Source organism: Actinoplanes sp. M2I2, from assembly GCF_023544445.1.
GTDB lineage: Bacteria > Actinomycetota > Actinomycetes > Mycobacteriales > Micromonosporaceae > Actinoplanes.
This window is the reverse complement of record NZ_JALPVJ010000005.1, coordinates 55120-112790: the sequence shown is the minus strand read 5'-3', so window position 1 is coordinate 112790 and position 57671 is coordinate 55120. Positions and strand designations below refer to the sequence as shown.

Here is a 57671-nt window from a genome sequence, read left to right as displayed (position 1 = left end):
TAGAACGACGCCGTGTCGCCGGAGTCGCGCTGCAGCTTGAAGCGGGTGCCGGCCGGGTACGACGAGGACAGCAGGGCGTGCGACTCGTCGAAGAGCCGGCGGGCGTCGGCCGACGGGGTGTTCGACAGCGACTCGGTGTCGTCGGTCGTGCCGTAGAGCCAGCTGTAGCGCGACGACAGCGTCAGCTTCTGCACGAACTGGTCGTTCGCGTAGAGGCTGATCGTCGCGGTGAGGCCACCGCCGCCCGGGGCGTCCGGGATCGAGTTGCGCACGACGATCGAGTTGGCCTGGTTGACCGAGGTGACCTCGACGAACTGGCCGGTGCTGTTCAGGCGGATCGACTTGCGGCCCGACGACTCGGTGCCGAAGTTGGTGTGCCCGAACGTGCGCAGCGCGTCCGCCTGGACCAGGGTGCCGTTGTGCCGCCCGGCCTCGGCCTCGTAGGAGGTGTACGGGGTGGCCGCACCCCGCCCGACCACGATCGACTGCGTACGGGAGTTGTTGTTCTCGTTCGTCTCGGCCACCACGTTGGTGGCGTCGGCCGTGGCCGTGACGGTCGCGCCGCCGCTGCTGGCCGTCCACGGGCCGGCGTTCACGGTGACGGTCGCACCGGCGGCGATGGCGCCGGTGGTGGCGTTGAGCGTCGTGCTGCCCGCCACCACCCGCGTGACGCTGGCCGCGGCCGCGCTCGTGCCGCGGTTGTTGACCTGCACCGCGAAGCTGACCGGCGCGCCCGCCGACGGGTTGGCCGGGTTCGGGGTGACCGCCAGGACCTGCAGGTCCGGGCCCGGCGCCTGCCCCACGACGAGCGCGGCCGGCGACGTGTACGTGTTGTTGCTGTTGTCGGTCTCGGCCACGGTGTTCGCCGGGTCGACGACGGCCGAGACCTGGTAGCTGCCCTGGGCCCGCCGTCCCGCGTTGACCGTGACGGTGCTCGACGCGCCGGCCGCGAGCGCGCCGACGTTCGTGCTGCCGACCGTGTTTCCGTTGAGGCGCACGTCCACCGTGGTCGCCGCCGAGGCGACGGTTCCGGAGTTCCGTACGGTGGCCGACGCGGTGATGGTGGACGACTCGTCCGGTGTGGTGGGTGTCCACGTCAGCGAGGTCACGACGAGGTCGGCCGCGGGCGCCCAGGAGCCCAGCACCTGCAGCTCGGCGACCTGGGCGCCGGGGGCGCCCGTGTTGCTGAAGAACTGGAGCTGCAGGTCGGCGACCCGGCCCGTGACCGGGATGGTCACCGTGTTGCCCGATCCGAAGGCGTAGTCGGCGCGGGCCTTGAGCGAGGTGTATGTCGCGGCGCCCTGCGCCCGGCCGAGCACCTGGATGGCCTGGGTGCGCGGGCCCCAGGCCGGATCCGGGTTGAGCTTGACCACCACCCCGGTGACGTTGGCGTCGGAGCCGAGCTTGGCGGTCAGCGTGGCCGGGAAGCCGGTCGACTCCCAGTAGCTGGCCAGGTTGTTGTCGTTGGCGTTGGCGGCGACGAAGTTGAAGACGTTGTTCGACGCCTCCATGGCCTTGCCGGCGGCCAGGTTGGCGCCGGTCGGCGGGTCGGGGTCGGGGTCCGGGTCGGGCTGGCCGGCGACGCCGTACACCTCGACCTCGGACAACTGGCCCGCCGGCCAGCCGGTGTTGGCCGTGATGGTCACCCGGACGTAGCGGACAGTCGCGGCGGTGAAGTCGATGGTGACGGTGTTGCCGCTGGCCGGGTTGAAGGTGCGCCCGGCACTGGCCGACAGCGTGTTCCAGGAACTGGTGGTGGTGCTGCCCTGCACGCTCAGCGTCTGCGTGCGGGTGGCCCAGTCGGCCGGCGCCGGCAGCTTGAGCTTGACCTGGTCGATCGCGACGCTGCTGCCCAGGTCGACCTGCACCCACTGCGGGAACGAGTTGTTGGGGCTTTCCCAGTAGGAGCCGGCGTTGCCGTCGGTGACGTTGCCGGCGCCGTAGGGCCCGTTGACGCCGCTGGCCGTCGCGGCCTTGCCCTGCGCGAGGTTGGGTCCGCCCGCCGCGTACGCGGGAGCGGAGATCCCGGTGGCGACCAGTGCCGCCGCCAGGATGCCGGTGAAGAGACGTCCTCTCATGAAGTCCTCTTTGCTGTGCGCGCGGGGTCGCCGAGGTTCGGGGGCTCGACGACCACCGGGGGACGGGGGACTTCTGCCACGAAGCTGCATCGGAATTTCGTAGTAGCTGCCGAGTTTTTTCGTGAACAGGCATCCAAGGTTTCAGATACGTCACTACTTCGTCAACGGCTGATGTCGGGAACGCAGCAAAAACGCCCCGTCACCGGAGCGGTGGGGGGCGTCGGTGGCGCTGTCGTCAGGGGAGGGCTCGGGGGAGGGTCACCTGAACCCGCAGGCCGTCGTGGCCGGTGGAGGAGGCGGCGATGATGCCGTCGTGGGCGCGGGTGATAGAGCGTGCGATGGACAGCCCGAGACCGGCGCCGCCGCTGTGGTCGATGCGGGCGCCGCTCAGCCGGCGGAACGGCTCGAACAGCGCCGGCACCTCGTCGGGCGGCACGTCGTCGCCGGTGTTGGCCACGACCAGCGCCGGCTCGTCGCCGACCCGCACGTCGATGACGCCGCCGGCCCGGTTGTACTTGATCGCGTTCTGCACGAGGTTGGTGACCAGCCGTTCCAGCAGCACGCGCTCGCCCAGCACGACCCGCGGCGACAGCTCGCTGGTGATCGTGAGGCCGGCCTCGGCGGCCCGGGCCCGATGGGCCTCGAGAACCTCCGCGGCGATCTGGTCCAGCCGCAGCGGCGTACGGGAGACCAGCCCCCGATCGCTCTCGCTGAGCACCAGCAGACCCTCGATCAGGCGCTCGTTGCGCTCGTTGGTCTCGAGCAGTTGCGCCGCCAGCAGTTCCAGCTGCTCCGGTCCGAGGGTGCGGGCCAGCCCGACCTCGATCAGCGTCCGCTGGACGGCGAGCGGGGTGCGCAACTCGTGCGAGGCGTCCGCGGCGAACCGGCGCTGGGCCTCGTAGCCGACGGCGATCCGGTCCATCATCTCGTCGATCGAGCGGCCCAGCACGGCCAGCTCGTCGTGCCCGTCGCCGGGGCGCAGCCGGTAGCCGAGATTCTGCGGGCCGACGTTCGCGATCACCGGCGTCAGATCGCGCAACGGCTGCAGGCACCAGCGGATCAGCGGGTAGCAGGCCGCCAGCAGCGCCGCCAGCACGATGGCCGTGGCGACGATCACCGGGATGCTGGGACGGCGGAACAGCTGCCGGCAGATCAGGTCGGAGCTGTCCGGTTCCGGTGGCAGGCACCAGCCCGGCGTGACGTCCCACCACACCGACAGCAGGGTCGAGGCGACCGGGCGTACGAAGAGACCGGCGACGATCACGATCGCGCACAGCACCAGCAGGCGCCGCCTCATGAGCCGAGCCGATAGCCGGCCCGCGGCACGGTGTGGATTACGGAGGGATCGCCGAGTTTGCGCCGCAGCGTCATCACGGTCATCCGTACGGTGTTGGTGAAGGGGTCGGTGTTCTCGTCCCACGCCTGTTCGAGCAGGTCCTCGGCGCTGACCACCCGCCCGCCGGCCCGCAGCAGCACGTGCAGCACGGCGAACTCCTTGGGTGACAGCGACAGCACCTCCCCGTCCCGGCTCGCCGTGTGCCGCGCGACGTCGAGCACCACGCCGTCCTGCTCGAGCACGGGCGGCAGCGCCGGGCCCGACCGCCGCGACAGCGCCTGCAGCCGCGCGACCAGCTCGGCGAACGCGAACGGCTTGGTCAGGTAGTCGTCGGCGCCCAGCCCGAGCCCCTCGACCCGGTCGCGGATGCCCGCGGCCGCCGTGAGCAGCAACACCTTGGTGCCCGATCCGCTCTCGGTGATCCACCGGCACACCTCGTCGCCGGTGCGCCGCGGCATGTCCCGGTCGAGCACGGCGACGTCGTAGCGGTTGACGCCGAGCCGTTCGATCGCCGCCTCGCCGTCGTAGACGACGTCGACGGCCATCGCCAACCGGCGCAGCCCCTCGGCCACCGTGTCGGCCAGTACCCGCTCGTCCTCCGCCAGCAGCACCCGCACGGTTCCACGCTCGCACAGTTTCCATAAAAGATCGGTAAGGACGCCGCTGACGCCGGGGTAACGGGTGGCTCCGCATCATTGCTCTCGTGATCAGATTTCTCGCCGCGACGGCGGCCGCGATGATGGTCGTCGTGGGTCTCGCGAGTCCCGCCTCGGCCATCGCGAACGGGGAGAACGCGCGCGAGGGCGCCTATCCCTTCTCGGTCCTGCTGACGATGACCGGCCTGCCCACGCCCGACCACGGCAGCCGGGACAGCTCCTGCTCAGGCGCGCTGATCGCCCCTACCTGGGTCGTCACCGCGGGCCATTGCTTCCGCGACACCGGCGGGCGCAGGGTCAGCCGTCCGGTGGCCGAACGCACCACCGCGACGATCGGCCGCACTCAGGTCACCGGCGGCCGCGGCGGTCACGTGGTCGAGGTCGTGGCGGTCCACCAGTCGGAGACGGCCGACGTGGCCCTGGCCGAACTGGGCTCGGCGGTCACCGACATCACACCGCTGCGGGTCGCCACGGTCCCGCCGTCCCCCGGCGAGACCGTCCGCCTGACCGGGTTCGGCCTGACCGCCGGCCAGACGCCGGCGACACGGATGCAGACCGGCCGCTTCACGATCGACGCCGTGGGCGATTCCCTGATCGAGACGTCCGGCATCGCCCCGCGAGACGACACCAGCCCGTGCCCGCACGACTCGGGCGGCCCGTACTTCCGCTCGACCCCCGGCGGTCCCGAGCTGGTGGCGGTGGTGAGCGCCGGCCCCGGCTGCCCGCACACCGGCCCCGACCTCAGCGCCCGCACCGACAACATCAGCGACTGGATCACCGCCACCGCCACCGCGACCGGCGCGCGTTCGATTTCCACGTATCTGCAGCTGGCCCTCATCCCGGTGGCTCTGGTGCTGGTCGCGGCCGCGGTGTGGGCGCTGCGCCGTCGCGCTGCCTATCGTGTGCCGGGTGCTGACCCTGGGAGTCGACCTGGCCTCCGCCGATGAACGCACGGCGATGGCGCTCATCGAGTGGGACGGGCAGGCGTCCGTCCGCAGCCTGCGAACGGGAGTCACCGACTCCGAGCTGATCGACGAGATCCAGGCGGCCGACAAGTCCGGCGTGGACTGCCCCCTCGGCTGGCCGTCCGCCTTCGTCGACTTCCTCACCGCGCAGCAGAACGGCGACCTGCGGCCGGTGCCGGCCGACGCCGCCTGGCGCCGGGGCCTCGCCTACCGGGTGACCGACCAGGTCGTCCGGGCCGAAGCCGGTCTCAACCCGCTCAGCGTGTCGGCCGACCGCATCGCCTACGTGGCCTTCCGCTGCGCCAACCTGCTGTCCCACCTGGCCGCCGCCGGAATGCCGATCGACCGCTCGGGCGCCGGCCCGGTGGTCGAGGTCTATCCCGCGGCGACCCTGCGCCGGTGGGGCCTGACCCATCGCGGCTACAAACGGCCCGGCCAGGACTCGCTGGTGGACGAGTTGCTGGCCGCCGCCCCCTGGCTCGAGCTCGGCCCGTTCGAGGCCGTGTGCCGGCGGAGTCACGACGCCTTCGACGCGGTGATCGCCGCGCTGGCGGCCCGGGCCGCCGCCCTGGGCCACACGCTGCCGCCCACCCCGGCGCAGCGGGAGGCCGCTCAGCGGGAGGGCTGGATAGCGCTGCCGACCTGCGATCTCGACGACCTGCCGGCGTGACGTCGGGGTGCTCCGGATGGCGGCCACCGATGCCTGGCCGCGATGCTCGACGAGGTCGCCGCCTACCGTGACGTCTGACGGACCGGGAAACCCGTGCCCCTCCGGGCCAGGTGGTGAAGCTCGTCCCGGAACCGGGTCATCCACTGATCGATCTCGGCCCCGGTCCACCACAGCTGCCGGGGGGAGTATTCCCAGACGATGCGGGTCGTGCCGCCGACGACCGCGCACTCGACGTAGAGCGGCGGTTGCCGTACGCCGGCCTCGGGCCCCCACACGTCACTGATGGCGGCCGCGCTCAGGGAGAAGAGGCCGCTGCGGCTGCGCGTCGGCATCTCGCCCTGGAAGTTGAACCAGAGCGTCGGAGCCGGGGCCTGGCGGATGCTCTGTCGCACGTCCGGATCGTCGGTCAGATACTTGAGACCTTCGAACGACAGACCCGCGGACGGGACACCGGCGAGCCGTTCGCCCACCGCGGTCAGCGTCTCGGCTGAGCCCTGGGAGCGGCTGTCCTCGAAGGCGAGCGGGAAGGTGCAGTGCAGATCGCCGACCGTGCGCGAGAGATCGAGGCCGTGCACCGCTGTCTGTCTGCCCGAGCCGGAGAGCTCGACCACGAGACGCCCGCAGCTCCACTGGCGCTGAGCGGTCCGCACCAGCGCCGTGAGCAGGGTGGTGGCGAGCGGTGCGCGGCCTGCGTCCGGCCCGGTCATCCGTACGTCGCGGAGCGCGCGCGTCTCCTCGGGCGGCAGGCTGTGGCGGGCGGTGGCCAGGTCGTCCGTCCGCACGCCGGGATGCGTCAGCGGGTCGTAGGTGGCCGGTGGTGGCACGGCCAGCTGAGTACGCCAGAACTCCAGATCCGCCTTCGCGCCCCGGCGGGCGAAGTCGTTCATCCAGCCGGAGAACACCTCGAAGCGCGCCGATGTCGAGGGCAGCCGCAGGGCCTCGCCCTGTTCGTCCAGCCGGCAGAGCTGATCCAGGTCGTCCAGCAGGATGCGCAGCGTGACCCTGTCCACGACCAGGTGGTTGATCGCGATGAACAGGCGTTGCCGGGAGCCGGTCTCGATCAGAAGGAGACGCAGCAGCGGGCCGTGCTCGACGCTGACGAGGCGATGCTGCTCGCTGAGGAGCGGCGAAAGCGCCTCGGGCCGGTCCAGCGTGACCGACTCGACGGCGAAACTGCCCTCGATGTCGCCGTAGCGCTGCGCGAATCGGCCGTCGTCCCGACGGAACCGCAGGCGCAGCGCCTCGTGCCGGGCAACCAGCGCGGACGCGGCTCGACCGAGGCGGTCCGGGGTGAGCCGCCGATGGACGTCGAGCATGACCGTACGGGTACACCCGTCCCATTGCCCCAGCTCCAGGGCGTGCCGCTGCGCGGCGCTGAACGGGACGTCACCGGTGTCCGGAGCCTCGCCCGGCTCGGTGGGCGCCGGCTCGAAGTGCCGTACCAGGGAGATTGCCATCGCCCGCAGGGTCGAGTCGGGGCCGGAGGTCGCCGGCGGGATGCGCGCTCCGGTCCGGTCCTCGACGCGCCGGGCCAGATCGATCAACCCGAGCGAGTCGAGGCCGACGTCGGGGAGTGGCCGATCCACCGACACGTCATTGGGGTCGGTCAGTTGCAGCACCTCCGCGACTTCGGTCTGCAGCAGCCGGAGCACGTACTCCGGCTCGCCGTCCGGGCCCGCCCGGGGCAACGTCTTCCACGCCGGCCTGCGTTGTCCCGAGATCGCCGACGACCGCAGCGAGCCGGCTGTCCACTGGCGCTTGCTCTGTGTGCGCCGCAGCTTTCCGCTGGTCGTCTTCGGAATGCTGTCCGGTCTCATCAGCAGGACCTCGTGACACTGCACCCCGCAGTGCGAGGTCACCGCGGCCCGGATCGCCGAGGCCGCGCGGTCCAGCGGGATCGGCTTGCTGTTCCGCATGACCTTCCTGCGCAGCTCGGCCGCCACCACGACCCGCTCGACGCCGTCGACCCGCACCCCGAAGGCGACCGCGTTGCCCGGACGCAGAATCGGGTCGGCCGCCACTACCGTCGCTTCCAGATCCTGCGGATGAATGTTGCGGCCCCCGACGATGATGATGTCCTTGAGGCGGCCGCAGATGAACACCTCGCCGTCGTCGCCGATCACCCCGAGATCACCGGTACGCAGGAAAAGCCGCCCGTCGTCCGGGCCGTTCCCGGTCGCCGGGCGCGCGGCGAAGACGGCCGCGTTCTCCTCCTCGGTCCGTCCCCAGTAACCGCTCGACACGCTGGGGCTGGAAACCCACAGCTCACCGACGGCGTAGGGCGGCCGCGGCCGCCGGGTCACGGGGTCGACGGCGATCACCGAAACCCCCCACTCCGCGTCAGGCACGCCGCTGCCCACGAGCGTCACCGCGGGTGCGCCCGGGGCCGGAGCGACGATCACGCCGTCGCGATCCAGCAGGGCCCGATCCCCGTGGAGCAGCGTCGGCTTCCGGCCGACCCGGCCGCAGACGAACAGCACGGCCTCGGCCATGCCGTAGACGTTGCCGAACGACGCCGGATCGAAGCCCATCGGGCCGAGGGCGGCTTCGAAGCGGTCCATCGTGGCGACCAGCATCGGCTCACCGCCCTGCAGGGTGGAGCGGACCGACGAGAGGTCGAACGAGTCGCCGTCGCGCAGACCGCGCAAGACGTAGTCGTAGCCGAAGTTCGGCCCGGCGATGTGCGTGCCGCGGTAGCGATCGATCGCTTCGAGCCAGAGACGCGGGGAGTCCAGGAAGGTCGTCGAGGAGAAGGCGATGCAGCGCGCCCCGGTGTACATCGCGTTGAGGATTCCGCCGGCCAGCCCCATGTCGTGGAACAACGGCACCCAGCCGACGAGCACCGACTCGCTGTCGACCCGGGTGTTGCGCGCGATCAGCTCGAGATTGTGCGTCAGATTCCGGTGCCGCACGACGACGCCCCTGGGCTCCGACGTCGAGCCGGAGGTGTACTGCAGGTACACGACGTCGTCCGGGCCGAACCGGGCGGCCGCACGGGCCAGCCGGGCCGCGGCCGCCTCCGGATCGGCGCGTCTGACGCGATTGGACAGCAGCCAGTCGAGTTCGGGCCAGGCCGACGTCTCGCGGCCGCGCCAGCGGCCCGCCACGCCGTCGCGTACCGACGCCAGCGTGGTGAGCGCGCGGTACTTCGCATGGGTGAGGGCGACGCGTGCGCCGCTGTCCTCGGCGATGTGCCGGAGCTTGGGCAGTTCCCGATCGAGATGCCGCGGGTCGGGGCTGGCCACCGGGACCGCGATCGCGCCGAGGAGCATGCACCCGAAGAAGCTCGCGACGAACTCCAGACCGTCGGGCGGGAAGATGAGCAGCACGCGGTCGCCGGGCGCGACCCCGGCCGCCTGCAGGAAGTCGGCGGTGCCGGCCGCCCGCCGCACGATCTCCTGGCGGTCGGCCGCGTCGATCTCTTTCCCGTGGCGATCGAGAAACGTGTAGAGGGGCGCCCCGGGAGCGGCGTCGAGGCGCTCGGCCATGGTGGTCAGCAGGCTCGCGGACATCCCGGACTCCGATGGATGGGGAGTGACTCGTTCGGACGTTACACCCGTCCTCATGAGGGGGCCGGTCCCGCTGGGGACGGCGTAGCGAAGGAGGCCGCCGGGATGACGCGGCTCCCCGCAGCAGGCCAGAAACGTCCACTACACGAAAAAGGCCCTGACCAGAAGTGAACGCCTGGTCAGGGCCTAGATCAACGGTGCGCCGCGTAGGACTTGAACCTACAACCCGCGGATTAAGAGTCCGCTGCTCTGCCAGTTGAGCTAGCGGCGCTCGTTCGGCAACGGAGAAAACGTTAGCACGCACTTCGGAGATCCCCGAAATCGGGCCCCCACCACGCGATCCCCGGCCGGGTGGGTGGGCCGGCCGCCCCGGGTCCCGGACGGGAGCACGACCCGGGTTCAGCCCTGCGGAGGACTCGATCTCTTGCATCCATGAGGCAGGATGTCCCCGCAACTCCACAACGGGACGGACGGACGGTCAGCATGCGGCGCACGCTCGTGGCAGTCATGGCGATGGCGGTGATCACGCCGGTCGCGCTCGCGGCGTGCGGCAAGGACGACAAGAGCGGCAGCCCGGCCTGGGTCGGCACGCCGTCCGCCAGCGCGAGCGCCGATTCGCCGCGCACCGAGTCGGCCACCGTGCCGATCAGCCTGGCCGTGACCCCGGCGACGGGCAAGGCCGAGGTGCCGGTCAGCGCCGAGATCGGTTTCAAGGTCGCCGGCGCCAAGGTGACGACTGTCACGTTGAAGGACTCCGCGGGCAAACCGGTCGCGGGCACGCTGCGCGAGGACGGCTCGGCCTGGGTGCCCAGCTCGCCCCTCAAGACCAAGCAGAAGTACGCCGCCAGCGTCGTCGCCACCGCCGAGGACGGCAGCACCAAGAGCGCCGGCACCAGCTTCACCACGATGGGCAAGCCGGCCCGCAAGACGGGCACCGGCCTCTACCTGTTCGACGACCACACGTACGGGGTGGCCATGCCGGTCGTCGTCGAGTTCAGCCCGGGCATCAAGAAGGCCGACCGCGCCGCCGTGCAGCGCCGCATGTTCGTCTCCACGACGCCGGCCCAGCCGGGTGTCTGGTCGTGGACGCCGACCGGCACCCAGGCCTACTACCGCGGCCCCGAGTTCTGGCAGTCCGGCACCACGCTCAAGGTCCGCATCGCCCTGGGCGGCCTGCCGACCGGCAGTGGACGGTACGGCGACCGGGACCGCTCGGCCACGGCGAAGATCGGCCGCAAGTTCGAGATGAAGGTCGACAACAAGAGCAAGAAGATGACCGTGGTGCAGGACGGCAAGGCGATCAAGACGATGCCGGTGAGCCTGGGGAAGAAGAGCACCCCGTCCTCGAGCGGCACCATGGTCGTGATGGAGAAGAAGGCCGACACGGTGTTCGACACCACAGCCGAGCTCGGGCCCGAGGAGGGCTACCGCACCGAGATCCAGTTCGCCCAGCGGCTGACCTGGAGCGGGCAGTACATCCACTCCGCGCCGTGGTCGGTCGGCGATCAGGGCCGGCGCAACGTGTCCCACGGTTGTGTGAATGTCGCTCCCGGAAATGCCCGCTGGCTGTTCGACCGCACCCTGATCGGCGACCCGGTCACCGTGAAGGGCACTGAGGACAAGCTCTCGTACGGCAACGGGTGGACGCCGTGGGACAAGCCGTGGTCGGAGTTCGTCAAGGGCAGCGCGTTGCCGGTGCCCGCCGCACTCCAGTGACCAATGTGACCAATGGTTCCAAATCGGACTAAATGGTCGGTCGGATTATCCGAGCGGCACGATTCCGGGATTGGTGCCCGGGGAAGATAAAGGCAGTATTGGGCGCCAGCACCAACGACGCCGTGAGGGGACCATGAAGACCTGGGGATTCAGAAAGGCCGCGGTTGCGCTGGTCGCGGCGAGCGTGCTGCTCGCCTCGGGTTGTGGTGACGGCGACAAGAAGTCGTCCTCCTGGGAGGGCGGCGGCAAGCCGGGCAGCAGCGCCTCGCCGAACGGCGAGGCGACCACGCCCGAGGCGCTGCCGAGCACCGTCGCCGTGAGCTCGCCGGCCGCCGACGCCAAGAACGTCCAGGCGATCGCGCCGATCAAGTTCACCAGCGAGGACCCGCAGGACACCACCGTCAAGGTGACCGGCTCCGACGGCAAGGAGATCGAGGGCACCGTCGACAAGGACGCCGGCACCTTCACCCCGGCCAAGGCCCTGCCCTGGGGGTCGAAGATCACGGTCACCGTGACCGGCCCCGAGGCCGACGGCAAGACCAACACCGCGACCAGCAGCTTCACCACGATGGCCAAGCCGGCCAAGCTGATCCGCGTCTCGAGCTTCCTGGGTGACGGCGACCAGGTCGGCGTCGGCATGCCGCTGATCGTCCGGTTCGGCCGCTCGGTCCCCGAGAGTTACCGCGACGACGTCGAGCGCCGCATGAAGGTCACCGCCACCCCGGCCCAGGAGGGCACCTGGCACTGGACCAGCCCCACCGAGGTGCATTACCGGACCAAGACCTATTGGAAGCCCAACTCGAAGGTCTTCTACAAGGTCGCGCTGGCCGGCGTGCCGATGGGCAACGGCTACTACGGCCGCTCCGACCTCACCGTCGACCTGAAGATCGCCCGCTCGTTCGTCATGACGGTGTCGAACAAGACCAAGCAGATGATCGTCAAGCAGAACGGCAAGGTCATCAAGACCATCCCGGTCAGCCTGGGCAAGAAGAGCACCCCGTCGTCGAGCGGCACGATGGTCGTCATCGAGAAGAAGAAGCACACGATCTTCGACACGACCGACGAGCTGCCCGAGGGCGAGGGCTACAAGACGCCGATCGACTTCGCCCAGCGCATCACGTGGAGCGGCCAGTTCATCCACGCCGCGCCGTGGTCCGAGGGCAAGCAGGGCCGCACCAACGTCTCGCACGGCTGCGTCAACGTCTCGGAGAAGATGGGCGCCTGGCTGTTCGACCGCACCCTCATGGGTGACCCGATCACGGTCACCGGCACCGAGGAGAAGCTGAAGAACGGCAACGGCTGGACCGACTGGAACATGAGCTGGGCCGAGTACAAGAAGGGCTCCTACCTCTGAGCGGTCCCACACCTGAGTGAGCGAGGCCCGGTCGGTCACCGACCGGGCCTTTTGCTGCCGTACGGGGTGAAGCCCGCCTAGCCTGGCCAAGTGTTGCGATTCGTACCGTTGACCGTCGCGTTTCTGCTGGTGGCCGGGTGTGGCGGCAGTTCTGAGCCGCCCGCGCGACCCGAGCCGGCGCCACCCGGCAGTGCGGCGTCGCCCAGTAGTGCGGCGCCGTCGTCCGAACCGCCGGTGGACGACCCGCCCGGCACCCTGGCCTGCGCCGCCCTGGCCCGGGCGATAGCCGAGTCCTCCCTGATGAACGCCGGAGTCGTCGACGGCATCGTCCGGGCCGCCGCGACCGCGGACGCCCCGGTCGCCGACGCGGCCGATCGCCTGGCCACGGCGCACGCGTCCGCGGTCACGGCGGCCGGCGCGGAGAGCGAGCCCGATGCTGTCGCGGCCGTCGGGGCTGCCGCCTCGGACATGGCCAGTGTCTGTTCGGACAGTGGTCTGCAGACCGTCGGATGATCACGGAGTCCCAGTTCAGGGATCTAATCGGGCGGCAAGCCGTACGGCCGACGCGCGGTGTTTGACCGGCTGCAGCCGGTTCGTGACACAGGTTGGTCACGTTCCCTGACGCGATCTCGTCCGGCAATGCAGGATGCCTTACCGGAGCGGGATAGTCAGAGGGGGACCGCGATGGCGCAGATCCATCACTTCGACCATGGGTGGATCACGCCCACCATCAGCTACCTGTTGTCGGTGCTGGGATCCATGCTGGGGCTCACGTGCGCCATCCGGTTCCGGAGTGCCGTCGGGCGCGGGGAGCGTCTCTGGTGGCTCACGCTGGCCTCGGTGTCGATCGGTGGGACCGCGATCTGGAGCATGCACTTCGTCGCGATGATCGGCTTCAGCGTCGTCGGCACCCCGATCCGCTACGACGTCGGCCTCACCGCGGCCAGCGCCATCATCGCCGTGGTCGCGGTCGGCATCGGCCTGGCGATCGCGCTGCTCGGCAAGGGCGCGCAGAACCTGCGCATCGTGACCGGCGGGGTCGTCGCCGGTCTGGGCGTCGCGGCGATGCACTACACGGGCATGGCTGCCATGAAACTGCACGGCGACGTCATGTACGGGATGACCCGGGTCGGTCTGTCCGTCGGCATCGCAGTGGTCGCGGCGGCGGTCGCGCTCTGGCTGGCCGTCACGGTCCGCCGCCCGCTCGTCGTCTTCGCCGCGGCTCTCGTGATGGGCGTGGCGGTGAACGGCATGCACTTCACCGGCATGACCGCCATGTCGGTCGACACGGACTCGTCGAACGCCCAGCTTCCGGGCGCGACCGCGAGCGGCATGCTGGTCCCGATCGGGGTGGCGGTCGTGTTCGGCATCATCGGGCTCGCGTATGCGCTGATGTCCGCGCCCACCGAGGAGGACCGGGCGGCCGCGGCCTACCTGGCGCAGCGCCGTGAGGAGGCGGCGGCCCGGATCCCGCAGCAGGCCGCCCCGCCGACGCCGGGCAGTCTGGCCTCGGGCGCGTGGACCTACCGGGATCGCTCCTCCCGCTGAGATGTGAATAACACCGAGGGTCGGCCCGTCAGGGGCCGGCCCTCTTCTGTGTCGAAAGACGTCACCGTGCTCGAGACACACGTTCACTATCTGAAGACACCGAAACCGCTGTTCCGGGCCGAAAATCTCCAGGTCCGGTAACGCTGCGTATGTGGGCCCTCGACACAGCGAACGACCGCGGTGCATTTGGTCTCCACTTGTTACCCACCCGTTTCCGGGAGCTTCGTGGCTGGGCCGATCGGTTGATCGCCAGGGTCCGCCCGGTCGTACGATCTTGTCTGCCTGTCATAGCCTAAAGCCGATAGCCTCTTTCCTCAGGGAGTGGCGAGTTCGATCAGAGGTGGGGTCAACATGGGCGTGGGCATCCTGGGTACCGGCTCATATCTGCCGGCCGAGGTGGTCACCAACGCGGATCTGGTGCGTCTCGTGCCGGATGCCGACCCCGAGTGGGTCAGCCGCAAGACGATGATCCAGGCACGCCGTTTCGCGGCGCCGCACGAGGCCGCTTCAGACCTGGCCGCCGAGGCCGCGCGAGAGGCCCTCGTCAATGCCGGTCTCGAGGCCGTCGACATCGACTACCTCATCGTCTCGACCTCGACCGGTGACTCTCCGCAACCACCGACGTCGACCCTCGTGCAGGACAAGATCGGCGCGAACCGGGCCGCGTGCTTCGACATCAACGTCGTCTGCGCCGGCTTCGTCTTCGGCGTCGCCCTGGCCAACAGCCTCGTCGCGATGAACCCGAACGCCAAGATCCTGGTCATCGCGTCCGACATCTACTCGCGCATCCTCGACTTCGGCGACCGCCGCACGGCCGTGCTCTTCGGCGACGGCGCCGGCGCGGCTGTCGTGGGCACGGTGGCCGAGGGCTACGGCTTCCTCGACATGGAGCTCGTCTCGCGCGGCGAGGCCAGCGAGCTGATCCACGTGCCCGGGGGCGGCAGCCGCCTGCCCGCGTCGGCCGAGACCGTGGCCAACGGCGACCACTACTTCAAGATGAACGGCCGCGGCGTCCGCGACTTCGTCAACATCGGCGTCCCGCCCGCGCTCGAGGCCCTGCTCAAGCGGGCCGACGTGGACGTCGAGGACGTCACCCACTTCGTGCCCCACCAGGCCAACGGCGTGATGCTGGCCGAGCTGGTCGAAAAGGCCGGCCTGTCCTCGGCCACGACCCACCTGACGCTCGACCGCTACGGCAACGTGGGCAGCGCCTCGGTCCCGGTCACGCTGGACGACGCGGCCCGCAAGGGCGCGCTCAAGGACGGCGACATCGTGCTGATGGCCGGCTTCGGCGGCGGCATGTCGGTCGGCGCGTCCCTGCTGCGCTGGGGCGGCACCAACCGGCGCTAGCCGGTGTCAGCGGGGCTGGACGAGCCAGTTCCACGCCCGCTTGAGCCTGTCCTGGAGGCCCTCGTCGGCGACGCGGGCCGAGGGGTCCTCACTCGGCTCCGGCAGGTCCGCGGCCGGCACGGTGAGAATCACGCCATGCTCGAACAGGCCGCTGACCTTGTCAGCCGGCGCGAAACGGTGTCCCTGCGGCGTCTCGATGATCAGCCCGTGGAAGACGTCCGACTGCTCGTCGGCCAGCACGTGCTCGACCTGGCCGGCGTGCGCGCCCGACTCGTCGTAGACGGGTGTGCCGTCCTTGAGCACGAGATAGGCGACCGGCGCGCCGAGGTCCTCGGGAGCTTCGTTCTGGGTCATGACCTTCCGTTACCCCAGCGAGGCGCGACCTAAGCTTGGCGGCCCCGCAACCGCAGACGGCGCCGCTGCTCACGAGCTCGCCACAGGTGGTCGGCCTGATGGGCGGACGCCGGCGTCGGCCGTACGCGCCGCCGCGCACCCTGGTGCAGACCGTAAATCACTGGGGAGAAACGCGACCCTCGCGGTTCATGGCTCGCGCTGAGGTGGCTCGGTCTACGGCTCGCGGTCGGCCGGCAGGGTGGCGACCTCGCGGTAGAAGCGGTTGATCAACCGCACGGTGGCTTCGAACTCGTCGAGCCCGAACGGCTTGGTCACATACGCGTTCGCCCGGTGCTGATAGCTCGAGACGATGTCCGGCGCGGCGCCGGAGGTGGTCAGGATCACCACGGGGATCGCCTTGAGCCGGTCGTCATTCTTGATGGCCGCGAGCGTCTCCCGCCCGTCCATCCGGGGCATGTTGAGGTCGAGCAGGATCAGGTCGGGCCGGCTCGCCTCCGCGTAGGCTCCCTCGCGCCGCAGATATTCCAGCGCCTCGCGCCCGTCAGCCACCCGTTCGACGTTCGTGTGCGTGGCCGCGTTCTCCAACGCCTCGGAAATCATGAGGGCGTCGGCATCGTCGTCATCCACGACGAGGATCTGCAGATCGCGCACGGAAAGCCCCCTTGGTTGCTGTGCCGCAAGCATAGGGGCATGCACCACCGTCACCTACGTCCGGGCGGTTGCAGTTTCGCCCTCCTCGAGCGCCCGCTCGTCCGCGAACCACTGCCTCACCTGGCCCGGCGTCAGGTCGAAGCCCGTGGCCCGTGTCCCGGACCAATTGACCCCCACCAACATCCCGTCCTTCTCGAGCCGCGGAAGCCACCCGTCGAGCCACTCGTCGACGTCGACGGCCACCACCTCGAACCCGCGGTAGGCCGCCACCTGATCCACCACCCGCCCGGCGCGAGTCGGCTTCGACCAGAACGGCACAGTCCGCCGGCCGTCGTCCCCCGCCGGTGCCGGCATCCCCTTCTCGTCCCGGATCAGAAAGACACGCCCTTCACGGGTCGCCTCCCGCCGAAAGGCCGTCCGGTGCGCCCCACTGAGCGACATCAGTTCTCCCATCCCTGCTCGAGCGCCCTCCATCGTCCTGCATGAGACCGCCACGAGAGGCCGAGTCTTACGAGAGAACCAACGCGAAACCCCAAACCCCACCCCTCCGAGTACGTCACCACGCGCCGACGGCACTCCCAGTGATCAGCCTCGCCGGCATCCCACAACCCCCGGCCCACGCCGCCGCCCCGGCCCACGCGCCCGCTCTGTGTCGTCCTTCTGGACCGCTCCGGCTCACCGGCCCGGAAAGTGTGGTCCTTCTGGACCGCTCCGGCTCACCGGCCCGGAAAGTGTGGTCCTTCTGGACCGCTCCGGCTCACCGGCTCGGTAAGCGTGGTCGTACTGGGCCGTCTCGGCTCGCGGCCCGGTCTGCGTGGTCGTCGTGGGCCGCCTCGGCCCATGGATCTCGGCCCCTGCCGCCGCCTCGCCCACGCGACGGTCCGTGCCGGCGTTCAGCGCGCGCTTGGCCGGCGTCGCCGGGCTCATAGTGCTGGGTTCGTGGTCGTTCCTGAACCGGTCCTCGTGCGACGTGTGCTGTTGGTCTCGCCGGAGCCCATCGTGGTCGCGCCGTGGTCCCTGATCAGGCCTTCTCCCTGACCGCGCCGGCGTTCGGTGCCACCCGTTGTTGCCGTGCCGCCCGCTCCGGTCGCCGCTGTGGCTGTCGTGTGTCCGACCGTTCGTGCGGGGCGCGGCGCCACCGACCATGGAGCGCCTGTGTCGGTCTTCCCTCCAGCGTGGTGCTCTGGTCAGTTCACACCCCGGCGCGACCGATCACCTCGGCGGCCTGATTGGTGAGAGATTCTTGGAATCGCCTATAAGTGCTGGTGGCACGGCATATCGCTCAATTGTTGATCTTCACTCGCGAGAATGGCGGGCCCTTCTGTCGCGTCTATTTCGGTGGGTTGGGCGGGCTGCGAATCGGGAGTTGATCGGCATCGTCTTTTCGGCCCACCGGTCGCTGAACATTTAGTTCAAAAAGAAGAACTCCGTCCGAAGCAGGGCGTAAAGCGGCGCCAGGATCGTTTGGTGGTCATAGTGTCCGGTTTGTCGGTTGACGTTCCGCCGGACCACCATCAGCCACTGGAGGATCTGCACATGAACAACAGTCAGCGCATCGGGACGCTGGTGGCCATGGCCACCGCGACGCTCGGCATGGCTGCGGTGACCGCGACGTCGCCCGCCTCGGCGGCGCCCGTGAAGGGCCCGCAGCCGGCTTCCAGCTGGCTGGGTGCGGTCAAGGCCAACACGGACAGCTTGGTCAAGCTCTACTGGCGTACGGATCGCCCGATCTGTGACGTCGAGGTGCGGGTCAGCGGTCGTGACGTGGATGTCGAGTACCCGGGCCGCAAGCGCTTCGCGTCCTTCACCCGCGGCGACTCGCTGCGGCCGGGCCGCACGGACTTCACCGCTTTCGAGGTCAACCCCGACTTCGACCGGGCCAGTGTCGCCCGCCTGCGCGCCACCATCTCGTTCGACACGTGCGGCCGCCGCGACCGCACCCAGTTCAAGTCGTTCTCGCTCTCGCTGCCGGTTCTGCGCAACAACGACCACCACGGCGGCCCGGGTCGCCCCGGTGATGGTCGTCCGGGTGATGGCCGTCCGGGTGATGGTCGCCCCGGTGATGGTCGTCCGGGCGATGGTCGTCCGGGCGATGGTCGCCCCGGTGATGGTCGTCCGGGTGATGGCCGTCCGGGTGATGGTCGTCCGGGTGACGGTCGCCCCGGTGACGGTCGCCCGAGCGACGGTCGCCCCGATGACGGTCGCCCCGGTGATGGTCGTCCGGGTGATGGTCGCCCGAGTGATGGCCGCCCCGGTGATGGTCGCCCGAGTGATGGCCGCCCCGGTGATGGTCGCCCGAGTGATGGCCGCCCCGGTGATGGTCGCCCGAGTGATGGTCGCCCGAGTGATGGCCGCCCCGGTGATGGTCGCCCGGGTGATGGCCGCCCCGGTGATGGTCGCCCGAGTGATGGTCGCCCGAGTGATGGCCGCCCCGGCGATGGCCGCCCTGCAACCGGCGGCGACGACCGCCCGAGCCGGCCGTCCACCCAGCGGCCCTCGCCGTCCGCCAGCGCGAGCACCCCGCCCGCTGTCTAGTACGAAGACTGTCTCCGGATTCTTTGCACCACATCCCGTCTGGTGAGCGCCTCACGGACTCCAAGGGCGGGGGTAGCGCCGAGTCCGGCTCCGCAGCCGTCGGGTGAGGCTCCGTAGGGGCCTGACCAGGATTCGGCGGAAGCTGCGTGAGGACTCCGTGGGAGCCGCCTGAGAAATCGCCGGAAGCCGAACGAGGGCTCGGCGGAAGCCGGATGAGTTGAAACTGCGGGTCCCGGGACCGCCGATTGCGTCGGTGAGCCGGGGCCCGCTCCGCGCCCGCGGCCTGTCACGAGAGCGCGCGCTGCCGGCGGCGCCTGCGCACGCGTCGGCTTCTCCCGATCCCGCGCCGGCATCCACCCGGCCGGTCGCTCCTGGCGTGGGCTGCTCGTTCGGTCGGCTGACCGGCGTTGAGCACCGGCGACGGCGAAACCGGCCATGGCTCGTACGAAATGGGTTAAAAGCCGCAATCGGCGTTATAGCATGATCAGCGCACGAGGATCAGCCGCGCGACGGGGTTGAGACGGTCGATGACGCCGTGATCACGGCGATGAGCGGGTCTCCGCGACCGCCGGCCCGAGGCTCCGGGCGCGGCCGAGGAAAGCGGCACCGGGGTGCCGGAACATAAGAGGCGCCACCATCGCGGCGTCGGATGAGCGAGGGCGGCTGAGATCCGCCGGACATGAGCGGCGACCCACGCCGGACATAAGCGCGCCCGGCCAGCTGACCTGGCCGGGCGCTCGCGTTGTCTCAGACCGGAACGAGGATTAGAGCCTGCTTGTCAGAGCGGAACGAGGATCTGAACCTGCTTGTCTCAGACCGAAGCGAGGATCTGGGTCTGCTCGTCCGATTCCTGGCGGGCGTTCATGATCAGCGCCGACGGGTCGGTGAGGACCATCTCCATCGCCTTGGAGATCAGGTTGGGGTCGAAGGTCGACGCGTGGAACGTCGCCTCCAGGTGGAGCACGCCGTTCATCTCGCTGGTGGTCAGCGTGACGCCCTCGGGGCTGTTCAGCGTCGGGACGCTCAGGTTGACCCGCCACTCCGGCCCGACCGACCAGGGCAGGTCGCCGAGCAGGTCGTGCCGGCCCTGGTTGCTGAAGGTCAGCCGGGGCCGTGGCGGGATGGCCAGTTCCGAGGGGTACGGGTCGGGCATGCCGGGCGCGCCGTCCAGAGCGATCTTGCCTTCGCGCAGCACCATCATCGTGAGGATGCGGCCGGTGGCCAGCTCGTTCTTGATGGTCGTGTTGATCGACGCTGGGTCCATCATGTTCTGCGGGGACAGGTACGGCCCCATGCAGAAGTTGCTGTCGATCCGGGTGTCCTTGTCGAGGAAGCGCCGTCCGTCGGCCAGGAACGTGGCGCCACCGGTGTCGGGCTTGAGGCCCAGCTGGTGCAGCGCCGCGGTGAAGGCCGCGAACGTGATCGCCGACGTCGTGACGCCGGGGGAGTACTCGTCGCGCCACTGGCGCATGAGCTTGAGCGTGGTGGCCGAGCGGGCCGAGCGCACGGTCAGGTTGGGCTGCCACTTGCGCATGCGGGTCTCTTCGGGCTCCGGCGGGCGGGCGAAGCTGATGCCTTCCTTCCACCGGGCCGGCTTGGTGCCGAACTGCTTCCACCAGGCCTTGGGCAGCGCCATCCGGTTGCGCTCGAGCGGCGGGATCACCGCGGCCCGACCCTGGCCGGCCGCCTGGATCAGCTCGTGGACCAGCAGGTTCACGGGGCCGGCGTCGCCGTACGCGTGGGAGACCTTGATCGCCACGTAGCCGGCGCCGACGAGGATGCGGATCGGGTGGATGCCGCGCGGCTCGGACTGCAGCTTGCGGGTCATGCCGTCCATGTCGAGCGACCAGTCGCCGGAGTCCTGCACGGCGCGGTGCACGAACTGGGCGAACTCGGCGCCGTTCATGTGTTCCCAGCGGGCGCCGACGCGGTCGAGCTTGGAGACGGCGCGGTGCTTGGGGTCGGCCGCGTGCAGACCGATCAGAGCCCGGCGTACGCCGTCGACGGTCACGCCGTACAGCGGTCCGACGGTCCGGATGTACTCCAGGGGCAGCCACGCGCGCTCGTGCAGCGTCATGACCGTGGTGTTCGCGTTGTCGCCGCGGCGCTTGGCGCCACCGAAGACGACCCGCAGGACGGTCGGCGCGACCAGGACCGCCTCGACGGCCATCACGATGGCGACCCACATGACCAGGTCGGTCAGGCCGCCGGTGCTGCCGCCGTACCAGGCGGCGCCCAGCTCGGCCGCCCCGGCGAAGAGCGCGAAGATGCCGGCGCCGCGCACCCTGTCCTGCACGCGCGAGATCGCCATGAAGAAGTGCAGGAAGACGAACGGCACATAGGTCAGCGCGAGGATGCGCAGCGCGTCCCCGGCCGTCTCGGCGTACTCCGCGCCGAACAGCGACATGATCGGGTGGGCCAGGAACGAGACCGCCAGCGCGACCGGGACACCCCCGCCCAGGCAGATCAGCAGACCGACCCGCACCTTGGACGTCAGCGCCCGCTTGTCGCCGCTGGCCACCGCGAACAGGGTGAGGGCCACGTTGCCGGGGACCATGGCGAGGAACGACAGCACCATGAAGGCCGTGTAGAACGACGCGTTGGCCTCGGCCGACAGCACCGCGGTGACGATCAGCGGCAGCGCCGCGCGCGGCAGGTAGGTCGCCAGGTTGAGCAGGTTGTGGTCGAAGGTCGACTTGCCGCGGCCCTTGAGCAGCGCGAGCCGCGGGCGGGCGGAGTCGATGACGCGGCGGCGGCGCAGCGCGACGCTCAGGATCGCGGTGGACAGCACGATGCCGGACACCCAGGTGAGCAGCAGCTCGTTGCCGGTCAGCGTGATCGGCGCGAGGGCGAGACCGCCCAGCAGCACCAGCTTGATCACCGCGAACCAGGCGTTGCGCATCAGTTGCAACGGACCCTTGAGCAGGCCGACCAGGGCTTCGTCGAGCACCAGGGTGACCGCGTTGATCGCGATGCCGGCGATGAGCAGGACGCTGCCGAACGTGCCGCCGAGCGCCTCCTGCAGGCCCGGGATCCACAGCTGGGCGACGGCCACGTAGACGATGCCACCGACCGTGGCGGCGCTGCCGGCCACGAGCAGACAGGTGGTGATCAGCTCCCACTTGGGCCCGCGCAGCTGCGACAGGTCGGAGATCAGCATGGTGCCCATGCCGAACATGCCGATGGTGCCGATCAGCGTCATCGCGGACACCGCGGCCGATGCCTGGCCGACCGCCTCGGGCGACGCCGTACGCGCGGCGACCCACCAGTAGGCGAATCCGAACAGCGAGGTGATCGCCGTGGTCGCGATGAGCGATCCGGCGTTCAGGAACAGGTCGACGTGCCCTTTCAGGGCGGTCACGATGCTGCTGCGGCGTCCGGCCGGTTTCGGCACCGAGCCTTGCGGCATTCTGACCTCGGTCGCGGTCACACAGCCTCCCCAGAGAACGACGATGGAAGCGTAGATACTCGCCGGTTTCGGGTGCTACGGGAGAGCGGCTGGATCTTCACATACTGTCCGTTATGGACGATCAGGGAAGCGGCGAATCCGGTTGGCCGTTCGGTCGATGCTTGGTGCGCCTGAGGTCCCAGGCGCGTCATCCGGTCACTCCGGGTGACGTGGATCATGACAACCAACCCGCTCGTTTGAAACGCCAGAAGAGGCCGCTACAGACGAGAAGAAGTATCACAATGGTCACCCAGAACCCATACTGGGAGTCGATCCCGGGCATATTCGTGAAGTTCATCCCATAAATCCCGGCACCGACGGTCGGTACGGCGGCGATGGCGGCCCAGGCCGCGATCATGCGCATGTCGTCGTTCTGCTCCAGCGTGACCTGGGTCAGCCGGGCCTGCAGGACCGAGTTGAGCAGATCGTCGAAGCCGGCCACCCGGTCGGTCGCGCGGGCCAGCCGCTCCCGCACGTCGACGAGGTAGGGACGCAGACCCGGCGGGACCACCTCGAGCTCGAGCAGCCGGGCGAGCGGCTCCTGCAGCGGCAGCACGGCTCGCTTGAGCTCGACCATCTCGCGTTTGAGCTGGTAGAAGTGCGACACGTCGGCCCGGCGACGGGTGGCGAAGGTCTCCTCCTCGAGCCGTTCGAGGTCGCGTTCCACCTCCGTCGAGACGGCGAGGTAGTCGTCGACCAGCCGGTTCGCCACCGCGTAGGCGACCGCCCACGGCCCGTTGCGCATCAGCTCCGGCCGCCTCTCGACCTCCTGGCGCACCGGCCACAGCGCGCCCGCCGAGCCGTGACGCACCGTGATGACGAACCAGGGGCCGATCAGCAGGGTCACATCGCCGGTGTCGACGACTTCACTGGTGGCCGTCAGTTCGTCGTGCTCGACGTAACGGGCGGTTCGCAACACCAGCCGGGTCACGTCGCCGATCGTCTCGATCAGCGGCCGGTGCCCGCCCTCGGTGGTCTGCTCGACGAGCAACTCGTGCAGGTCGAAGGTGCCGGCGACCGACCGCATGGTCACCAGGTCGGGCTCGTGCAGACCCAGCCAGACGAACTCGCCCCGGCGCCGGTGCGCCGAGGCGTAGTGCATGGTGCCGGGCCGGCGCCGCCCGGCCTGATAGACGGCGCAATCGACCACGGCGTCCGGATTGTGCCGGCGTGGTGGGTTGTCGGGATCCGAGGAGCGGGGAGCGAGACCTTCGACGAGCCGGCCCAGGAGCTTGAACACCAGCCGACGGTAGCGGTCCCCGGCGATCAGTCGGACCGGCGCATGGCCCGCACCCCGGCCCAGACTCCCAGCGCGGCCACGGCCACGGCGGCGATCAGCCCGCCGAGCGTGGCCGTCGTCCAGATCTCGCCGTTGAACAGCGACCGTTCGGCGTCGACCACGTAACTCAGCGGGTTGCCCCGGGCCAGAGCCCGCAGCCAGCCCGGGCCGTCGTCGATCGGCAGCAGCACCCCGGCCAGCAGCAACAGCGGGAAGAGCAGGGTCTGCTGCACAGTCCAGAAGACCCACTCCTGGTTCTTGGCCGCCAGGGCCAGCGTGTACGAGAAAGCGCCCAGCCCGACGCAGAAGGTGGCCAGGATGAGGAGTCCGGCCAGCGCGCCCAGCACATCGAACCGGAACCCGAAGGGCACACAGACCGCCACGATCAGGGCGGCCTGCGCGACCATCGGGACGATCTCCTTGAGAGCCCGGCCGATCAGCAGGGCCGGCCGCCGCAGCGGGGTGACCAGCATCCGCTCGTGCGAGCCGGTCTGGATCTCGAAGAGCAGGTTCGAGCCGGTCATCGACGACGCGAACAGGCACGACATCACGATGATGCCGGGCACGAACCACTGCAGCGCGTCCCGGCCCGGCAGCAGCGGGGTGAACAGCGCCAGGAACACCAGGGGCTGGACCATCGAGAAGATGATCGTGAACGGGTCGCGCAGCACCGGTCGCAGCTCGCGGCTGAAGACCGTGCCGGTGTCGCTGATCAAAGTCGTCACGGCTCAGACCTCCACGAGTTCACGGGTCTCGGCGGCGCCGCCCTCGCGCAGGCTGCGCCCGGTCAGCACGAGGAAGACGTCGTCGAGAGTGGGACGGGTCACCTCGACCTCGGCGGCGGGATGTCCGGCCGCCCGCAGGTCGTCGAGGATTCCGGGCACCCGCCGGGGAGCGTCCTGTGTCGTGACGACGAGCCGGTTCCCCCGCCGCTGCGGGGCCAGGGGCGCGAGCGTGGCGGCCGCCCCGGCCGCGTCGAGCTCGGCGTCGAAGCCGAGGGTGATGCGGTCGCCCACGTGCTCGGCCTTGAGCCTCGCCGGGCTGTCGTCGGCGATGATCCGGCCGTGGTCGATCACGATGACCCGTTCGGCCATCGAGTCGGCCTCGTCGAGATAGTGCGTGGTCAGCACGATCGTCGTGTCGTGCTCGGCCCGCAGGCTGAGGATGTGCTCCTGCAGGTTCGCCCGGTTCTGCGGGTCGAGACCGGTCGAGGGCTCGTCCAGGAAGAGCAGTTCGGGCGCGTGGATCAGACCCATCGCGATGTCGAGCCGCCGGCGCTGCCCACCGGAGAGGGTCGAGACCCGGCGGTCGGCCACCTCGGCCAGGCCGAGCGAGTCGATCAGGCTGCCGGCCCGGGTCCGGGCGTCGCGCACGCTCAGCCCGTACGCCCGTCCCTGGCTGATCAGCTCGTCGCGGCCGCGCTGACTGTGGCCGGCGCCGTTGCCCTGGCCGATGTAGCCGATCCGCAGGCGCACCTCGCGCTGGTGGCGCACCACGTCGTAACCGGCCACCTCGGCCGTCCCCGACGTCGGCGGGATCAGGGTGGTCAGCATGCGCAGCGTCGTGGACTTGCCGGCGCCGTTCGGGCCGAGCAGCGCGACCAGTTCGCCCGGCGCGACGGTGAGGTCGATCCCGTCGACGGCGCGCACGTCCTTGAAGTGCTTGGTCAAGCCTCGTGTCTGAATCATGGGGACGACGCTAGGGTGGCTTGCGGACACTTTCTGACCTCAATGCGGCGGAGTCTGAATCCATGGCGAACACGAGTGCCCGGATGCTCCGACTGCTGTCGTTGCTGCAGACCCACCGCTACTGGCCGGGGTCCGAGCTGGCCGGCCGGCTCGACGTCAGCCCCCGTACGCTGCGCCGCGACGTCGACCGGCTGCGCGAGCTGGGCTATCCCGTGGACGCGAGCCGCGGTGTGGCCGGGGGCTATCAGTTGCAGGCCGGGGCCGCGGTGCCCCCGCTGCTGCTCGACGACGACGAGGCGGTGGCCATCGCGATCGGGCTGCGCACGGCGGCGGCGGGCGCGGTGGCCGGCTTCGAGGAGACTTCCGTACGGGCTCTGGCCAAGGTCATCCAACTGCTGCCACCCCGGCTGCGGCGCCGCATCGACGCCCTGCGCGAGGTCACCGCGCCCGGCGTGCTCGGCGGCGGACCGACCCTGGACGCGGGCGTGCTGACCACGATCGCGATGGCCTGCCGGGGCGAGGAGCGGCTGCGCTTCGACTACGCCCCCCGCGACGGCGAGCCGGCCGCCCGGTTCGTCGAGCCGCACCGGCTGGTCCCGCTCGGCCGGCGGTGGTATCTGGTGGCCTGGGACCTCGACCGCGGCGACTGGCGCAGCTTTCGCGTGGACCGCCTGGCCGCGCCCGCCCTGACCGGTGCCCGTTTCCGCCCGCGCGAGATTCCCGGCGGCGACCCGGCGGCCTGGCTGCGCGCCCGCATGACCCGGATCCCGGCCCGTTACGACGTCTCGGTCGTCTTGGAGATCGACGCCGAGCCGGTGCGGGCCTTCATCGGCCACTACGGCACCGTCGAGGAGACCACGGCCGGCTCGTGCCGCATGCGCATGAGCACCGACGACCTCGGCTGGCCGGTCATGGTGCTCGGCGTGCTGGGCGCCGCCTTCACCATCGAGTCGCCTCCCGAGCTGCGCGAGCGGGCCCGCGCGACCGGGGAGACGCTGCTGCGCGGCGCCTCGTGACCGCGGGCCACTATGGACGGATCGGCGCCCCCGTGGCGCCGATCCGCAGGGAGCAACCTATCGAGACCCCCCGACACTTTTCCGACTCTCCTAAGAGTCGGCTTATATAAGAGTGAATAGATGTGCCGCTCCGGGCGGCGATCGGCCACGGGCCGGAAAATGTCGGGGGTGCCGGGCAGAATCGGCCCATGACCACGATCGGTGCGATCTTCCTGCCCTCTAACCCGCCCGAGACCCTGCGATCCGTCGCCCAGGCCGCCGATCAGGCCGGCCTCGAGGAGCTGTGGATCTGGGAGGACTGCTTCCTCAACGGCGGCCTCACCGCCGCCACGGCCGCCCTGGCCTGGACCGAGCAGCTGCGCGTCGGCGTCGGCATCATGCCGGTCCCGTTCCGCAACGTCGCCTCGCTGGCCATGGAGCTCGCCACGCTCGGCCGTCTCTTCGGCGACCGCGTGCTGCCCGGCATCGGCCACGGCGTGCAGGATTGGATGGGCCAGGTTGGGGCCCGGCCGGCGTCGCCGCTCACGCTGCTCCGCGAGTACGCGACAGCGTTGCGCGCTCTGCTGCACGGCGAGTCGGTCACGGTCTCCGGCAAGTACGTCGAGCTCGATCAGGTCCGCCTCGACTGGCCGCCCGCCGTGCCGCCGGTGCTCTCGGTCGCGGCCGGCGGGCCCAAGACGATCGCGCTCGCCGGCGAGGTGGGCGACGCCGTCGTGCTGGCCGGCGGCACGTCCCCGGCCAAGGTGGCCGAGGTGGCCAAGGTGGTCACCGACGCGCAGCTGATCGTCTTCCTGCCCGCCCTCACCGGGCCCGGCGCCGAGGCCAAGCTGCTCGCCGACATGGAGAAATACCAGGCCGACTACCCCGGCGTGTGGGGCACCCCGGCCGAGATCGCCGCCGGGGTGGCCGAGTTCGCCGCCGCGGGCGCCACCAAGGTGATCCTGCAGCCGGTGGCCGGCGAGGACCCCGAGGCCTACGTGCGCTGGGTCGCCGGCGAGGTGCGACCGCTGATCGGCTGAGCCACGACGGATGACGACCCGCTGTGGGGGTATGACGCCGGTCGCGAGATCCGGTGCGCCCCCAGCCGGTCCGATAGCCTCGTCCGGGCGCTCCACATGATCAGCATCGGGGCGGTGAGCGACGGCCCGCACGGCGAGATCCGGTGCGGGCGGCGGGAGGTTCGGCGTGACAACGCGATATGTGGCGATCGGGGACAGCTTCACCGAGGGGGTCGGCGACGACCTGCCCGACGATTCGGTACGCGGGTGGGCCGACCTGGTCGCCGCCGGGCTGGCGGCCGGCGAGGGCGAGACGGTGCAGTACGCCAATCTCGCCATCCGCGGGCGCCTGCTCGAGCCGATCGTGACCGAGCAGCTCGAGGCCGCGCTGGCGCTGTCGCCGTCGCCCACGCTGCTGACGCTCAACGGCGGCGGCAACGACATGCTGCGCCCCGGCGGCGACATGGCCCGCCTGGCCGAGTTGACCGAGAAAGCGGTGCAGCGCTGCGCCGAGTCCGGCGTGCGCCTGGTTCTGCTGAGCGGTGGCGACCCGTCCGACCGGCTGCCTCTCGGTGGCCTGATGCGCCGTCGCGGCGAGGCGCTGACCCGGGCGGCCATCGAGACCGCGCGGCGCCACGACATCACCTTCGTCGACGTCTTCCACGACGTCGAGATCCGGCGCGCGGCCTACTGGTCGTCCGACCGCCTGCACCTCAACGCGGCCGGCCACCGCCGCGTGGCCGGCCTGGTGCTGGGCGCCCTCGGCCACGGGGCGGCCGCGCACGTGGTCGACCCCGGCCCGGGCGAGAGCCGCCGCGTGCTGGCCGAGGCCCGCTACTACCGCGAGCACGTGCTCCCGTGGCTCAACCGGCGGGTCCGCGGCCGCTCGTCCGGCGACGACCGCACCGGCAAGTTCGTCGACTGGGTCGACATCAACCCCGGCTGATCGTCACGGCAGTGGCCGGCGGCGGATGTGGTCGTCGTGCCACTGGGCGCCGACCAGGAAACGCTTGACACCCACCACCTCGAACCCGTTCTTGGCGTAGAACTTGGCCGCCCGGACGTTCCGCTGGTTGACCCCGAGCCAGCAGAACGCGGCCCCACTCGCCGCGGCCTCGGCCAGCGTGGCCGCCATCAGCGTGGCGGCGATGCCCGAGCCGTGCCGGTCACCCGTGAGATAAAACTTGCTCAGCTCGATGCTGACCTTCTGGTCCACCACCGCGGCGACGTCCGGATCCTTGATCGGCCCGTCGACCAGCATCGAGTAACCCACCGGCACGCCGTCGTCGAGCACCAGCAGGACGACCCGCCCCGGATCGGCCAGGTATCCACGGAAACTGTCCTCGGACAGGTGCGTGGCGATGAAGGAGTCGATGTCGGCCTGGAGAGTTCCGGGCGGACAGGCCAGGCCGAACGTCCGTTCGGCCAGGGCATGCAGCAGTTCTGTGTCGGCATCTTCGGCGCGACGGGTCGTGATCGACATGGAAAGACAGTTTATGGTTTCCGCGTGCGCGCTCCCACCATGAGACACCTCGGCGATGTCATTCCGCTGCCCGTTTCGGTCCGGCCCGACCCCGCCGCCGACTTCCCCCTCCCGGCCGACGTGTCGGTCAGTGCTGCCCCGGCGGCCACCGCCATCGCCGGTGAGCTGGCCGAACTGCTCCGCCAGGCCACCGGCTTCCCGGTCCCGATCGTGGCCGGGCTGGGCACCGTCCGGCTCCTGCTCGACGACGACGAAGCCAAGTCGCCCGAGTCCTACCGGCTGGACATCGCCGCCGACGGCGTGACCCTGCGCGCGCCAACCGACCAGGGGCTTTTCGCCGGTCTGCAGACGATTCGCCAGCTGCTGCCGGGCGCCGGCGCGGTCGTCCTGCCCGGCGGCCGCGTCGAGGACGAGCCCCGCTTCCCCTACCGCGGCACGATGCTCGACCTGGCCCGGCACTTCTACCAGCCCGCGGACATCCGGTCGTTCATCGACACGATCGCCCAGTTCAAGATCAACCACCTGCACCTGCATCTCACCGACGACCAGGGCTGGCGGCTCGAGATCGAGGGCTGGCCGCGCCTCACCGAGGTCAGCGGCGGCGAGGGCACCGGCATCGACGGCGCCGGGCCGGGGTTCCTCACCGCCCAGCAGTACGCCGAGCTGGTCGCCTACGCCGCGACCCGGTTCGTCACGATCGTCCCCGAGATCGACCTGCCCGGCCACGTCAACGCCGCCCAGGTCGCGTATCCCGAGCTGACCTGTGACGGCGAGCCCGTCCAGCCGCGCACCGACCCCGAGGTCGGCTACAGCTCCCTGTGCGCCGGCAAGGACGAGACGTACGCCTTCGTCGAGGACGTCATCCGCGTCGTGGCCGCCCTGACCCCGGGGCCCTACCTGCACATCGGCGGCGACGAGGCGCTCAGCACCACGGCCGAGGACTACCGCGCCTTCATGACCAGGGTCCTGCCGCTGCCCGGCAAGTACGGCAAGCGGGCGATCGGGTGGCACGAGATGGCCGCGGTCGACCTGCCCGCCACCGCGATCCCGCAGTACTGGCGCATCGAGCCGGTCGACGACGGCGTGGCCCGAGCCGCGGCGGCCGGCCACCAGGTGATCATGTCGCCGGCCGATCGCAGCTACCTGGACATGAAGTACGACGAGTCGACCCCGCTGGGCCTCGACTGGGCCGGGCTGGTCGGTGTCGAACGGTCCTACGACTGGGACCCGGCCGACCGCCTGCCCGGGGTGGGGGAGGAGTCGCTGCTCGGCGTCGAGGCCCCGCTGTGGTCCGAGACCCTGCGCAGCCTGGCCGACGTCGAGTTCATGGTGTTCCCGCGGCTGCTGGCGATCGCCGAGATCGGCTGGACGCCGCAGGCCGCCCGCGACTGGACGTCCTTCCGCGACCGGCTGGCCGCGTTCGGGCCGCGTCTCGAGGCGCAGGGCGTCAACTTCCATCGCTCGACGGAGATCGACTGGACGGCGGGCTGACCCGGCGAGCTGGTCAGACCGGCACGGGCCGGCACCGCCGCGGCGAGCGCTGCCCTGTGGCCCAGCTGGGGCTGGAGAAGGCCGCGGCGAGCACTGCCCTGTGGCCCAGCTGGGGCTGGAGAGGGCCGCGGCGAGCACTGCCTGTGGTCGAGCTGGGGAAGGAGGCGGCGGCGATCGGCCGGCGCCGGGGACCGCCGCTGACGCCGGACGATCAGGGGACGACGATCTGCCAGCCGCTGCGGACCCGGGCCGGCACGCGGCTCAGGTCGATGTCGGCGTTCTGCGGCGGCATGTAGTAGTCGAGCTTCGCCAGCCGCTGCACCAGCGTGCCGAGGACCGCGATCGTGATCTTCTCGCCGGGGCAGCGGTGGCCGGTCCGCGGGTCGCCGCCGCCCTGGGGGATCAGCTCGAAGGCGCCGACCTTGCGGCCGAGGAAGCGTTCGGGCCGGAACTCGTACGGGTCGGGCCAGACCCGCGGATCGTGGTGCTGGCCGTAGACGTCGAGCAGGACCAGCGCGCCCCGCGGGATGCTCGTCTGCTGGAAGCTCAGGTCGTGGCGGGCGCGGGCGCCCAGGAACGGCGCGAACGGGTAGAAGCGGCGCAGCTCGTGGACGAACGCCAGCGTGTAGTCGTCGTCGCCGGCCCGCAACCGGGCGCGCGAGGCCGGCCACCGGTCGAGCGCGTGCCCGGCGAAGGCGACGAACCAGGTCACCGCCGTGGTGGGCCGGATGATGTTGATCAGTTCGACCGCGGCCGTGCGGGCGTCCAGTTGCCGGCCGTCCTCGAGGTGGTGCGCGATCCGGGACAGCGGCGTATCCGTCGGGTCCTGACCCCGTACGGAGTCAATGATCTTGGCGAAGCGGCGCTCGCGGCGCTGCCGGGCCACCCGGGCGCGCCAATGACGCGGCCCCAGCGTCGCGAAGCCGTCGACCATCGCCACGAGGTCGGCGGTCAGGGCGTCGAGGTCGCGTTCGTCATCCGGTACGCCGGTCCAGCGCGACACCGCGTCGGCGAGCACCTTGGCCGTCCCGTCGAACAACGACACCGGCCTGTCCCCGCGCCAGCCGTCGGCCGCCTCGTCGAAGATCTTGCCGGTGAGCGAGGCCAGGTTGTCGATGCCGTCCTGGTGCATCAGCAGCGCGACGAAGAGCGCCTTGCGGGCCTTGTGCGCCTGGTCGTCGAGCGTGTGCACGCCCTTGCCGAAGAGCGTGCCGACCACGGGCTCGGGCAGGGCGGTGTGCCGCTCGAAGTTGCCCTCGTCGTAGAAGAAGCGGGCGGCGTCCGGACCGCTGACCCCGACCGCCCGCTGACCGCCGAACCGCATCGGGACCGGCCGGCCGTGACTCCGGCGGCGCAGGTCGGGCAGCCAGGCGTACCCCTTCGTCGCGAACGGCAGGGTCTGGTCTCCAAGCGCCATGGCAGTCCGTATCCCCTTCCGTGACGGCGTGAAACCGGCGCGAAAATCTTCCTTATTTTTCCCTCCGGCGGACTGTCCGTCTGGGGTTTCCGTCGGAGGGCGGCTCTACTCTTGGGCCCGTTGTCAGCGTGGTCGATGAAAGACCGGAGGTAATGGTGCGGCCGGATGCGGGGGCGTCAGGTTCCGAGACGTACGAGAGTTCGAGCGCGCCCGGTCCCGCCGGAGCGGCCGCCGAGCCGGTCTCCGCAGCCGCGGCGGCAGGTCCGGCGCGCGGCTCGGCCGGGCGGTCGGTGGCCATGCTGCTCGGGTTTCTCCTGCTCGCCTGGCTGCAGGTCGGCGCGGTGCTGCTGGTCGTGCTGCTGATCCTGCGGCCGCTGCCCGGCTCGCTGGCTCTCGGGGTCGGGGTGCCGCTGGTCATCGCCGTGGCCGGCCTCCTGTGGTGGGCCACCGTGCGGGCCCTGCGCCTGCGCCGCTCGACGCCCGCCGGCGTGCCGGTGCTGCGCCGGCACGCGCCCGCCCTGTGGACGATGCTCGACGAGGCGGCCGCCGCGGCCGGCGTTCAGCCCCCCGACGGGGTGACCGTCGTCGCCGGCGCCACCGTCGCCCTCTTCCAGCCGCTGCGCCTCGGTGGCCTGCTCGGTGGGCGCCGCGAGCTCTATCTGGGCGTGCCGCTGCTGCAGGCCTGGGACGGCTCCCGCCTGCGGGCCGCCGTCGCCCACGAGCTGGCGCACGGCTCGCCCGCGCTGGGCGGCCGCTTCGCCCCGGCGGCCCGCCGCGGCCGGGTCGCCCTGGGCCGCATCGTGCCGCGCATTCCGCGTCGCAGCCCCGCCGGCCCGCTGCTGCGCGCGTGGGCCCGGTTCTACCTGCGGGTCGACACGCCGTACAGCCACGCGCAGGAGCTGGCGGCCGACCGGGTGGCCGCCGGCTTCGCCGGTCCCCGGGCGACCGCCGCCGTGCTGCGCGACCGGCCCGCGCTCGAGGCCATGCAGCAGCTCTTCCACGCCGAATACCTGAGCCCCGGCTGGCAGACCGGCCTGGTCCCCGACGACGTGTTCGGCGGTTTCCTGCGCGTCCTCGCCGCCCGCGGCGACGACCTGGCCGTCCTGCGCGCCCGCGAGCCCGAGGCGCCCGGGCCGTGGGATCCGCATCCTCCGCTCGCCGAGCGCCTGGCCGCCCTGGCCGCGATCACCCCCGAGGGCCCGGAGCCGCCGGCCGGCCCGGCCGGTGACCTCGTGCCCGACCTGCCCGGGCTCGGCCGGGCCCTGCAGGCGGTGGCCTTCCCCGTCGGCGGCCGCGCGGTCGTGGGCTGGGACGAGTTCTTCGGCGTGGCCCGCCTGGCCGAGATGGAACGCGAGGCCGACGCGTCGCTGCGCGCGCTGTCCCGAGCCGCCGGCACCCCGGTCACGGGCGCGTCCGAGGTGCTCGACCTGGCCGCCGACGGTCGCCTGCACAAGATCGCCGAGTCGGTCTTCGGCGACCTCCCGCCCGACGAGATCTCCGGCCGGGTCACCAACCTGATCGCCCTCCTGCTCGCGCTGGCCGCCCTGCACAGCGGCGTCGCCCGCTGGCGCCACAGCTGGTCGGGAACGGCCGAGCTGGTCGCGATCGACGGCTCCTACCTGGAGCTGCAGGCCCCCGCCGAGATGGCCGGCGACCCGGCCACCGTCGGCCAGGTCCGCGAGTGGCTCACCACCCTGGGCATCGACCTCACCGCGGCGGCCGACACGGCCCGCCACCATTCGGCCCGCGTCCCCGTCCTCGGCGGCGTCGTGGGTGTGCAGGTCGACGGCGCCCGCGCCGATCTGCTGGTCCTCGAGACCGGCCTGTTCCTCGTCCCCGGCCTGCCCCGCTCCCGCCACCACGAAGCCAAACGCCGCCTGACCCGCCTGGCCGCCGACGGCGTCCTCACCGACGGCACCCCGGCCCACCCGGACGCGGCCGGGGTCGGGGTCGGGGTCGGGGCAGCGTCAGGCGGGCTCAGCGCATCCAACGCCACCGCGGCCGCCCGCCCGCCGGCCACCGCCGACTCCCGCGCGGCTGACTCGCGCGCGGCTGACTCGCGCGCGGCTGACTCCCGCGCGGCTGACTCCCGCGCGGCTGACTCCCGCGCGGCTGACTCCCGCGCGGCTGACTCCCGCGCGGCTGACTCCCGCGCCGCTGAGCCCCGCGCGGCTGACTCGCGCGCCGCTGACTCCCGCGCCGCCGGCTCCGCCGCCCGGGTGGGCGCCGCCGAGTCCGCTGCGGCCGGGGTGGGCGCCGCCGAGTTCGCCGGAGCGGGGGTGGGCACGGTCGATGGTGGCGCACCGGGAGCAGGTTCAGCTGAGCGCGGCCCACTGAGTGCCGGTGCTGGGGTCGTCGGGGCGGCTTCAGCAGCGACAGGCTCGGTCGGAGGCAGCGCAGCGGGGGCAGACTCCGGTGAGCGCGGCTCAGCGGGCGCCGGCCTGGTCGAGACCGCAAGGGCAGAGACAGCTCCCACCGGGCCCGGCATGGCGGCGGCGGGCGTCGAGGGCGGCGCGGCGGCTCCATCCATCGCGCAAGAGGGCGTCGCCGGAGCGACCGGCTCGGTGGGAAGGGGCTTCGTTCCGGAACAGGCGAGATCCGCCGACGGGCTCGATCCGGCCCTCGCACGCCGACCTGCCGCAGGTGGCCCAGCGACATCGGTGGCCCGACATCCTGATGCGCGGACGAACGACGCCGCCGCAGGCAGTCGTTTCGTGCCCTTCGCCGACGTGGCCACGGCTTCCGCCGGCCGCAACGGCCGCCGATCGTGGGAGATCAACCTCCATGACGGCGGCACCATCACCGTCCGCTCCACGCTCGACAGTGAGGAACTGCCCGGCGGCTGGGCCGCCCTCGACGACGCCGTGGCCTTCCTGACCCGCACCCGCTGACCGCAGAGCCAGTCCCGCTCGACCGGCTCGCTCACGTGGTGGTCGGTGGGCTCGCTCATGTCGTGGTCGACGGGCTTGCTCACGTGGTGGTCGGTGGGCTCGCTCATGTCGTGGTCGACGGGCTTGCTCACGTGGTGGTCGGTGGGCTCGCTCATGTCGTGGTCGACAGGCTCCCTCATGTCGTGGTCGACGACTCACTCACGTCGTGGTCGCCGAGCGATTCCACCCACTCTCGTCCGACCGGCCCGGCCACGTTGCAGCCGACCGCCCACGTCGCGTTCGACCCCCCCCCCCCGTGCCATCGGTGGTCGAGCGTGTGCTTGCTCACGTGACGTGCTCAGTGGCAGGTCTGCGGTGGTTGCCATTCAAGATCGTTCCTGCTGGTCATGTGTCTGCGGACACGATGCGTTCGGGTCATAAGGAATGTCGGATGCCGATGGGTTTGCGTCCGGGAGCCAGGAGCCGTCGCCCACCCGCTCGGCGCCTGTCGATGCAGGTCGGGGGCCCTTTAGCTGATCGTGGCGGGCCGCTTGATCGACCTGTCGTGAGGACGCACTCGCAGACTGTGCTCAAAGGGGCATCACGCTCAGTGAACTTCTCGTGTGGACGGTCCGTGATACCCGGCATAGGGAGTCGCATTGGCGACGGAGTAGCAAGCCAGACGTCACCTCACGTCACAATAAGCTTGCGCAACGTTCGCTTTACCGCTTCCGATAAGGGGTAGTTAGACGCCCGGACCGGCAGGATGATTCCCATCGAGGCGGGGGAGGCCGAGACATGGAGCGGGGGCCGTTGGCGCTCTTCGGAGCGATCGTCGCGGTCGGGCTCGGGCCCGCGCTGTGGATGGGTGTGCAACTCGGACCGGATCCGCAGCAGGCACCGCTTCGTCCGCCGGTCGTCGGTCAGCAGGGCGCCGAGAAGGCCGGCCACGAGCTGCTCGGCGGCACCGGTGCGGGCGAGCAGACCAGCAAGGCCGGCATCGACGCCGATCCGCGGGCCAATGTTCTCCCGCTGACCAGTGCGCCCATGGCCGAGCCGTCCCGGAGCGCGAGCTCCACCCCGGAGCCGTCCCGGTCGACCACCGCGCCGACGACCGAGCCGACCGCTACCACCGAGCCGACCGAGCCGACGGAGCCGGCCGACCCGACCGGCCCCGGCGCGACCAGCCCGACGGAGCCGACCGACCCAGCCAGCCCGTCCGAGTCGACCACCGCGCCCACGACCGACCCGGCCGAGACGGACGGCCCGCTCGAGGACGAGACCAGTTACCCGCCGGACGACGACGAGGACTGGACCTACGAGGACCCGGCGCCCGACGGTGGCAGGGTGGGCAACTTCGTCTCCTCGAACAACAGGTAGGCAGCGAACAACAGGTAGGCAGCGAACAGCAGGTAAGCAGCTCGGAAAGCCGAGTCCCCGGAGTTCCCCGAGTCCGGCTCAGGAGGACAGGTAGGTCGCGCCGAGTCCGCGCGCCGTCTCGGTGAACGCCGCACGGAGCTCCGGCGGATCCAGCACCTCGGCCTCGGCGCCCAGCTTGAGCAGCTCGATGTGCCCGTGCCGCACCGATTCGATCGGCACCCGGGTCACCACCCACCCGGCTTCGTCGGGTTCCCCGGCCTCGGCCCGCGCCACCCGCGCCATCTCGGGCGGGAAGATGTACGCCATCCGCCCGAGCGCCACCGCGGTCATCCGCACGGTCGCCGCCGCGGTGTAGACGCTCTGCTCGTACCCTGCGGTCCACTCCCGCCAGAACGCGGCCAGATCGAAGTCGCCGGGGCGCGACGCCGGCTCGTCCAGCAGCTCGGCCTCCAGAATGTTCGCCACCCGGTAGGCCGTGGTCCGCGTGTCCGTGGCCGCGACCAGATACCACCGGCCGGCCTTGAGCACCACGCCCAGCGGATGCAGGGTGCGGGTCACCTCGCGCGGCGTCTTCCACCGCCGGTATCGCACCTCGAGCCGGCGTGCGCTCCACACGGCGTCGGCCACGGTGGAGAGGTGCGGCACCGGCTCGTCGGCCCGGAACCATCCCGGCGCGTCCAGGTGGAACCTCTCCCGTACGCGGTCGGCCCGGTCGGCCAGTTCGCCCGGAAGCGACGCCCGCAGTTTGAGCTGCGCGGCCGCCAGCACCGACCCGAGGCCCAGCTCGGCGGCCGGCCCGGGCATCCCGGCCAGGAACAGCGTGCCCGCCTCGTCCGACGTGAGCCCGGTGAGCCGGGTCCGGTAGCCGTCGAGCAGCTGGTAGCCGCCGGCCGGACCGCGGTCGGCGTAGACCGGCACACCGGCCGCGCCCAGCGAGTCGATGTCGCGATAGACCGTGCGTACCGAGACCTCGAGCTCGCCGGCGAGGTCCTGCGCGGTCATCCGTCCCCGGGTCTGCAGGAGCAGCAGGAGCGAGAGCAGGCGATCGGCGCGCATGACGGCACGCTAACGCCGAAGGGGAGCCCGATGGGCTCCCCTTGACGGTGCTGAAAGTGTCAGAGCGCGAGGAGGCGGTTGAGAATGTCCCGGTACGCCCGCAGTTCGACCCGCAGCTTCTCGGTGTCATCGGAGTTGCCGGCCAGGCCGTCCCGCTGAGCCTTGAGCGCGCTGGTCAGCTTGTCGACGGCCTCGCCCACGAGCGTGGCGGCCTCGGCGGTGGCCTCCTTGGGCTCGTCCACGAAACGCAGCTGGATGTCGCGGAACCGGTCGGCGAACGCGTCCCCGTCCGGCAGCAGCTTGGACCCGGCAGACGATCCGGCCGTCGAGCCGGTGGCTGAACCGGCAGTCGAGGCACTGGCCGAGGACGCGGGCGCGGCCGCGACGACGGCGGGTGCGACGGCAACCGGCACCGCGGCGGCCTCGGCAACCGGAGCCGCCGGAGTCTCCGACACCCGCTGGAAGTCCTCGCTGTCAAGCCGATCGGAGCTGTCGGCCCGGTTGGAACTGTCGGCCCGGTTGGAACTGTCGGCCCGGTCGGAGCTGTCGGCCTGGTCGGAGCTGCCGACCCGATCCGAGCTGTCGAGCGTGTCCCCGGTTGCCGGGTCGACCGCCCGGGGGCTGTCGAACGTCCCGTCGTCCTTGACCGAGGCGTCCCCGCCCACCCGGTCGCCGTCGAGCCTGTCGCCCGTGGCCGGGTCGACCGCCCGCGGGCTGTCGAACGTGCCCTCGTCCTTGATCGCCGTCTTTTCGGGCGCGTCGGTCCCCGGGTCGGTCAGCGGAAGGTCGACCGGCGAGTCGTCGCGCGAACGGCCGGGCGCCTCGGCGGCGTGCGCACCGACCGGCGTCTCCGGGCTGTACGTCGGCGTCGTGGGGAAACCGTCCCCGTCCCGCGCGGGGCCGTCCACGTCACGCGCGGCGTCGGCGGTGCCGGCCGGGTCGCGTGGCGCGTCGCTCCAGGGCGATCCGGCGCGCTGCGGCGGCACGGTCACCGGCGCGGACGAGATGTGCTGCGTACGGTCGGGGTCGGCCTGCGGGTCGTTCTCGGTCTCGGTGTCTTTCTCGTTGGAGAAGAACTTCATGGCGGCGGCTCCTAGCGGCTGGTGTCGCGGGCGGGGGAATCGTCGGCGGCCGTGCGAGGAGCGGGCGCCGGGGTTCCGGTGGCAGCGTGATCCGAGCTGGAGGCGGTCGAGGTGGATTCCGGCGTGGTGGTGGTCGACGACACCGGGTTGGTGCCGAGCAGGTCGGCGAAGAGCGCCCGGTAGTGCACGAGCGCCTGCCGGAGGTCTTCGGTGCCTGCTTCGCCCGCGGTGTTGCGCTGGCTGATCTCGTGCGCGTGGCGGTAGTGCTCCAGCGTGCGGGCGTGCTCGACGGAGAGGTCGGCCAGCCGGTCGTCGTACTCGCCGGTCGGGTAGCCTCGCTCGGCGATCAGCCGGGTGACGAGCTCGTCGGCGGCGGTGACCGCCTGCTGCGGGTCGTCGACGAACTGGATCTGCACTTCCTCCCAGTTCGCCGAGTAGGTGGCCTGCGCCTCGGGGGAGAGCGGCTTCAGCTCGAGCGAGGCATGCCTCTTCTCGCGCTCGCGAAGCTCCTTCTCGCCCTCGGTGCGGCTGCCGGAGTCGGCGACCACACGGTCGTACTCCGGCCCGAAGGTGTTCTGCAACTGCTTCCGACGCATCGCGCGGATGCCGAAGAGGATCGCGGCGATGACGATGAGGACGACGACGATCAGGATGATCGCGGCTGTGGGGGACATGGGGCCTCCTAATCCAAACCCGTTATTCCCATCCGGGGTGTCCCGTCAATCCCGTTCCCGCACCTCCGTTTCGCGCCTTCGGGTAACTGCGTGATCACACTGTCACAAGGCCGACCGGACAAGCCGTGCCAATCTCAGCAGCCAAAAAGGACCTAAACCCTTTTTCGGTACGCCGCCCCGGTGGCTCGCCCTGCCGGTTTTCCGTATCCTCCCGAGGGCGTACGCCCGGAAGAGCGGAGCCTGATGAAGAAGCGTCACTGGTCGATTCGTTCGAAGATCATCGTGCTCGCCGCCGTCCCGTTGACGGCTGTGCTGGCGCTGTGGCTCTTCGCGACGGCGCTCACCGCCGGCCCGGCGTTCAACCTGCTGTCCGCCCGCACGGTGCTGGACAACGTCGGCAACCCCGGCATCGAGCTGGTCGGTCAGCTGCAGCGCGAGCGCCTGTTCAGCGTCGAGTACCTGGCCGGCACCGGCCCGCCGGCACAGGCCCTGCTCGACCAGCGCAGCGCCACCGACCGGTCGATCGCCACGTTCCGCCGGCTCGCCGAGGGTGACGAGGCGCGCGACGCGACCAGTGCCGCGCTGCGCGGCCGCATCGACCAGTTCCTCACCCAGCTCGCCAGCCTGACCGGCAACCGCGGGCACATCGACCGCCGGGCGATGGACCAGATCGGCGCGCAGGGCCTGTTCAACAGCGTGATCGGCGCCGGCTTCCAGACGTTCGCGGCCACCGCCACCTTCAACGACGAGCAGATCGACGGCGAACTGCGGGCGCTCACGACCGTGGGGCACGGCCAGGAATACCTGAGCCGGGTCGACGCCCTGGTCGGCGGGGCCACCGCCGCGGGCCGTTTCACCCCGGAGCTGCGCGCCCAGCTCATCCAGGACGTCGGCACCGCCCGCTTCCTGCTCGAGCGGGGCGTGGAGGACATGGCCGAGAGCGACCGCACCGCCTTCGCCCAGTTGCGCAGCGGCACCGCCTACGACCGGCTCGACACCTTGCTCAACCAGGTGGTGCAGCAGAGCCGCGACGGCGTCGCCACCCCGGTGAGCAGCTCCGACTTCCGGCCGGCGTACGTGGCCGTGGCCCAGGAGCTGCGCGGGTTCGAGCTGGCGGCGACCGACTCGCTCACCGACCGGGCGCGGCCCGTCGCCGAGCGGGTGCTGATCCGCCTCGGCCTGGCCGGTGTGCTCGGGCTGGCCGCCCTGGCCACGTCGCTCTACCTGTCGGTGCGGGTCGGTCGTTCCATCGTCGGCCGGCTGCGCCGCCTGCACGGTGAGGCCCGCGAGATGGCGGCCGAGCGGCTGCCCGGCGTGGTCCGCCGGCTCCAGCGCGGCGACGACGTCGACGTCGAGGTTGAGACCCCGCCGCTCGAGTACGGCCGCGACGAGATCGGCCAGCTCGGTCAGGCCTTCAACGAGGTGCAACGGACGGCGCTGCAGTCCGCGGTCGAGGAGGCGAACGTCCGGCGCGGGCTCAACGAGGTGTTCCTCAACATCGCCCGGCGCAGCCAGACCCTGTTGCACCGCCAGCTCGCCCTGCTCGACCGCATGGAGCGTCGCGAGACCGAACCGCAGGAGCTCGAGGACCTCTACCGCGTCGACCACCTGGCCACCCGGATGCGCCGCCACGCGGAAGACCTGGTCATCCTGGCCGGCGCCGCCCCCGGCCGCGGCTGGCGCAACCCGGTTCCGGTGATCGACGTCGTCCGGGGCGCGATCAGCGAGGTCGAGGACTACAAGCGCGTCGACATCCGGGCGGTCGAGTCGGCCGCGGTGCTGGGCCGCGCGGTCGGCGACGTCATTCACCTGCTGGCCGAGCTGCTGGAGAACGCGGCGTCCTTCTCGCCGCCCCAGACCCGCGTGCAGGTCTCCGGTCAGGCCCTGCCCAACGGGTACGGCATCGAGATCGAGGACCGCGGCCTCGGCATGACGCCCGAGGCGATCGACGAGGCCAACCGCCGCCTGGCCGAGCCGCCCGACTTCGATCCGGCCGACAGTGCCCGCCTGGGCCTGTTCGTGGTGGCCCAGCTCGCCCACCGGCACGGCATCCGGGTGTCGCTGCGGGCGTCCGTGTACGCCGGCGTCACCGCGATCGTGCTGGTGCCGGGTGAGCTGATGGCCGCCGCGCCGGGCGGCGCGCCCGGGTCCGGATCGTCCACAGGAGAGCGTCCGCTGGTCGGCTCGGGTTCCGACGACCCGTCCCGCCCCTCGCTGGCCGCGCTCCAGTGGCAGGGCACCGAGCAACTGCGGCAGGTGACGGCCGCGGGCCGGCCGCTCACCGGCGGCGCCGCACCCGTCCCCGATTCCGGGCTCCTGGCCGGGGGCGCGGTCACCGGCGAGCACCACCGCCCGCCGGTGGGCGTCGGCGGCCCGGCCCCGAGCTCGGTCGCCGAGGGCTTGAGCAAGGACGGCCTGGTCCAGCGCCGGCGCGTACGCCGCCCGGCCGACCCGGCCACAAGCGACCCGACCGCGAGTGACCCGGCCGCGAGCGGCCTGGCCGCGAGTGACCCGGCCGCGAGCGGCCTGGCCGCGAGCGAGGGGGAGGCGGCGACGGTCGAGTTGCCGCAGCGTTCCAGGATCCCCGCGCAGCGCTCGGTTCCCCGCAACTCCGCGCCGATGGCACCGGCCCCGCCGGCACCGTTCGTCCCGCCGGCGCCGTTCGTCCCGCCGGCATCGCTTGTGTCCGCCGCGCCGCCGGCCGGCGCGCCACCGGCCGTTCCCTTCCCACCGGCCGTCCCGAACCGACCCGCACCGGATCACGCCGTCCCGGGCCGACCGGCCCCGAACCACGTCGCACCAAGGCGAGCGGCTGCGCCTCAAGCAGCTCCGAGCCCAGCAACCCCGAGCCCAGCAACACCGAGCCCAGCAACCCCGAGCCCAGCAACCCCCAGCCCAGCAGCTTCGGGCCCAGCAGCTCCGATCCCGGTCGCGCCGGCCTTCGGCGGGACCACCGCGGCGCCGCCTCCGGGTGGCGCGGTGACCAGCGCCACCGAGGACGGTCTGCCCCGCCGGGTGCGCCAGGCCAACCTGGTGCCGCAACTGCGCCGCCCGGCCGGCGAGCCGCGGGACGAGCCGCCGGCACAGTTCCGCTCGCCCGAGCAGATGCGCAGCATCATGAGCGCCCTGCAAAAGGGGACCACGCGTGGACGCATCGACGCAGCTCGTTATCTGGCGCAGGATGACAGTACGGAGAGTATTGGACCCGACGCTGCCGGCAAGGCGAAGCGCACCGGGAACGGGAGCCCAGTGTCGGATTCCGCATCTGAAGATCGGTCCAATGCGGACGACACGGACATTGATGCTCGCCCAAGCGGCGGATCCTTTGCCGATGCGGCTACCGTCAGTTTCCCGGCGATCGTCACTCAGACGCTTGCCCGGGGCGAGGCATCAACCGGGGGCGGACAGGATGCGGGGGGCAACCGTGCCGACGACTCCGGGGGCGAAGACGTGATCAGGCCGGAAAAGGACGCATAAGTGACACAGACGACGAACCAGCGCGCGCACCTCACCTGGCTCCTCGACGACCTGGTGGAGCGGGTGCCCACGGCGCAGCAGGCGGTCGTGCTCTCGGCCGACGGGCTCCTCATGGGATCGTCGGCCGGGCTGAACCGGGAGGACGCCGAGCACCTGTCGGCGATGGCGGCCGGTTTCCAGAGCCTGGCCAAGGGGGCGAGCCGGCACTTCCGGGCCGGCCCGGTGCGCCAGACCGTGGTCGAGATGGAGTCCGCGTTCCTCTTCGTCACGGCCGCCGGTCACGGCGCCTGCCTGGCCGTGGTTGCCTCGAGCGACGCCGATCTGGGCCTCATCGCGTACGAGATGGCCATGCTCGTCACCCGGGTGGGCCAGAACATGAGCGCTCCCGATCGGCCCGCCGTGCATCCCTCCGATGCCGGCTGATCCTCTGATGCCGGCCCAGCCACCCCGCGTGGCTCACGACTGGCTCGACAACGACGCGGGTCCCGTGGTCCGGCCGTACGCGATGACCCAGGGCCGGGTGGCCCCCGAGGACGGCGAGTTCGACCTCGTGGCGTTCGTGGTGGCCACCGCGGCCGGCGAGGTCGGGGCCGACCGGTTGCAACCGGAGCACCACGCCATCGTGGCCGCTTCGTGGGAGCCGATCTCGGTCGTCGAGCTGGCCTCCGCGCTGGACCTCTCGATCGGTGTCGTGCGGGTTCTCCTGGGTGATCTACGCTCGGCAGGGCTCATCTCGCTGTACGAACCCCCGGCGGCATCTCAGCCGCACGATGTCGACGTACTCAAGGCGGTTGTCAATGGACTCCGTGCGCTCTGACCGCAACGGCGCGTCGTCGCGCATCCCGGTCGCGCTCAAGATCCTGATTGCCGGTGGCTTCGGCGCCGGCAAGACCACGATGGTGGGCTCGGTCAGCGAGATCCGTCCACTGCAGACGGAAGAGGTCCTCACCGGCGTCGACGGCGCCGACGACACCGGCGGTGTGGAGGGCAAGACGACCACGACCGTGACGATGGACTTCGGCCGCATCACCATCACCGACGACCTGCAGCTCTATCTGTTCGGCACGCCCGGGCAGGACAGGTTCTGGTTCCTCTGGGACGAGCTGTCGGAGGGCGCGCTCGGCGCCGTGGTGCTGGCCGACACGCGCCGGCTGGCCGACTGCTTCCCCTCGATCGACTACTTCGAGCAGCGCGGCACCCCGTTCGTCGTGGCGGTCAACTGCTTCGACCCCGATCAGCGCTTCGGTGCCGAGGCGGTCAGCCGGGCCCTCGATCTCGACGCGGGCGTCCCGGTCGTCCTGTTCGACGCCCGCGAGCCCACCGGCGCTCGGAATGTGCTGATCGAGCTCGTCGAGTACGTCGCCCGCCGGCAGCTGACCTCCGCCGCGTCCCGCTGAGGCCGCCCTGGCGAGGTGCCGGGGCGCTGCACGGCCGGGCTCCCCGTGTGATGGGATCTTCGCATGGGTGCGAGCGATGAGTACGTCTTCGTCGGTGGTTACACGCCGGACAAGGGCGGTGACGGCGAGGGCGTCGTCCTGCTGAGGCGCGACCCCGTGAGCGGCGTGCTGACCCGGGTCGGCGTCGCGGCCCGCACGCCGAGCCCGTCGTTCCTGACCCGGCATCCGGCCCTTCCGGTTCTGTACGCGGTGAACGAGCTCGACCCGGACGGCGCGGTGAGCGCCTTCACCGTGGCCGACGACGGATCTCTCACCGCGCTGCCGACCCGGCCCACCGGTGGCAGCGACCCGGCCCACCTCGCGGTCACCCCCGACGGGCGCCACCTGCTGGTGGCCAACTACGGCACCGGCTCGGTCGCCGTCTTCCCGCTCGACGACGAGGGCGCTCCCGGTCCGCGTTCCGACCTGCTCCAGCTCGAGGGCAGCGGTCCGGTCGCCGATCGCCAGGCCGGCCCGCACGCCCACATGGTCTTCCCGGTCCGCGACGAGGTGCTCATCGCCGACCTCGGCTCCGACAAGGTGTGGCGGGCCCGGCTCGACCCGGTCTCCGGTCGCCTGGCGCTGCTGGGCGCGGCGGTGTCCGCGGAGCCCGGCACGGGGCCGCGTCACGTCCGCTTCTCGCCCGACGGCGCCCTGTTCGTGGTCGGCGAGCTGAGCGGTGATCTGACCTGGTGGCGTCCGTCCGCCGCCGGCTCGCTCGCCCAGGCCGGCCGGGCCGCGACCACGACGGCCGAGGGGGAGAACTACCCGTCCGAGATCGTGGTCCGTCCCGACGGCCGCTTCGTCTACGTGGCGAACCGGGGCCCCAACACGGTCGCCACGTTCACGTGGGACGGCGAACAGGCCACCCTGGTGGCCGAGACGCCCACCGAAGGTGACTGGCCACGCCACATGATCCTGATCGGCGATCACCTCTACGTAACCAATCAGCGGTCACGCAGCGTGACAATGTTCCGGATCGACGCCGAGACCGGCGTTCCCGTCCGGCAGGGCGACCCCGCCGCCGAGCCGACGCCGACGAGCCTGCTGCGGTGGAGCGTCGACGGACGTCACTGACGCGAAAAGGGACGGGCGGCCGTCGCGGGCCGTCGATGCCCATAACGGGCGCGGACCGCAACTGATCGAGATGGCGTCACCACACTCGGTCACCCAAGATGCCAAGTATGCCGATCCGAGTAACTTTCAACCGAACGTATATGGCATTCGGGTTCGGTGATGCGCAGTATGGAGCGCGTGTCTGGCCGCCATCGTAGAAACTTCAATCTCAGGGGAGCCGGCGTCGTCGGAGCCGCGATGGCAATTGTCGTCGTGCTGGCGGGGTCCTATCTCGGATATCAGCAGCTCGCCGACAAGGGCTGCACCGGATCCATCCGGTTGACCGTCGCCGCGACCGGTGAGATCGCGCCCTCCATCGACCAGGTCGCGCAGCGGTGGGTGCAGGAAGGCGCCAACGTCGACGGCACCTGCGTCGGCGTGACCGTCTCCGACGTCAACTCCGCCACCATGGCCGCCGCCATCGCCGGCGAGCACAAGGTGGTCCTGGCCGGCGTGGGCACCGCTCCCGAGGCCGTCAAGGTGCCCGATGTCTGGGTGGCCGACTCCTCGAGCTGGATCCTGCGGTTGAAGTCCGAGGCCCCCGGCTTCGTTCCCTCCGACGGCAAGCCGGTCGCGCAGAGCCCGATCGTGCTGGCCATGCCCAAGCCGATCGCCGAGCAGGCCGGCTGGCCCAAGAAGAAGATCGGCTGGGCCGACCTGCTCCGGCTGATGAAGACCAGCACCAACATGACCACCGGCATCGCCGAGCCCACGCGCGACGCGGCCGGTCTGGCCGCCCTGCTCGCGCTCGGCCAGGCGGCCGGCGCCGGTGAGCAGGGGCAGGAGACCAAGGTCCAGGCCATCCAGGCGTTGGCCGGTGAAGCCTCCACGCTGCGCGGCGAGCTCATCGAGAGGTTCCCGCGCTCGGCCGACCCCAACGACATCGGCAACAGCCTGGGCGCCGCCCCGGTCTCCGAGGCGAATGTGGTCGCGTACAACGCGGGCAAGCCGCCGGTGCCGCTGGTCGCTCTCTACCCCGAGCCCAACCCGATGCCGCTCGACTACCCGTACGCGGTGATGCCCGAGGTCGACCTGCAGAAGCAGCAGGCCGCGGCCGGGCTGCGCGCGCAGCTGGCCAGCGCCACCTTCAAGAACGCGCTCGGCGCGGCCGGGCTGCGCTCGCCCGACGGCTCGTTCGGCGCCGGTTTCGCCCGTCCACTGGGCGCTCCCGACGCGTCCCCGGCCGTCGACAACTCGGTCGGCGGGAACGGGGAGAACGGCGGCGCCGCGGCGGCCGGCATCGACGCCAGCGCGCTGAGCCAGGTGCTCGGCAGCTGGAACGCCATCACCCAGCCCGGCCGGGTACTCGCGGTCTTCGACGTCTCCGGTTCGATGAACATCAAGGTGCCGACGGCCAACAACCAGACCCGCGCCGCGGTGACCCGTAAGGCGGCGGCCACCGGCCTGCAGCTGTTCGGCAACAAGTGGGCGGTCGGCGTCTGGCTCTTCTCCACCGAGATGGTCGGCAAGCGGCCGTGGAAGCAGATCGTGCCGATCAGCCCGCTGTCCACCTCCCGCGACCGGCTGGCCGACTCGATCAGCCAGATCGTGCCCAAGGAGGACGGCAACACCGGCCTCTACGACACCGTTCTCGACGCCTACAAGGAGGTGCGGAGGACGTGGCAGCCTGGCAAGGTCAACTCGGTCATCCTCTTCACCGACGGGCAGAACCAGAACGACGACGGCATCAAGATCGAGAAGCTCCTCAGCGAGCTGAAGCGGCTCAACGACCCGAAGAAGCCGATCCGCCTGGTCATCATCGGCATCGGTGACACGGTCAGCGAGACCGAGCTGCAGACGATCGTGAAGGCGACTCCCGCGGGCGGCGTCTTCGTCACCAAGGACCCGGCCAAGATGACTTCGATCTTCGTCGAGGCCATCGGCCGCCGCACCGGCGCCACCGGCGGCTGATCTCCGGCGTACGCGAAAGGCTGTCACCCGGACCGGGTGGCGGCCTTTTCCGTGCCTGAATGATCGGTCCCGGCCTGGGGACCAGGTTCCGGCTCGAGTCAGTCGAGTTTCGGCCGGGGCTGATCGGGCTCCGGGCCGGAGTAGTCGAGGCAGACGGCGACCGCGTCGTCCTCGAGCTCGGCGTCCCCCACGAACGCCCGCAGGTCGCCCAGCAGTGACCGGACCGCCTGCAGGGGCGCCATCGACCTCGTGCGCCGCACGAAGCGGGCCAGGGCCGCGTCCCCGTAGCGCCCGGTCGCCGTCACCGCGTCGTAGACGCCGTCGCTGACCAGCATCAGCCGGTCGCCCGGGGCCAGCCCGAAGCTCTGCACCTGATAGTCGGTCTCCTCGAACATGCCGAGCGGGAAGTCCTTGGTCAGTTTCTGCTCGTGCACCTTGTCACCGCGCAGCACCAACAGCCGGGGTGAGCCCGCGTCGACCGCGAGCACCTCGCCGGTCGTCAGGTCGAGGTCGAGCAGCAGGGCCGACACGTGGGCCGAGCCGCGGTGCTCGGCGTAGACGGCCTGGTCGGCCAGCGCGGCCTGGTCGGCCAGCGGGATGCCGGCCCGGCGGGCGTTGCGCAGCGCGAAGGTGGCCAGCGTGGTCAGCAGGGACGCCGACACCCCCTCGCCCATGCCGTTCAGCACGCTGAGCGAGACCCGGCCGTCCTGGTCGGCCCAGTCGAAACTGTCGCCGCGCACCGCGTAGGACGGCTCGAGCTGGCCGGCCAGACCGAACGACGGGCGGATCCGGCTACGCGCCGGCAGCAGCTCCCACTGCATCTCGGCGGCCAGCGTGAGCCGCCGGGTGCGGGCGGTCGCCTGGTAGCGGTCGGTGCCGGCGCTCGCTGCCTCCAGCTCGTGGGCCACGGCCACGGCGATCTCGGCCAGCTCGGCCGTCAGCTCGGCGCTCTCCGGCGCCGGCGAGCAGGCCAGCACGCCGATGCGTTCCCCGCGCACCGATACGGGGAGGAACATCACGCTGTCCTCGTTCACCGGTGACTGGTGATCGAAGCAGCGCCAGGCCGGATCGCCGGGGTGGGTGCGGGGGTGGTCACCGAAAATCGGCACGAGAGCGGCCAGACGGTAATCGACCAGGTACAACTCGGTGCTGGTGAGCCCGTACTCCTCGGCCAGGCCCCGGGCCAGACATTCCGGGACGGCGTCAGCGGCCGCGTCGGTGAGAATTCGCCGAAGCACCAGTAGCCTGTCGATCAATGGCGACCTCCTCGAACAGATCCGGCCGTACGAGTAGTCTTCCCTGCACCATGGCTGTTCACCATGGGCCGGACGTGCCGGACCCCATGCAGACCGCGGCGATCGATGACGCCGCGAAAGCCTTGCTGCTCGCGTGGGACGCGGCCCGCGAGCAGGTGACCCCCCGCATCTCCTCGGTCCAGCTCAACGCGCTGCTCGCCCTCGAGCGGGCCGAGGGCCTCAACCTGGGTGGTCTCGCGTCCGAGTTGGGCATGTTGCTGTCCTCGGCGAGCCGGTTGTGCGACCGCCTGGTCGCCTCGGGCATGGTCGAGCGGGTGCCCGGCCGGGCCGATCGCCGCGAGATCGCGCTCTATCTCACCCCGGCGTCGCGCATGTTGCTGGGCGAGCTGCGCCGCATCCGGCGCCGGGCGCTCAGCGGCGTCCTGGAGAAGATGTCGTCCGGTGGCCGGGCGGCCCTGCTTCACGGGCTCAGCGAGTTCGCCGCCGCCGCCGAGGACGGCAACGGCGAGTCGGCGCCGGCTCAGACTGCCTGAGCGCGGGCCAGCCACCGTGCCGGGTCCTCCCGTACCCCGGTGATCACCACGTCGGCCGCGCCGCGCATGGCCGCGTCGGGGCCCAGCGTGGCCGCCCGCAGGGTGACCGGGGCCAGACCGGCGGTGAGCACCCGGCGGCGCAGCTCGGCCTCGATGCCGTCGCGCAGGCGGTCGAACTCGGGCGCGTAGCCGCCGCCGAGCACGATCACGCCGAGGTCGAGCAGGTTGACGACGGCCGACAGCGCGATGCCGAGCGCGGCCGCGGCCAGGTCGGGGTCGGCGGCGACCGCCTCCTGGCCGGCGTACTGCTCGAGACAGCCACTGGCGCCGCACCGGCAGGGGCGCCCGTCGGGATAGACGGTGACGTGCCCGATCTCGCCGCTCCAGCCGCGTCCGCCGCGATAGAGCTCGCCGTTCAGCACGATGCCGGCGCCGATGCCGATCTCGCCCGAGACGTACAGGAAGGTGGGGGCGCCGCCGTCGGTCCGCAGTTCGCCGATCGCGGCCAGGTTGGCCTCGTTGTCGACGGTCAGCGGCAGGCCGAGGTCGAGCAGGGCCGGCACGTCGACGTCCTGCCAGCCGAGGTTGGGGGCCACCGGCACCAGTCCGCCGGCGGTGACCAGGCCGGGCACGGCCAGCGCGGCCCCGGCGAGCTCGATCCCGTCGGCGGCGGCGGCCTCCCGGGCCCGTGCGGCCAGCACGCCGAGGTCGGCGAGGGCGGCGGCCGCCGGGAGCAGCCGCTGGTCGGCCCGGGTCACGAAGCGGTGCCGCACCACGCCGGTCAGGTCGACGACGCACGCGGCCAGATAGTCGACGTTGATCTCCAGGCCGAGCCCGCCCGGGCCGTCGGGGTTGAGCGCCAGACCGGCGGCGGGACGGCCGGCCCCGGTGCGCGGGGCCGGGTCGAGCTCGGTGAGCAGCCGGCCGGCGATGAGGTCGTCGACCAGCGCCGACACGGTGGCCCGGGTCAGCCCGGTGGCAGCGGAGATGGCCGCCCGGGATGGGCGATCTGCGCTGTTCGCCACTGTCTGCAACACGAGCGCGAGATTGTGGGCTCGCACGCTCGATTGCCGGACGGGGCTGCGGGAAGCATTCATCAAGCGGCCGCTCACGTCTTGACAATGCCACACCGCGGTCAAATAATTCAACCAATAAACAAATCCTAGCTGTTACGTGGAGGTAACCGTGCCGGTCCAACCCACTCGTGAAGACAAGTTCTCCTTCGGCCTGTGGACCATCGGGTGGCAGGCCGTGGACGCGTTCGGCTCGGCCACCCGCCCGCCGCTCGACCCGATCGAAGCCGTGCACAAGCTCGCCGAGCTCGGCGCCTACGGCCTCACGTTCCACGACGACGACCTGGTGCCGTTCGGCTCGGACGCGTCGACCCGTGACGGCATCCTCAGCGGCTTCAAGAAGGCGCTCGAGGAGACCGGCATCGTCGTGCCGATGGTCACCACCAACACCTTCAGCCACCCGGTCTTCAAGGACGGCGCGTTCACCAGCAACGACCGCTCGGTCCGCCGGTACGCGCTGCGCAAGGTCCTGCGTCAGGTCGACCTCGCCGCCGAGCTGGGCGCCCAGACCTTCGTGCTCTGGGGTGGCCGCGAGGGCTCCGAGTACGACGCGGCCAAGGACATCAACGCCGCGCTCGACCGCTACCGCGAGGGCCTCAACCTCGTGGCCCAGTACTCCGAGGACAAGGGCTACGGCCTGCGCTTCGCCATCGAGCCCAAGCCGAACGAGCCCCGCGGCGACATCCTGCTCCCGACGCTCGGCCACGCCATCGCCTTCACCTACGAGCTGGAGCGGCCCGAGCTGTTCGGCATCAACCCCGAGGTCGGGCACGAGCAGATGTCCAACCTCAACTTCACCCACGGCATCGCCCAGGCGCTGTGGCAGAAGAAGCTCTTCCACATCGACCTCAACGGCCAGCACAGCGTCAAGTTCGACCAGGACCTGGTCTTCGGCCACGGCGACCTGCTCAACGCGTTCTCGCTGGTCGACCTGCTGGAGAACGGCCCGATCGGCGGCGGCCCCAAGTACGACGGCCCGCGGCACTTCGACTACAAGCCCTCCCGCACCGAGAGCATCGACGGCGTCTGGGAGTCGGCCAAGGCCAACATGCGCATGTATCTGCTGCTCAAGGAGCGCGCCCAGGAGTTCCGGGCCGACCCGGCCGTGCAGGAGGCGCTGCGGGCCAGCAAGGTCCTCGAGCTCGAGACCCCGACGCTCAACCCGGGCGAGACCTACCAGGACCTGCTCAACGACAAGAGCGCCTTCGAGGAGTTCGACGTCGACGCGGCCGGTGCCCAGGGCTACGGTTTCGTGAAGCTGAACCAGCTCGCCATCGACCACCTGCTCCGCGCGAACTGAGACCGAGGAACCACTGAGATGACGCTTGTCGCCGGAATCGACAGCTCCACCCAGTCCTGCAAGGTGGTCATCCGCGACGCGGAGACCGGCAAGCTGGTCCGGCAGGGCCGCGCCGCGCACCCGGACGGCACCGAGGTGCACCCGGATGCCTGGTGGGCCGCGCTGCGGCAGGCGATCGACGAGGCCGGCGGCCTCGACGACGTCGCCGCCGCCTCGGTTGCCGGGCAGCAGCACGGCATGGTGGTGCTCGACGAGAACGGCGAGGTGGTCCGCCCGGCGCTGCTCTGGAACGACACGCGCAGCGCCGGCGCGGCCGCCGACCTCATCGAGGAACTGGGCGGCGGCGACAAGTGGGCCGACGCGGTCGGCATCGTGCCGGTCGCCAGCTTCACCCTCACCAAGCTGCGGTGGCTCGCCCGCAACGAGCCGGCCAACGCGGCCCGGGTCGCCGCGGTCTGCCTGCCGCACGACTGGCTGACCTGGAAGCTCTCCGGGTCCACCGACATCAGCACGATCAAGACCGACCGCAGCGACGCCAGCGGCACGCTCTACTGGTCGGCCAAGACCAACGAGTACCGCCCCGATCTGCTGGAGCTCGGCTTCGGGCGCCTGCTGCGGACCCCCGAGGTGCTGGGCCCGACCGGCATCGCCGGCCACCTGCCCAACGGCGCCCCGCTCGGTCCCGGGGCGGGCGACAACGCGGCGGCCGCGTTCGGCACGGGCGCCGGCACGGGCGACGTGATCGTGTCGATCGGCACGTCCGGCACGGTCTTCGTGTCCTCCGACGTCTCGCCGAACGACCCGACCGGCACGGTCGCCGGTTTCGCCGACACCACCGGCCGGTTCCTGCCGATCGTGGTGACGCTGAACGCGGCCCGGGTGCTCGATGCGGCCGGCAAGCTGCTCGGCGTCGGCCACGAGGAGCTGTCCCGGCTGGCCCTGAGCGCCCCGGCCGGCGCCGACGGCCTGGTCCTCATCCCGTACCTGGAGGGTGAGCGCACGCCCAACCGCCCGGACGCCACGGGCGCGATCCACGGCCTGACGCTCAAGACCTCCGACCCGGCCCATCTGGCCCGGGCCGCCGTCGAGGGCATGCTCTGCGCCCTCGCCGACGGACTCGACGCGCTCGTCGCCAACGGCGCCACCGCCAACCGCATCGTGCTGGTCGGCGGCGGCGCGCGCAGCGAGGCGGTCCGCCGCATCGCGCCCGAGCTGTTCGGGCTGCCGGTGCTGGTGCCGCCGCCCGGCGAGTACGTCGCCGACGGCGCGGCCCGGCAGGCCGCGTGGATCACCACGGGTGGCGCCGAGCCCCCCGTGTGGTCGGCCGAGCTCCCCGAGACGTACGAGGCCCCGAGCGCGCCGATCATCCGCGAGCAGTACGCGGCCGCGCGTGACGCGGTTGTCGATCGCCCCCGCTAACCTTTCCCGGTGACCAGGGGAGGCGGCGCCCACCGCGCGTACAGCGTCGTGGTGTTCGTGGTCCTCGCCTCGCTCGACAACGTGGCGATCGGGCTGGTGCCGCCGCTCTACGGCAGCATCGGCGACGCGTTCGGGGTGGGCGAGGGCCACATCGCGTTCTCCACCACGATGATGTTCCTGATCAGCGCGGTCGCGGCGATCGGCTTCGCGTACGCCGGCGACCGCACCGACCGTAAGCCGGTGCTCGTGGCCGGCACCCTGATCTGGATCGCGGGCACCACCTGGTCCGGCCTGTCCGGCAGCTATCCCAGCTTCCTGATCAGCCAGATCGTCGCCGCGCTGGGCCTCGGCGCCGTCGCCTCGGTCAGTTTCGCCGTGGTCAGCGACCTCATCTCCCCCAAGCGCCGCGGCCTGGTGATGAGCTTCTGGGGCCTCTCCCAGGGCGTCGGCACGCTCGCCGGCACGCTGCTCGGCGGTCTGCTCGGCCACGCCGACTGGCGGGAGCCGTTCCTGGTCACCGCGGTCGCCGGTGGCGTGGCCGCGGTCGCCTACCTGTTCACCTACAACGTGCCGCGCGGCGACAGCCAGCCCGAGCTGGCCGGCGTCGAGTACGACGAGCGCATCCACCACGACCACCTGCCCAAGATCCTGCGCCGGCGCACCAACGTCTGGCTGATCCTGCAGGGTGGCACGGCCCAGATCGCCCTGGGCTCGCTGGTGTGGCTGCCCGTGCTGTTCCGCGCCCGGGCCGAGGACCAGGGCTACTCGGCCGGCACGGCGGTGCTGGTCGGCAGCGTCTTCGCCACGCTGTTCCAGCTGGGCGGGGCCCTGTCCATCCTGGGCGGGCTGGCCGGCGACCGGCTCCAGCGGCGTACGCCCCGGGGCCGCGCCCTGGTCGCCGCGGTCGGCGTCCTGGCCGCCGTGCCGTTCTACGTCGTGCTGTTCTTCGTCCCGATGAAGATCGACGTGCCCGACGGGGCCGGCACCGGCGCCGTGATCGCGGCGGTCCTCACCGACGTCTTCACCGAGCCCACCGTCGGGCTCTGCCTGGCCACCGCGGTGTTCGCGCTGATGCTCACGTCGGCGAACTCGCCGAACTGGTTCGCCCTCATCGCCGATGTGAACCCGCCCGAGCACCGCGGCACCGTCTACAGCCTGGGCAATCTGATCAACGGCTTCGGCCGGGCCGGCGGCAACGTGATGGTGGCGGTGGCCTTCCGCGGGCTGGCCGGCGCGTTCCCGCCCCCGCTCAACTACGCGGTCGGCCTGGCCGCCTTCCAGCTCTTCTGGGTGCCCACCGGGGTCATGTTCTGGCTGGCCAGCAGGACGGTCGCGCGCGATCTGGCCGACACGCACGCCGCCCTGCTGGCCCGGGCGGCCCGATCAGAAGCTCGCCCACACGGTGACGTCGGTGGGGACCCGCCCGTCGCCGTCGAGGGGCTCGCTGCTCAGCCGGAGCCGGGCGCCGGCCGGTAGCTCCACCGGCTCCGGACCGAAGTTGGTCAGCACGAGCACGTCGCCGTTGCGGAAGGCCAGCGTGCCCTCGGTCGCGTCCTGCCAGGTGAGGGAGCCGTGGCCCAGCCGGTGCTCCCGGCGCAGCCCGAGCGCCGAGTGGTACAGCTCCCACGTCGACCCGGCCACGCCCTGCTGGCGGTCGAGCGCGTACTCGGCCCAGGTCGCCGGCTGGGGCAGCCACGACGCGTCGGTGGGACCGAAGCCGTACGAGGGCGCGTCGGCCTCCCACGGCAGCGGCACCCGGCAGCCGTCCCGCCCGCGTTCGGCGTGCCCGGACCGCTCCCAGGCCGGGTCCTCGCGGAATTGGTCAGCCATCGTGGTGTGCTCGGGCAGGCCCAGCTCCTCGCCCTGGTAGAGGTAGGCCGAACCGGGCAGCGCGAGCATGAGCAGGGTCGCCGCGCGGGCCCGGCGCAGGCCCAGGGCGGTGTCCGGCTGCGGGTCCTCGGCGCCGATGCCGTGCATCCGCGGGGTGCCGACCGGGTAGCCCAGCCGGGTGGCGTGCCGGACGACGTCGTGGTTGGAGAGCACCCACGTGGTGGTCGCCCCGACCGCGTTGTTGGCCTCCAGCGACTCGTCGATGACCGCGCGCAGCGCCGCGGGCTGCCACGGCGCCTCGAGGTACGGGAAGTTGAAGGCCTGATGCATCTCGTCGGGGCGCACGTAACGGGCCAGCCGGCTGGCCGGTGCGACCCAGGCCTCGGCGACCAGCACGCGACCGCCCGGGTATTCGTCGAGCACGCGCCGCCACGACTGGTAAATCTCGTGCACGCCCTCCTGGTCCCACATCGGGGGCGGCGGGCCGGCCGGGTCGAGGCCGCCGAGGATCTGGCTGCTCTGCGTCCAGTCGGCGAGGTTCTCCTCCTTGACCAGGCCGTGCGCGACGTCGACGCGGAAGCCGTCGACCCCGCGGCCGAGCCAGAAGCGCAGGATGTCGAGGAACTCGGCCCGCACCTCGGGGTTGCCCCAGTTGAGGTCCGGCTGGCTCACGTCGAACAGGTGCAGATACCACTGCCCGTCCGGCGCCCGCTCCCACGCGCTGCCGCCGAAGACGCTCTGCCACGAGTTCGGCGGCTCGGCGCCGGAGACGCCACGGCCGTCGCGGAAGATGTACCGCTCGCGCTCCGGGCTGCCCGGCGCGGCGGCCAGCGCGGCCCGGAACCAGGCGTGCTCCTCGGAGGTGTGGTTGGGGACCAGGTCGACGATGACCTTGAGGCCGAGCCCGTGCGCCTCGGCGATCAGCTTGTCGGCGTCACCGAGCTCGCCGAAGCGCCGGTCGACGCCCCGGTAGTCGGCGACGTCGTAGCCGGCGTCGTGCTGCGGCGAGGGATAGAACGGGGAGAGCCACACGGCGTCGACGCCGAGCTCCCGGAGGTGCGGCAGGCGCCCGGTGATCCCGGGCAGGTCGCCCATCCCGTCGCCGTCGCTGTCGGCGAACGAGCGGGGATAGACCTGGTAGATGACGGCGTCGCGCCACCAAGCGTCGGTGTGGAGCATGTTTCCAGGCTAGAGCCTGTCCTCAGCCGTCCAGGATGCAGGCGAATCTCTCCTCGGCCAGGTCGAGCTGGTCGAGGATGTGGTCCTTGGCGGCGATCGAGAGCGGCGTGTCCGGCCGGCCGACCAGCTCGCGCAGCTTCGGCACCAGCGGACGGTACTTGCGGGCCGCCGAGAGCGCCTTCTCCGGGGTGGTGTGGACGACGCCCACCCCGTTGTCGGTGAAGTCGGAGACCTTGATCACGCGGGCCCACGGATCGCGGTCGAGGCTGGCCGCCACGTGCGCCCGGTACTGCTCGTGGCGGTCGCGCTCGGGGTCGTACTCCGGGTTGGTGACCGAGCGGACCAGCTCGGCCACCCGCGGGCCGAAGCGGGACGCCAGCTCGGCGATGGCCCCCTCGGTCAGCTCGGTGAAGGTGCCCTTGCTGGTGCCCGCGAGCTCGTCCGGGTGGTCCTCGACCGCGTCGTGCAGCAGCGCCGCGGTGAGCACGTCGACGTCCCGTACGCCGTAGTACTTGATGATCCGGATGGCCACCCGCAGCAGGTGGTTGAGGTAGGGCTCGCGGACTCGCCGGTCGTTGGCGTGCAGGCGCGCGGCCAGGTCGAGCGCCCCGATCAGCTGGGTCCTCTCGGCCTCGGGGAAGGTCTCCAGCTCGAGCAGGAACCGCTCGCGCAGACCCGCCTCGCCGTACACCTCCGTGATCGCGTGCAGCGGCATCGACAGAAGCATGCGGGGGGCCATGCCGAGAACGTACCGGAGCGTCAGCCGTTGGTGGGCGAGCGCATCGGAACCGGGCGGGGCGAGGGGCGGCGGACCGGCGTGGCCAGCGTCGCCTGCTTGAGCGACCAGGGGGTGCCGGCTTCGGCGTGCACTCCGCGTCTCGGGGTGCCCGCGCCGTCGGTGAACTCCTCCTCGGTCATCGCCTGCAGCGCGCTCAGCGCCACCCCGATGATCGAGGCCGCGGTGATCAGGGTGATCGGCAGGATCATGGTGAGCGGCCGGAAGCCGGCCACGCGATCGAGCAGGCCCGGGTCGAGGTGCACCGACATGGCCGCCATGCCGGTGTAGTGCATGCCGCACACGGCGATCGCCATGATCACCGCGGCGCCGCTGATCGGCATCCAGCCGCGCACCGAGACGGTGAACCAGAGCGCGGCCGTCGAAGCCACCACCGCGATGATCGCCGACGCGGCGACCAGCGTCAGGTCGTAGCGCATCTCACCGGCCACGTGCATGCCCAGCATGCCGGTGTAGTGCATGGCGAGCACGCCGCCGCCGGTCAGCACGCCGGCCGCGATCGTCTTGGGCGCGCTGGTCCGGCCGTGGCCGACGGTCAGCAGCCCGGCGCCGACGGCGACGACCGCGAAGCCGAGGCTGGCCACGGTCATCGGGACGTCGAAGCGTACGGGGCTGGCCGGCACCTCGAAGCCGAGCATGGCGGCGAAGTGCATGAGCCAGATGGCGCCGCCGCCGATGGCGAACGCGGCGATGAGGAGCCAGCGGTTGCGCCGTCCCCGGGTGCGGGCGTCGCGGGCGCGGGCGGTGCTGAGCAGGCCGAAGAACGAGCCCAGGAAGGCGAGCAGGAAAGCGGCTATCGGGTTGAACACGCCGTATGTGAAGTGATGGACCTCGGCCACCGAGCACCTCTCGCGGAGAAAGATCGAAGACGTTCCGCGAGTGATTCAGTCAGGCCTGCGCATAGGCGCATCGCACCGCGAGTGCGGCAAGGCGGACAAACGGAACCGGACCACCCTTCAGGGTGGCCCGGTTCTCGGTCGTGGGGGATGGAGTCGTGGAGAGCCTTGCTACCGGTCAGGAGAAGATGCTGACGCCGCCGGGGCCCACGAGGAGGCCGACAACGATCAGCACGATGCCCCAGAGCAGCTGACGACGGAAGAGCGCGAGGATTCCGGCGACGACCAGGATGACGGCGATGATCCAAAGGATTAGGTCCATGAACATCGAATACCCGGTGCCTCAAAATCAGAAACCTGCCTACCGGGCTGCCGCCAGTGTGGTATCCACCTCTTCGGAAAGCAGCTGGTAGACGTTGTACGCCTGCTTGATCACCGGGTGCGCGACGTTGCGCACGGGGACCCCGCCGGGCGTGCGCCCGCGCTCGGATCCGTGGTGCGCGTGCCCGTGCAGGGCCAGCGCCGCCGGCGCCGCGTCGATCGATCGTCCGAGCTGGTAGCAGCCGAGGAAGGCGTAGATCTCGAGCGGCTCGCCGACCAGGGTCTCGGGCACGGGGGAGTAGTGCGTGAGAGCCACCAGGGCGTCGCACTCCACCGACGTGAGCGCGCGCCGGAGATCCTCGGCGTAGCGCTCGGTGGTGCCGACGAAGTCCTTCATCTCGCGCTCGCCGAAGTTGCTGGCGCAGGCCCCCGCGAAGCCGCCGCCGAAGCCCTTGGTGCCGGCCACGCCCAGCCGCTGCCCGCGGATCTCCAGCACGGTCGCGGAGCCCTCCAGCACCGTGATGCCGGCATCCTCGATCACCTTGGTGAGGTCGTCCTGCCGGTCGCTCTGATGATCGTGGTTG

48 protein-coding genes and 1 tRNA gene (2 of these 49 only partly in view) are annotated in these 57671 nt (G+C 71.3%); 24 read left to right on the top strand and 25 right to left on the bottom strand.

Annotated features, from left to right (window positions below):
• The 3 genes from HJC40_RS11450 to HJC40_RS11440 form a co-directional block, all read right to left on the bottom strand.
• On the bottom strand, positions 1-2078 hold the 5' portion of the coding sequence (locus tag HJC40_RS11450) for a CARDB domain-containing protein (RefSeq protein ID WP_250000866.1). The gene continues 1261 nt to the left of window position 1, outside the view; only the first 2078 of its 3339 coding nucleotides appear in the window; its start codon is at positions 2076-2078; its stop codon lies off the left edge, out of view.
• Between the two features lie 235 nt (positions 2079-2313).
• The gene (locus tag HJC40_RS11445; protein WP_250000865.1) at positions 2314-3375 is read right to left on the bottom strand and encodes a HAMP domain-containing sensor histidine kinase; all 1062 of its coding nucleotides are present in this window, start codon (positions 3373-3375) and stop codon (positions 2314-2316) included.
• Entirely contained in the window at positions 3372-4031 is a 660-nt protein-coding gene (locus tag HJC40_RS11440; protein WP_250000864.1) for a response regulator transcription factor, read from the bottom strand. The genes HJC40_RS11445 and HJC40_RS11440 overlap by 4 nt, the downstream gene beginning before the upstream one ends.
• Before the next feature lie 86 nt (positions 4032-4117).
• Here HJC40_RS11440 and HJC40_RS11435 point away from each other — a divergent pair, with 86 nt between their 5' ends.
• The gene (locus tag HJC40_RS11435; protein ID WP_250000863.1) at positions 4118-5017 is read left to right on the top strand and encodes a S1 family peptidase; all 900 of its coding nucleotides are present in this window, start codon (positions 4118-4120) and stop codon (positions 5015-5017) included.
• On the top strand, positions 4980-5705 hold the full coding sequence (locus tag HJC40_RS11430) for a DUF429 domain-containing protein (RefSeq protein ID WP_250000862.1): 726 nt from the start codon (positions 4980-4982) through the stop codon (positions 5703-5705). Before HJC40_RS11435 ends, HJC40_RS11430 begins: the two co-directional genes overlap by 38 nt.
• Before the next feature lie 62 nt (positions 5706-5767).
• Here the strand turns inward: HJC40_RS11430 and HJC40_RS11425 are convergent, their stop codons facing one another.
• Together HJC40_RS11425 and HJC40_RS11420 are read right to left on the bottom strand one after the other, a co-directional pair.
• Positions 5768-9217, bottom strand: coding sequence for an AMP-binding protein (locus HJC40_RS11425; protein WP_250000861.1), 3450 nt, complete (start codon positions 9215-9217; stop codon positions 5768-5770).
• 195 nt (positions 9218-9412) lie between these two features.
• A tRNA-Lys gene (locus HJC40_RS11420) sits at positions 9413-9485 on the bottom strand.
• 212 nt (positions 9486-9697) lie between these two features.
• Between HJC40_RS11420 and HJC40_RS11415 the strand changes: the two genes are divergently transcribed.
• The 5 genes from HJC40_RS11415 to HJC40_RS11395 all read left to right on the top strand — a co-directional run bounded on the left by HJC40_RS11415 (position 9698) and on the right by HJC40_RS11395 (position 15182).
• The gene (locus HJC40_RS11415; RefSeq protein ID WP_250000860.1) at positions 9698-10930 is read left to right on the top strand and encodes an Ig-like domain-containing protein; all 1233 of its coding nucleotides are present in this window, start codon (positions 9698-9700) and stop codon (positions 10928-10930) included.
• A gap of 133 nt (positions 10931-11063) precedes the next feature.
• A complete protein-coding gene (locus tag HJC40_RS11410) occupies positions 11064-12284 on the top strand; it encodes an Ig-like domain-containing protein (protein WP_250000859.1) in 1221 nt (406 codons plus the stop codon).
• 90 nt (positions 12285-12374) lie between these two features.
• Positions 12375-12797 carry a hypothetical protein gene (locus tag HJC40_RS11405; protein WP_250000858.1) on the top strand — a complete coding sequence of 141 codons (423 nt, stop codon included), beginning with the start codon at positions 12375-12377 and terminating at the stop codon, positions 12795-12797.
• Between the two features lie 171 nt (positions 12798-12968).
• Positions 12969-13832, top strand: a complete 864-nt coding sequence (locus tag HJC40_RS11400; protein WP_250000857.1) for an MHYT domain-containing protein — start codon at positions 12969-12971, stop codon at positions 13830-13832.
• 351 nt (positions 13833-14183) lie between these two features.
• A complete protein-coding gene (locus HJC40_RS11395; RefSeq protein ID WP_250000856.1) occupies positions 14184-15182 on the top strand; it encodes a 3-oxoacyl-ACP synthase III family protein in 999 nt (332 codons plus the stop codon).
• A 6-nt stretch (positions 15183-15188) separates the two neighbouring features.
• Here HJC40_RS11395 and HJC40_RS11390 read toward each other — a convergent pair whose 3' ends face one another.
• The 4 genes from HJC40_RS11390 to HJC40_RS11375 form a co-directional block, all read right to left on the bottom strand.
• Positions 15189-15536, bottom strand: coding sequence for a PRC-barrel domain-containing protein (locus tag HJC40_RS11390; RefSeq protein ID WP_250000855.1), 348 nt, complete (start codon positions 15534-15536; stop codon positions 15189-15191).
• 213 nt (positions 15537-15749) lie between these two features.
• Entirely contained in the window at positions 15750-16220 is a 471-nt protein-coding gene (locus tag HJC40_RS11385) for a response regulator (RefSeq protein ID WP_250001548.1), read from the bottom strand.
• Positions 16221-16241: 21 nt separating this feature from the next.
• Positions 16242-16628: a DUF2750 domain-containing protein gene (locus HJC40_RS11380; RefSeq protein WP_284043033.1), complete on the bottom strand. Its 387-nt coding sequence runs from the start codon at positions 16626-16628 to the stop codon at positions 16242-16244.
• 966 nt (positions 16629-17594) lie between these two features.
• Positions 17595-18182 carry a hypothetical protein gene (locus HJC40_RS11375; RefSeq protein WP_250000853.1) on the bottom strand — a complete coding sequence of 196 codons (588 nt, stop codon included), beginning with the start codon at positions 18180-18182 and terminating at the stop codon, positions 17595-17597.
• Positions 18183-18201: 19 nt separating this feature from the next.
• Between HJC40_RS11375 and HJC40_RS11370 the strand changes: the two genes are divergently transcribed.
• Complete coding sequence (locus HJC40_RS11370; protein WP_250000852.1) at positions 18202-18768, top strand: hypothetical protein; 567 nt, start codon at positions 18202-18204, stop codon at positions 18766-18768.
• Between the two features lie 765 nt (positions 18769-19533).
• On the opposite strand, the gene HJC40_RS11365 is transcribed toward HJC40_RS11370, so the two are convergent.
• The 4 genes from HJC40_RS11365 to HJC40_RS11350 all read right to left on the bottom strand — a co-directional run bounded on the left by HJC40_RS11365 (position 19534) and on the right by HJC40_RS11350 (position 25137).
• Positions 19534-22152: a lipopolysaccharide biosynthesis protein gene (locus HJC40_RS11365; RefSeq protein ID WP_250000851.1), complete on the bottom strand. Its 2619-nt coding sequence runs from the start codon at positions 22150-22152 to the stop codon at positions 19534-19536.
• 193 nt (positions 22153-22345) lie between these two features.
• Complete coding sequence (locus HJC40_RS11360; protein WP_250000850.1) at positions 22346-23410, bottom strand: magnesium and cobalt transport protein CorA; 1065 nt, start codon at positions 23408-23410, stop codon at positions 22346-22348.
• Between the two features lie 26 nt (positions 23411-23436).
• A complete protein-coding gene (locus tag HJC40_RS11355; protein WP_250000849.1) occupies positions 23437-24174 on the bottom strand; it encodes an ABC transporter permease in 738 nt (245 codons plus the stop codon).
• A gap of 3 nt (positions 24175-24177) precedes the next feature.
• On the bottom strand, positions 24178-25137 hold the full coding sequence (locus HJC40_RS11350; RefSeq protein WP_250000848.1) for an ABC transporter ATP-binding protein: 960 nt from the start codon (positions 25135-25137) through the stop codon (positions 24178-24180).
• A 62-nt stretch (positions 25138-25199) separates the two neighbouring features.
• On the opposite strand from HJC40_RS11350, the gene HJC40_RS11345 reads away from it, so the two are divergent.
• From HJC40_RS11345 to HJC40_RS11335, 3 genes are all read left to right on the top strand, one after another.
• The gene (locus tag HJC40_RS11345) at positions 25200-26153 is read left to right on the top strand and encodes a YafY family protein (RefSeq protein WP_250000847.1); all 954 of its coding nucleotides are present in this window, start codon (positions 25200-25202) and stop codon (positions 26151-26153) included.
• Between the two features lie 188 nt (positions 26154-26341).
• Positions 26342-27172 (top strand): LLM class flavin-dependent oxidoreductase, encoded by an 831-nt coding sequence (locus tag HJC40_RS11340; protein ID WP_250000846.1) that lies wholly within the window; start codon positions 26342-26344, stop codon positions 27170-27172.
• A gap of 166 nt (positions 27173-27338) precedes the next feature.
• Positions 27339-28097: an SGNH/GDSL hydrolase family protein gene (locus HJC40_RS11335; RefSeq protein ID WP_250000845.1), complete on the top strand. Its 759-nt coding sequence runs from the start codon at positions 27339-27341 to the stop codon at positions 28095-28097.
• Positions 28098-28100: 3 nt separating this feature from the next.
• On the opposite strand, the gene HJC40_RS11330 is transcribed toward HJC40_RS11335, so the two are convergent.
• Positions 28101-28634 carry a GNAT family N-acetyltransferase gene (locus HJC40_RS11330; protein ID WP_250000844.1) on the bottom strand — a complete coding sequence of 178 codons (534 nt, stop codon included), beginning with the start codon at positions 28632-28634 and terminating at the stop codon, positions 28101-28103.
• A gap of 24 nt (positions 28635-28658) precedes the next feature.
• Here HJC40_RS11330 and HJC40_RS11325 point away from each other — a divergent pair, with 24 nt between their 5' ends.
• Entirely contained in the window at positions 28659-30125 is a 1467-nt protein-coding gene (locus tag HJC40_RS11325; RefSeq protein ID WP_250000843.1) for a beta-N-acetylhexosaminidase, read from the top strand.
• A 211-nt stretch (positions 30126-30336) separates the two neighbouring features.
• Here HJC40_RS11325 and HJC40_RS11320 read toward each other — a convergent pair whose 3' ends face one another.
• Positions 30337-31542, bottom strand: a complete 1206-nt coding sequence (locus HJC40_RS11320; protein WP_250000842.1) for a cytochrome P450 — start codon at positions 31540-31542, stop codon at positions 30337-30339.
• Positions 31543-31694: 152 nt separating this feature from the next.
• Between HJC40_RS11320 and HJC40_RS11315 the strand changes: the two genes are divergently transcribed.
• On the top strand, positions 31695-34433 hold the full coding sequence (locus HJC40_RS11315) for a hypothetical protein (RefSeq protein WP_250000841.1): 2739 nt from the start codon (positions 31695-31697) through the stop codon (positions 34431-34433).
• Positions 34434-35225: 792 nt separating this feature from the next.
• Positions 35226-35792, top strand: a complete 567-nt coding sequence (locus HJC40_RS11310; protein ID WP_250000840.1) for a hypothetical protein — start codon at positions 35226-35228, stop codon at positions 35790-35792.
• Between the two features lie 78 nt (positions 35793-35870).
• On the opposite strand, the gene HJC40_RS11305 is transcribed toward HJC40_RS11310, so the two are convergent.
• From HJC40_RS11305 to HJC40_RS11295, 3 genes are read right to left on the bottom strand one after another with little or no spacing between them, the layout of a single operon-like run.
• Entirely contained in the window at positions 35871-36848 is a 978-nt protein-coding gene (locus tag HJC40_RS11305) for a YafY family protein (RefSeq protein ID WP_250000839.1), read from the bottom strand.
• A gap of 59 nt (positions 36849-36907) precedes the next feature.
• Complete coding sequence (locus tag HJC40_RS11300) at positions 36908-37930, bottom strand: hypothetical protein (protein ID WP_250000838.1); 1023 nt, start codon at positions 37928-37930, stop codon at positions 36908-36910.
• An 11-nt stretch (positions 37931-37941) separates the two neighbouring features.
• Positions 37942-38604, bottom strand: coding sequence for a hypothetical protein (locus HJC40_RS11295; protein WP_250000837.1), 663 nt, complete (start codon positions 38602-38604; stop codon positions 37942-37944).
• A 243-nt stretch (positions 38605-38847) separates the two neighbouring features.
• Here HJC40_RS11295 and HJC40_RS11290 point away from each other — a divergent pair, with 243 nt between their 5' ends.
• The 6 genes from HJC40_RS11290 to HJC40_RS11265 all read left to right on the top strand — a co-directional run bounded on the left by HJC40_RS11290 (position 38848) and on the right by HJC40_RS11265 (position 46544).
• Positions 38848-42081 (top strand): nitrate- and nitrite sensing domain-containing protein, encoded by a 3234-nt coding sequence (locus tag HJC40_RS11290; protein ID WP_250000836.1) that lies wholly within the window; start codon positions 38848-38850, stop codon positions 42079-42081.
• Positions 42082-42504: a roadblock/LC7 domain-containing protein gene (locus tag HJC40_RS11285; protein ID WP_250000835.1), complete on the top strand. Its 423-nt coding sequence runs from the start codon at positions 42082-42084 to the stop codon at positions 42502-42504.
• Positions 42505-42511: 7 nt separating this feature from the next.
• Positions 42512-42898: a DUF742 domain-containing protein gene (locus tag HJC40_RS11280; RefSeq protein ID WP_250001547.1), complete on the top strand. Its 387-nt coding sequence runs from the start codon at positions 42512-42514 to the stop codon at positions 42896-42898.
• Positions 42879-43478, top strand: a complete 600-nt coding sequence (locus HJC40_RS11275) for an ATP/GTP-binding protein (protein ID WP_250000834.1) — start codon at positions 42879-42881, stop codon at positions 43476-43478. The genes HJC40_RS11280 and HJC40_RS11275 overlap by 20 nt, the downstream gene beginning before the upstream one ends.
• 63 nt (positions 43479-43541) lie before the next feature.
• Positions 43542-44594 (top strand): lactonase family protein, encoded by a 1053-nt coding sequence (locus tag HJC40_RS11270; RefSeq protein ID WP_250000833.1) that lies wholly within the window; start codon positions 43542-43544, stop codon positions 44592-44594.
• Positions 44595-44831: 237 nt separating this feature from the next.
• Positions 44832-46544, top strand: a complete 1713-nt coding sequence (locus HJC40_RS11265) for a substrate-binding domain-containing protein (protein ID WP_250000832.1) — start codon at positions 44832-44834, stop codon at positions 46542-46544.
• Positions 46545-46642: 98 nt separating this feature from the next.
• Here the strand turns inward: HJC40_RS11265 and HJC40_RS11260 are convergent, their stop codons facing one another.
• Positions 46643-47782 (bottom strand): PP2C family protein-serine/threonine phosphatase, encoded by a 1140-nt coding sequence (locus tag HJC40_RS11260; protein ID WP_250000831.1) that lies wholly within the window; start codon positions 47780-47782, stop codon positions 46643-46645.
• Between the two features lie 68 nt (positions 47783-47850).
• Here HJC40_RS11260 and HJC40_RS11255 point away from each other — a divergent pair, with 68 nt between their 5' ends.
• Positions 47851-48333: a MarR family winged helix-turn-helix transcriptional regulator gene (locus HJC40_RS11255; RefSeq protein WP_250000830.1), complete on the top strand. Its 483-nt coding sequence runs from the start codon at positions 47851-47853 to the stop codon at positions 48331-48333.
• Here HJC40_RS11255 and HJC40_RS11250 read toward each other — a convergent pair.
• On the bottom strand, positions 48321-49430 hold the full coding sequence (locus HJC40_RS11250; protein ID WP_250001546.1) for an ROK family protein: 1110 nt from the start codon (positions 49428-49430) through the stop codon (positions 48321-48323). The two genes, HJC40_RS11255 and HJC40_RS11250, sit on opposite strands and share 13 nt — an antisense overlap.
• A gap of 88 nt (positions 49431-49518) precedes the next feature.
• Between HJC40_RS11250 and xylA the strand changes: the two genes are divergently transcribed.
• The 3 genes from xylA to HJC40_RS11235 are packed head-to-tail and all read left to right on the top strand — an operon-like array spanning position 49519 to position 53601.
• Positions 49519-50706, top strand: a complete 1188-nt coding sequence (gene xylA / locus HJC40_RS11245; RefSeq protein ID WP_250000829.1) for a xylose isomerase — start codon at positions 49519-49521, stop codon at positions 50704-50706.
• A gap of 18 nt (positions 50707-50724) precedes the next feature.
• Complete coding sequence (gene xylB / locus HJC40_RS11240; RefSeq protein WP_250000828.1) at positions 50725-52125, top strand: xylulokinase; 1401 nt, start codon at positions 50725-50727, stop codon at positions 52123-52125.
• Between the two features lie 9 nt (positions 52126-52134).
• Entirely contained in the window at positions 52135-53601 is a 1467-nt protein-coding gene (locus tag HJC40_RS11235; protein ID WP_250000827.1) for an MFS transporter, read from the top strand.
• On the opposite strand, the gene HJC40_RS11230 is transcribed toward HJC40_RS11235, so the two are convergent.
• The 5 genes from HJC40_RS11230 to HJC40_RS11210 form a co-directional block, all read right to left on the bottom strand.
• The gene (locus HJC40_RS11230; RefSeq protein ID WP_250000826.1) at positions 53509-55134 is read right to left on the bottom strand and encodes a glycoside hydrolase family 13 protein; all 1626 of its coding nucleotides are present in this window, start codon (positions 55132-55134) and stop codon (positions 53509-53511) included. The genes HJC40_RS11235 and HJC40_RS11230 overlap by 93 nt on opposite strands.
• 22 nt (positions 55135-55156) lie before the next feature.
• Positions 55157-55873, bottom strand: a complete 717-nt coding sequence (locus HJC40_RS11225) for an HD domain-containing protein (protein ID WP_250000825.1) — start codon at positions 55871-55873, stop codon at positions 55157-55159.
• A 20-nt stretch (positions 55874-55893) separates the two neighbouring features.
• Complete coding sequence (locus HJC40_RS11220; protein ID WP_250000824.1) at positions 55894-56769, bottom strand: MHYT domain-containing protein; 876 nt, start codon at positions 56767-56769, stop codon at positions 55894-55896.
• Between the two features lie 175 nt (positions 56770-56944).
• Positions 56945-57088, bottom strand: a complete 144-nt coding sequence (locus HJC40_RS11215) for a GPGG-motif small membrane protein (protein WP_250000823.1) — start codon at positions 57086-57088, stop codon at positions 56945-56947.
• A 39-nt stretch (positions 57089-57127) separates the two neighbouring features.
• Positions 57128-57671, bottom strand: the 3' portion of a protein-coding gene (locus tag HJC40_RS11210; protein ID WP_250000822.1) for a metallophosphoesterase. The gene runs 203 nt beyond the window's last position; 544 of the gene's 747 nt are visible here — the last part of the coding sequence; the start codon falls outside the window, past its right edge — the gene reads right to left on this strand; its stop codon occupies positions 57128-57130.

What these genes read in the sequence shown, in the direction of transcription:
- HJC40_RS11215 (WP_250000823.1), bottom strand. Translation starts at nt 57,088, where the DNA reads ATGGACCTAATCCTTTGGATCATCGCCGTCATCCTGGTCGTCGCCGGA.
- HJC40_RS11225 (WP_250000825.1), bottom strand. Translation starts at nt 55,873, where the DNA reads ATGGCCCCCCGCATGCTTCTGTCGATGCCGCTGCACGCGATCACGGAG.
- HJC40_RS11410 (WP_250000859.1), top strand. Translation starts at nt 11,064, where the DNA reads ATGAAGACCTGGGGATTCAGAAAGGCCGCGGTTGCGCTGGTCGCGGCG.
- HJC40_RS11395 (WP_250000856.1), top strand. Translation starts at nt 14,184, where the DNA reads ATGGGCGTGGGCATCCTGGGTACCGGCTCATATCTGCCGGCCGAGGTG.
- HJC40_RS11255 (WP_250000830.1), top strand. Translation starts at nt 47,851, where the DNA reads ATGGCTGTTCACCATGGGCCGGACGTGCCGGACCCCATGCAGACCGCG.
- HJC40_RS11400 (WP_250000857.1), top strand. Translation starts at nt 12,969, where the DNA reads ATGGCGCAGATCCATCACTTCGACCATGGGTGGATCACGCCCACCATC.
- HJC40_RS11350 (WP_250000848.1), bottom strand. Translation starts at nt 25,137, where the DNA reads ATGATTCAGACACGAGGCTTGACCAAGCACTTCAAGGACGTGCGCGCC.
- HJC40_RS11270 (WP_250000833.1), top strand. Translation starts at nt 43,542, where the DNA reads ATGGGTGCGAGCGATGAGTACGTCTTCGTCGGTGGTTACACGCCGGAC.
- HJC40_RS11265 (WP_250000832.1), top strand. Translation starts at nt 44,832, where the DNA reads ATGGCAATTGTCGTCGTGCTGGCGGGGTCCTATCTCGGATATCAGCAG.
- HJC40_RS11415 (WP_250000860.1), top strand. Translation starts at nt 9,698, where the DNA reads ATGCGGCGCACGCTCGTGGCAGTCATGGCGATGGCGGTGATCACGCCG.
- HJC40_RS11250 (WP_250001546.1), bottom strand. Translation starts at nt 49,430, where the DNA reads ATGAATGCTTCCCGCAGCCCCGTCCGGCAATCGAGCGTGCGAGCCCAC.
- HJC40_RS11295 (WP_250000837.1), bottom strand. Translation starts at nt 38,604, where the DNA reads ATGTCCCCCACAGCCGCGATCATCCTGATCGTCGTCGTCCTCATCGTC.
- HJC40_RS11345 (WP_250000847.1), top strand. Translation starts at nt 25,200, where the DNA reads ATGGCGAACACGAGTGCCCGGATGCTCCGACTGCTGTCGTTGCTGCAG.
- HJC40_RS11290 (WP_250000836.1), top strand. Translation starts at nt 38,848, where the DNA reads ATGAAGAAGCGTCACTGGTCGATTCGTTCGAAGATCATCGTGCTCGCC.
- HJC40_RS11380 (WP_284043033.1), bottom strand. Translation starts at nt 16,628, where the DNA reads ATGTCGCTCAGTGGGGCGCACCGGACGGCCTTTCGGCGGGAGGCGACC.
- HJC40_RS11275 (WP_250000834.1), top strand. Translation starts at nt 42,879, where the DNA reads ATGGACTCCGTGCGCTCTGACCGCAACGGCGCGTCGTCGCGCATCCCG.
- HJC40_RS11390 (WP_250000855.1), bottom strand. Translation starts at nt 15,536, where the DNA reads ATGACCCAGAACGAAGCTCCCGAGGACCTCGGCGCGCCGGTCGCCTAT.
- HJC40_RS11330 (WP_250000844.1), bottom strand. Translation starts at nt 28,634, where the DNA reads ATGTCGATCACGACCCGTCGCGCCGAAGATGCCGACACAGAACTGCTG.
- HJC40_RS11340 (WP_250000846.1), top strand. Translation starts at nt 26,342, where the DNA reads ATGACCACGATCGGTGCGATCTTCCTGCCCTCTAACCCGCCCGAGACC.
- HJC40_RS11305 (WP_250000839.1), bottom strand. Translation starts at nt 36,848, where the DNA reads ATGCGCGCCGATCGCCTGCTCTCGCTCCTGCTGCTCCTGCAGACCCGG.
- HJC40_RS11445 (WP_250000865.1), bottom strand. Translation starts at nt 3,375, where the DNA reads ATGAGGCGGCGCCTGCTGGTGCTGTGCGCGATCGTGATCGTCGCCGGT.
- HJC40_RS11385 (WP_250001548.1), bottom strand. Translation starts at nt 16,220, where the DNA reads ATGCTTGCGGCACAGCAACCAAGGGGGCTTTCCGTGCGCGATCTGCAG.
- HJC40_RS11230 (WP_250000826.1), bottom strand. Translation starts at nt 55,134, where the DNA reads ATGCTCCACACCGACGCTTGGTGGCGCGACGCCGTCATCTACCAGGTC.
- HJC40_RS11300 (WP_250000838.1), bottom strand. Translation starts at nt 37,930, where the DNA reads ATGAAGTTCTTCTCCAACGAGAAAGACACCGAGACCGAGAACGACCCG.
- xylB (WP_250000828.1), top strand. Translation starts at nt 50,725, where the DNA reads ATGACGCTTGTCGCCGGAATCGACAGCTCCACCCAGTCCTGCAAGGTG.
- HJC40_RS11280 (WP_250001547.1), top strand. Translation starts at nt 42,512, where the DNA reads ATGCCGGCCCAGCCACCCCGCGTGGCTCACGACTGGCTCGACAACGAC.
- HJC40_RS11425 (WP_250000861.1), bottom strand. Translation starts at nt 9,217, where the DNA reads ATGTCCGCGAGCCTGCTGACCACCATGGCCGAGCGCCTCGACGCCGCT.
- HJC40_RS11320 (WP_250000842.1), bottom strand. Translation starts at nt 31,542, where the DNA reads ATGGCGCTTGGAGACCAGACCCTGCCGTTCGCGACGAAGGGGTACGCC.
- HJC40_RS11315 (WP_250000841.1), top strand. Translation starts at nt 31,695, where the DNA reads ATGGTGCGGCCGGATGCGGGGGCGTCAGGTTCCGAGACGTACGAGAGT.